The organism is Flavobacterium hibernum (genome assembly GCF_000832125.1).
Lineage (GTDB): Bacteria > Bacteroidota > Bacteroidia > Flavobacteriales > Flavobacteriaceae > Flavobacterium > Flavobacterium hibernum.
In genome coordinates, this window is sequence record NZ_JPRK01000004.1 from 115,343 (window position 1) to 173,013 (window position 57,671).

The following is a 57,671-nucleotide window of genomic DNA, read 5'->3' on the forward strand; positions in this document are numbered from 1 at the left end:
CAGAGTGGTTTAATGTATAAATTGATCACTATTAGATTATAGTGCGCTTTGTACGATTAATGGATTAGCATCAACTTCTGCTTGCGGTACTTGGAATGTAAATTCCTTAGCTCCTCCAGCGTAGTCTAATCTTCCGAAAGCTGGGTGGTTTGTTCCTGTGTAAGTTCTTACAAGAGCAACTCCTAAACGTTTCATGTCAAACCATGCGTAACCTTCTCCCCATAATTCAATTCTTTTTTGAAGAATGATTTCAGATATTAAAGCTGCACCAGTTTTTGTAGATAATACATAAGCTGGATCTCTTGTAATTGTTATGTCATACAAAAGTTGTTTTGCTGCACCTTCATTTCCTGATTTTGCTAAAGCTTCTGCTTCAATATAGTATAAAGAAGCTGATCTTAAGTAGATGTAATCTCCAGAATCAACTGTTGGATCTCTGAATTTTGTATTTGCGAATGCAGGTAATGCAGGGTAAAGTGGATTTCCAGTTGGAGCTACGAAAGCTTTCTTTCTGTAGTCAGTAGCAGGAATGCTATTGTACAGTCTTAAATCGATGTTTTTGTAGATTCCTAAACCTCCAGCGTATCCTGAATCATTTGTATTGTCGAAATGACTAAAGAAACTTGCAACGAATGTACTTTGAGCAGATGTAATTGTTGCTCCCCACATTGTTTCATTACCAGTAGTGATATCATAGAATCCAGTGTTCCAATCTGCTTGGTTAAGCAAAGTGTAGTTTTGTTTTGCTTTATGAGCAAAATCAGCTGCTTGTGGATATTTTCCCATTTCTAAGTAAACATCAGCTAAAAATGCTTGAGCTACAGATTGGTCTAATCCATCTTTGTTTGCACGTGTAAAACCGTTAAGTAATACAACCGCTTCATTTAAATCTTTTTCGATTTGAGTGTAAACTTCGCTTACTGTAGCTCTAGCTTTACCTTGTAATGAAACTTCAGTGTAAAGAGGAACACATAATTTTGCTTCATTTCCTACATAAGTAGGTCCGTACATACGAGCTAACATAAAGTAGAAATAACCTCTTAAAGCTAAAGCTTGTCCTCTTAATGATTTTAAACTTGCATCGTCAGTATCAGCTGGAATAGCGCCAATAACAGTGTTAGCAACTTTAATTTGAGGATAGTACATACTCCATGCTAATTTTGATCTTGAGTTGGTTTGTGTTCTTGCTAGGTAGTTATAGAAAGAACCATACCAGCTAGATTTTGTCATTAACTCATCATTAGACATCAAATCTGTTGCAGAAAGAATAGATTTGTGACCGTAATCTTCGTGGTTACCAGCGATAGATAGACCGTAAGATCTTAAAGCTGAATAAATCCCTGCGATAATTGCTTTGTTTGCCGCAGCAGACGTTCCAAGTTGTTCGTCATTGATTGTTGATTCCGGTTGTGTGTCAAGAAAATCTTTTGAGCAACCTGTAAGGATCAACAAGGACATTGTTAATATTAATAATTTTTTCATGTTCTTAAAAATTTACTGTTAAACCAAATGAGATAGTTTTCATAACTCCATATACATTCAAAGATTGACCATTGTTTGATCTAGAACCTAAGTTACTCAATCTAGGATCCATTCCTTTTCTTTCTGACCATAATGCTAAATTACTTCCCATTAAGCTGAATTTAGTAGATGAAATACCAAGATCTTGAAGTTTACTGTTTTTAAAATCGTAAGATAAAGAAACATCTTGTATACTTATGTAGTCTGATTTAATTAAGAAATAATCAGAAGCTGCCATTTGTAAAGTAGAAACGTGATCAATTCTAGGGACATCAGAGTTTGGATTGTCTACAGTCCAAGCTTTTTCAACATCTTTGTGGTAGTTTTGTCCAATATTGTCTGAACCAGAGTACATTGCGCTTTGGTAAACGTTATCGTACATATATCCTCCAAATTGGTAAGCAAGACTAGCTTGTAATGTTAAGTTTTTGTAACGAACTACAGTTCCAAAACCTCCATATACATCTGGATTTGCATTCTTTTTGTTTATGTATTGAGTTGCACTTCCGTAAACGCTAGTAGTTGTTCTACCAGTTACAGCTCCTGATGCATCTTTTTGATCCATGTACCATAAAGAATTTCCGTTAGTTTTATCAACACCTGCAAACTCTCTTAAGTAGTAAGCATATGCAGGAGCTCCAACTTGGAAACGGAAGATACCCCCTGATACAAATGAATTTGGTAAAGCAGTGATCTCATTTTTGTAATGAGTTCCGTTTGCCCAGATATTAAAGTCAACATCTTCAGTTTTGATTACATCAATACCAAGGTTGATCTCAATTCCTTTGTTAGCCATATCTCCAATGTTTTCACTAACAAAGTTTGTTCCTGTAGAAGGAGAAAGAGGTCTGTTGTAAATTAAATCACTTACTTTTCTTTCGAAATATTCAGCTTCAATGTTAACTCTGTTGAATAATTCGATTTCGAATCCAAGGTTCATGTTTTTTGAAACCTCCCATTTGATGTCTTTGTTTCCAGTGTAAACTTGTAGAACTGTTGCGTTTCCGTCAGCATCTGGTACAATTTCGTATTGATTTTGGTAAGCATAGTAATTTCTTGCTGAACCAAAATAACTACGGTGGCTAATTTGTGTACCTGAAGGATAGAAAATGTTATCATTTCCTTGCTCTCCGTAACTTCCTTTAATTCTTAAGTCAGTTACAACTTTAGATTTAGGGAAGAAAGATTCTTTTGCAACTGACCATGCAGCTCCAAAACCGTAGAAATTACCCCATCTGTTATCTGGAGAGAATACTGAAGATCCATCTCTTCTGAAACTTCCATTAACAAAATATTTGTCTTTGTAGCTATAGTTTACTCTTGAGAAGTATCCTTCAACGTTGTATAAATCATTATAACCATCTACATAGTTATATTTAGTTGCGTTGCTTAATACTGGTAAACCAGGAATAACAACTCCACTTTTTTGTCCTGCTAACATTTTTGATGTAAAATCAGATGATTCGTGACCAACAAGGATATCCAAAGTGTGGTTTCCGAATGATTTTTTCCAAGACAATAATTGTTGGTTAGTGATCGTGTAATCATTAGAAGTAGCAGTACCAATTCTACCACCTACTCCCATATCGTCACCACCTTCTCCAGTAGTTCCGTTTAAGTAATATCCAGATAATAAATCATATCCAAGGTTGTATCTGAAGTTGAAGTTTTTTAAGAAATCAATAGAAACATAACCTCTTGCACCAAATTTATTTTCTTGGTTTAAGTTTGTGTTTAATAAAGTAGTCGCATATGGATTTAAATTTCCTCCATAAGGACGAACTCCGCTTTTGTTAAACTCATAAATTCTGCTTCCGTCAGTATTAGTTACAAAATTTCCTGCAGCATCTCTTTGCCAGATAGTATAAATAGGAGCAATGTTTCTAGACCAGCCAAATAAGTTACTATATGTTGAAGAGCTTACTTGAGAAATTGGAGCATTTTGATCTGTGTTAGCATAGTTTAAGTTAGCTCCAACTTTAATTTTGCTGTTTACGTTGTAATCTACGTTTGCTCTAACCGTTGCACGTTTAAAGTCTGAGTTGATTGTGTAACCGTTATCTTTTAAGTATCCAACAGATAAGTAAGAACTTAGGTTGTCAGTACTGCTAGATAAGCTTAAGAAATGTTCAGTTCTTGTTGCATCTCTAAATAATTCTTTAGCCCAATCATCATGATATAATAAACTAGCATTTGAATTAATTTTTCCAGTAGCTGTGTTTATTACTTGGTTGTTAGCTACATTATAGTTGTTGTATCCTAATGAATAAGAATCTCCTTTAATTAATGTGTTAGCTGCAATTGTAGATGCATTAGCTGCAGTTTGTCCTCCGAAGATTAAACCACTTTTAATTCTGCTATAAACAGTTTCGTAGTATTCTCCTGGATCTTTAATCATGTCGTACTCAGGTACAGCTCTTGAGTTAACCCCGATTTTAGTTTCGTAAGTTACTCTTAATTGTCCTTTTTTACCTTTTTTAGTTGTAACAATGATTACACCATTTGCTCCTCTACTTCCGTATAAAGCATTTGAAGATGCATCTTTCAAGAAACTGATAGATTCAATATCTTGAGTTGCAATTGCGTTAATGTCGCCATTGTAAGGAATACCATCAACAACGTATAAAGGTGCGTTAGAAGATGATAATGATCCAATACCTCTAAATCTTACTTGAGGAGGATCTCCTGGTTGCCCTGAGTTTGCTTGAATTTGTACACCGGCAACTTTACCAGTTAAAGATTGAATTGCATTTGAAGCTTGAGTGTTCTCCAAAGCTTTTGCATCAATTTTTGTAACTGCTCCAGTGATCTCAGATTTTTTTTGAGTTCCGAAGGCAACAACTACAACTCCTTCAAGTTCTAGTGCGTCTCCTGCTAGTTTAGCATTAACAGTTGTAGATGTAGCAGGTTCTTCTTTTGCTTTCATCCCAATGTAAGTAAAGACCAAAATTTGACTTGGAGAAGCTTTAATAGAATACTTTCCGTCAAAATCTGTTTGTGTTCCTGTCTTTGTTCCTTTTACTAATACACTAACACCTGGGATAGGCATTCCTGTATTATCAGAAACAATTCCTGAAACAACTCTTTCTTGCGCAAATGTGATCTGCGCCATTAGCACTAATAATAGTACTATAAAACCATTGAATTTTAGTTTCATTTTTAAATGTTTTGAATTAGTATCGCAAAAATCCTAATTATTTGTTAATGTTCCTAGTTAAAGTTCTTCTTTTTTACATCCAAGTAACGATATTTTAACATTTGGACTGGTTTTGCTGTGAAAAATAACACTTTGCGAGCCAAAAAGTTTTGTTTTTTTTATGTTTTTACGGCTTTTTGTGAAGTTTAAGCAAAAAAAAACCATCGGTCGAGCCGATGGTTTTAAAATTTTATGCTTTTCGAATTAAAATTTATCCCAAAAAATGTGTATTGTTAATTTGTCTCCGCCAATTGCTGTAGAAGCAGCTTGCCAGTTTGTACCATTAACAGTTTGTTCCTCGCTTGGATAAGTCCATCTAACAGGTACTTTTCCTTCTGAAGCAGCTACAGATCTTGGATGAGATATCAAGATTGGAAAATCTAGCCTTCTGTATGCGGTCCAGGATTGGAAACTTCTATTATATAAAGCAATCCATTCTTGGTAGCCAATTTTTTCTTGCCATGTTCCTGTACCAGTTCCTGGGAAACCTGCTATTGGTGTTGTGGCTGCTGTAGTATAAGCTACCTGAGGATTAGTTAAATAAGTATTTGTGTCCTCTGGAGTTACTCCCCAGAATTCACAAGATAAAGTAATGGCTTTCTTGTAATAATATTCTGGAGTGTTTCCTACAGCATATCCTCTTGCGGCGGCTTCAGCTAAGTAGAAATTAACTTCAAATGCTTCTAGTAAAACACCTGGTGCTGCTGGTTTTTTGATTGCATCACCAACGTGAGAATATGTGGATTCATATGGAAGAGCGTTTTGGGCTCCAGGTATTCCTCCTTTGTATGAACCATCAGCCATTGGTGTGAAGAAAATTGGTCTTCTTGGATCTGATGTTGAGTTCATTCTGTCAATTATTGTTGTTGCAGGAACGAAATCATTTCTTTGACTAGCGATCAAGTTGTCGAAAATAGGATTGTAGTTCGGGGCAAACGAAGCGTATACAAATAATGCATTTTCAAGGTTTTTTAATAAAACTCCTGCATTATAAGCTTCTTCGATAGTGGTTTTAGCTAAAGCTGGGCTAATGTCTGCAAGGTTGGTTCCTAGTTTTAGTTTTAATGAATTGGCAAATATTTTCCAACTTGCAACATCTCCTTTGTAAACTAAATCACCTGTATTAAAACTTTTTCCGCTTGTATCTAATTTAGCGATAGCAGCGTTCAAACGAGTAATTAATTTTGGATAGATTTCAGTATCATTGTCATACTTAGGTAAAATGATTTTTGGGTTTTGTAATGATTCTGTGTAAGGAACATCTCCAAAGGTATCAACCAAAATTTGATAAGTATATACTCTTAAAACTTCTAGTATTGCAACTTTGTTTTGCTGTTGCTTTGCCCAATCGCTGTCTGATACTGTAGCAGGTTTTGTTTCTTTGCTTAAAACTTCTTCAGAAGTTTGAAGATTTCCTAGAACATCTTGATATAATTTAGTCCAGTGGGTATCTGGAATTGTTCTATTTATTAAGTTGTATCTTGACTCTGCTGTGTACAATGTAGCAGCCCAATATTGTACATAATAACGAAGTGGGTTATTGTTTACACTTGGAGTTGTTAATTGATCTGTTAATTCTTTTTGAGCATTTGTTAGTAATGATTCTGCCGAAGCGTCATAAGCTTTTTTTGAGTCATCATTAAAATTCTCATTGTCACTAACACAACTCGATAGAGTTAGGACGGTTAGTGTTACTATTGATAGAAATATCTTTTTCATTTTGACTAGAAGTTAAGTTTTACATTAAATGAGTATACTTTTGTTGCTGGCATAACTCCTGATTGAAATCCTTGTATGTTTCCTGCTGATGAACCTGCTTCAGGGTCAGCGTATGGAAGGTTTTTTTGAATGATCCAAAGGTTGTTTCCAATTACACTAAAAGATAACCCTTTAAGTTTTAGTTTATCTAATATTTGTGATGGAACTGTGTAGGTAAGTGCTACTTCTCTCAATTTAACAAATGAGCCATCATATATATAAGCTTTTGTTGGGTTTGAGTCTGAACTGAAAGCAGTACCTGTTCCTGATGTTGAAGCATCTATTCTAGTTGTATTTGGTGTTCCGTCTTCTTTTACTCCAGGTAAAATAACACCACCGCTATCGTTTCCTCCAGTTAAAGGATTTCTTACTGAGTTTCCTAAGTCATTTAATCCTAGATCGTAGATTCCTGTTTCTTGTCCGTAAGCTTGATCCAGAGAGAAAATATCTCCACCTTTTTTAACATCAATCAAGAAGCTGAATGCGATGTTTTTGTAAGCAAATCTATTAGATACACCGCCAATCCATTTTGCTTGAGTATTACCAATAACTTTGTTTGATTCTAATACGTAAAACCCGTCTTCATCAACCACTCTATTTCCTTTAGTGTCATAAGTATAGTCAGTTCCTCTTAAAGCTCCGTATGATTGTCCGACAGTTGCATTAAGTGATGCTCCTCCTTGAAAATCTGCTAATAATAAGTTGTCTCTTCCTTGGTTTAAAGATTTTACGGTGTTTTTGTTAGTTGACCAGTTGATACCAAGATCCCATGAGAAATTATCTGTTTTAACTACTTTTCCTGATAAGGCTAATTCAATACCTTTGTTTTCTATGTCTCCAGCGTTAACAGTTGAGTAGTTTACACCTGTAGAAGTTGATTGTGGTACGTTGAAGATTTGGTCTTCTGTATTTGTTTTGTATAAAGACAAATCGAAGCTTAATCTGTTTTTGAACATTGTCATCTCTAAACCTGCTTCCCAAGCTTTTTGAGTCTCCGGTTTTAAATTAGCAAAATCTAAATAAGTAGGGCTGTTTCCGAAAAGAGGATTTCCATCGATTCCATAATTATTTACTTTAGCTCCTAATCTACCAGCTGCTGGGTCATTACCAACTTGAGCATAGTTAATTCTTACTTTTCCTAATGATAACCAATCTTGGTGTAATAATTCAGAAAAAATTAAACTTGATCCAATAGAGTAGTAGTTGTAATTGCTGTTTTCTGTTGGAAGGGCTGTACTTTTGTCATTTCTAAAAGACCCTTCTAAGAATAATGTTTTCTTGTAGTCTAAAGATAATTGTGCATACAAACCAGATTTTTCATAAGTAATTTGAGATTCTCTTGCAGGTAAGAATACATTTGAGTTTTCTAAAGTGTATAAGCCTGGAGATGCTAAACCTCCTGTTGTTGAAGATTGAATCGAGTAGGCATCTGATCTTAAGAATGTGTATCCTCCTAATGCTTTTGCTCCAATATCATCATTTAGGTGAAAATTGTACGTAGCAATGAAGTCGTAAGTTTGTTGCATGAAATCTCTTTTGTATATAGAGTAGCCTGAGCTGTCATTGGCTCCACTAATTCCAAATGTTTCAGCGTGGCTACCTACAGCTTTTCTTAATTCTTGCTGATCGTTAGAGTAGTCGATAGTTGCGCGACCTAAAACGGTAAAGTCTTTAGCTATGTCGTAAGATAAGCTTGTTCCGGCTAAAAATCTTGTTCTGGAATCTTGCTCGTAGTTTTGGTATCTATCAAAGTAAGGATTGTTCCAGAAATTGGCGGCTAAATTACCGTTTGTTGGATCAGTCATGTTCCAAGTAATATTTTGACCACTTCTGTTGTATTCTCTTTCTAATTCTTTCATGTCAACGTTCGTTGCCCACCATTGTCTGAAACCTCCAATAAAGTTGTCTCCATAACCAGTATTATTTCTACCAGTTGTATTTTGGTCGGTAAGAGTAAAAAACGCAGTTGATGTTAGTCTGTCGGATAAGTTTCTTGAGAAGCTACCGTTAAGAGAGTTTTTGTTTAATAAACTGTTTGGTAATACACCGGTATTATTAATGTTTGTGAATCCAAGATTGTATGATCCTTTGTCATCACCACCACTTAAATTTACGTTATTTGTGTAAGTGGTCGATTTTTGGAAAAATGAAGTAGGGTTGTTTTTTGCTGCTACCCAAGGAGTTGCTTTTCCGTAGTTTGGGTTTCCTAGTACAAATGCGTTCCATTGGTATACCATGATGCTAGGGTCGAACTTGTTTCCATAAGAAGCATCGTCCCCTGTTGAAGACACTAATGCATTTGGATCCCCAAAAAGGCCAGGTGATGAATAACTACTGTCTTCCCCAGCATATCCTTCACCGTATTGAGTTTGGTATCTTGGCATAGTGCTTTTGTCAATAGCTCCAACAGATACCGTTGAGCTAACGGATACTCCTAAAGCGGTATTCTTTTTTCCTTTTTTAGTAGTAATCATAATTGCCCCGTTTGATGCTTGGCTACCATAAAGAGCTGTTGCAGCTGCGCCTTTAAGAACGTTAATTGTTTCGATGTTGTTTGGGTCAATATCAGATGCGGCGTTACCAAAGTCAAAACCTTGTTTCCCGTTTTGTGAATCTGTATCATTTAAATTTGCGTTACTAACTGCAACACCGTCAATAACAATTAAGGCCTGGTTGTTACCAGTGATACTTTTTACACCTCTTAGTACAATGTTTGTTGATCCTCCAAAGTTAGAATTTGTCTTAACTTCCAAACCGGCAACTTTTCCTGATAAGTTGTTTAGGAAGTTGTTTGTTGGAGAGCTGTTTACTTGTTCAGCTGTAACTAATTGAGATGAATATCCTAAAGATTTTTTCTCTCTTTTAACTCCAAGGGCCGTTGTAACGACAACGCCTTCGAGTTCCTGTGCTGCATCACCAAGTTTTACATTGATTAGTGATGAGTTTGCGGCTACCTCTTGGGTTTTCATTCCAATGTAGCTAAAAACCAAAATTTGGTTTGTTGATGCTTTGATAGAAAATTTCCCATCAAAATCTGTTTGAGTGCCAGATTTTGTTCCCTTAACTAATACACTTACGCCTGGCAAGGGCATTCCTGCATTGTCGGAAACTGTACCTGTAACGGCTCTTTCTTGCGCAAAAGTTAGTTGCGCCATTAGCACTAGTAGTAGTGCTAAGAATCCATTGAACTTTAGTTTCATTTTTAAATATTTTGAATTAGTTCAACAAAACTCTTAATAATTTGTTAACTTTCCTAATGATAATTTAAAGTTTTTCCGTCATGAGTTAAAATTTAACATTATAACATATATTAACGATAGTGTTAAATAATTGCAATTCTTGAATGTTTGAGCCGCCATTGCTGAGATTAATTCTTAGTAATCCGTTTGGTGTTTGGATTGTTGTTCCTATTCCTATTCCTGTTAAATTGTTAATTTTTTTAGGATTTGATATGTTTGTCTGATCCTGATAAATTGCGTAATCTAAAATGGAATTTATATATAGGTTGTTTGAAATGGCATATCTGTATTCTGTAAGAATCATTGAGGCGAAATTACCCTGAAGGCTATTTTCGGCGAAGCCTCTAATTGAGTTAAGTCCTCCAAATCTAAATAATTCATTAGTGATATAGTTTTTGCTTTTTAGGTAAAGATTCTGGGAATTTAAAAAGATGAAATTTTTCTTGTTTAACTCAAAATTGTAAGAAAGGTTTGTGTTTAAATAAAGCTGCTGACTTGGTATTGCTGTTTCTGGTTCGTCGTTTGTGTTTCTTTTGCCGTATCCGATTGTTAGATTTAGATTGGCTTTTTTGGGAGACAAGTTGTTTAAGTGGTCGATTTTTTTGTATTCAAAAGTTGAAGTTATGTATGAATTTTTATAATCGCTTATTGAGGAATTGTTTGTGTTTTGAATATCGCTTGATTCAGTTGATTGGTATCCTAAATATATTTTTGAGTTATAGTTAAGGTAATATCCAAGGTCTATTGATGTTTTGGTATTTTGAAAAGTACTATCCTGTTTAAAGATGTTTAATTGTGCTTTTAGTCCAAGTGGGGATTTAAAAATATAAGGTATTTCTATTTTTGTGTTAAAGGTTTTTTGTTGATTCCCATCGCTTTTCCAGTATAAAGAAAATTGCTCGCCAGCATGGAGTGTATTGATTAGGGAGATGTCTAGGTACCCGTTGAGGGTGGTTTTTTTATTTTCATCGTTTGAAAATCCTATGTAGCCATCAAAAGTGTTTGTTTTTCTTTTTTCTATGTAAGTGTAAATTTTAGTAGAGTCATTTGTAAAAAGTATTTGAGGGTATTTTGTTTGAGATATAAATTCAAAAGTGTTTATGTCATCATATAGCTCTTTAATGACTTCTTGGTTAAAAGTTTTGTCTAGATATTTTTTGTTTAATTGTTTTAGGTGTCCTTTAGGGAAGTAGTCTTTTTCGTTAGGATTTGCTTGGCTTAAAATAATTGAATTTACAACGCGTTTTTTTTCTGATTTAAACTTGAGATCTGCAAAAATTATTGAATTCTTACTCTTTATATTGTCTAGCTTAATTTTGCTTAATGCGTACCCTGTTTTTTCTGCATTAATTATTTGTTGATTTAGAAAATTTTCAATTTCAGTGTAAGGAATGATGATGGTGTCTTGGTTTTTGTTTTCTGTGTAAAAAGTATAATTATTTATACCTATATATATATGTACTTCTTTGATTAATTCGTTTAGTAGTATTGTTGAGTTGTATGTGCTGTCGTTCAGTTGTTCAGTTTTAAGTATTTTGTTGTTTATAAAGCCAATTTTGTTGAGTCTTGCAGAAATGTTGTTTGTTTCGTCGTAAATCGATTTTATGTTTTTGTGAGTCGTTTTGTAATTTAAAGAATCTAATATTTTGTTTTCGCGTTCGGTTGTGCTACTTATATTAAGATGGAAATTTTGAGCATAGCCAGAGATGCTGAGTAGAAAAAAGAATATGTATAGATATCGTTTCAAAAGCAGGTGTTTCATTAATTAAAAGTATTGCAAATATCTATTGTTTGTTTGTAAAATCATAAGTATAAATAATGTTGTTGAAAATTAATGAATTAACGTTTGTATAGTGAAAAATATTTTATACATTTGCAACCCCGTAAAAAGCGGGAATTAAATATACATAATAAATTTTTAGTATTAATTATGCCAACAATTCAACAATTAGTAAGAACAGGAAGAACTCAGATAACTAAGAAGAGTAAATCGGTTGCTTTAGATTCTTGTCCTCAAAGAAGAGGGGTTTGTACGCGTGTTTACACTACTACACCAAAAAAACCAAACTCTGCAATGCGTAAAGTTGCGCGTGTACGTTTGACAAATGGTAATGAAGTGAATGCTTACATCCCTGGAGAAGGACACAATTTACAAGAGCACTCGATAGTATTAGTTAGAGGCGGAAGGGTAAAAGATTTACCAGGTGTTAGATATCATATCGTTCGTGGAGCGCTTGACACGTCAGGAGTTGCAGGAAGAACGCAAAGAAGATCTAAGTACGGTGCTAAACGCCCAAAAGAAGCAAAAAAGTAATTTAAACTTTTAAGAAAAAGACATGAGAAAAAGAGCGGCAAAGAAAAGACCACTTTTACCAGATCCAAGGTTTAACGATCAATTGGTAACGCGTTTTGTGAACAACTTAATGTGGGACGGTAAAAAATCTACAGCTTTCAAAGTATTTTATGATGCAATTGACATCATTGAGTCTAAAAAACAAGATTCGGAAAAATCATCATTAGAGATCTGGAAAGATGCTTTAACTAATGTTATGCCTCACGTAGAAGTACGTAGTCGTAGAGTTGGTGGAGCTACATTTCAAATTCCAATGCAAATTAGACCAGACAGAAAAATTTCTATGGCAATGAAGTGGTTAATACTTTATTCTAGAAGAAGAAATGAAAAATCTATGGCTCAAAGGTTAGCTTCAGAATGTTTAGCTGCGGCTAAAGAAGAAGGTGCTGCTGTTAAAAAGAGAATGGATACTCATAAAATGGCTGAAGCAAATAAAGCATTCTCACACTTTAGATTTTAATTCATAAGAAATGGCTAGAGATTTAAAATATACAAGAAATATTGGAATTGCTGCTCATATTGATGCTGGTAAAACAACAACAACAGAGCGTATCCTTTTTTATACTGGTAAAACACATAAAATTGGAGAGGTACACAATGGTGCTTCTACGATGGACTGGATGGAGCAGGAAGCTGAAAGAGGTATTACAATTACTTCTGCAGCAACTACTTGTGAGTGGAATTTTCCTACTGAACAAGGGAAAGTTTTGCCAGAAACATTACCTTATCACTTTAATATTATTGATACTCCTGGACACGTTGATTTTACTGTAGAGGTAAATCGTTCTTTACGTGTGCTTGATGGGTTGGTTTTCTTGTTTAGTGCTGTTGATGGTGTTGAACCTCAGTCAGAAACTAACTGGAGATTAGCTGATCAATATAGAGTGCCTCGTATGGGATTCGTTAATAAAATGGATAGACAAGGTTCTAACTTTTTGAATGTATGTCAACAAGTTAGAGATATGTTGAAATCTAATGCAGTTGCGATCACTTTGCCAATTGGTGAAGAGAATGATTTCAAAGGTGTGGTTGACTTAGTGAAGAATCAGGCTATTATTTGGCATGATGAAACTCAAGGAGCTACTTTTGATATCGTGGCTATTCCTGAGGATATGATTGCAGAGGTAAAAGAGTATAGATCTATTCTTATTGAAGCAGTTGCTGATTATGATGAAAATCTATTAGAGAAATTCATGGAAGATGAAAACTCTATTACAGAAGAAGAAATTAATAATGCATTAAGAGCTGCTACTATTGATATGGCAATCATTCCTATGCTTGCTGGTTCTTCTTTTAAAAATAAAGGAGTTCAATTTATGTTAGATGCTGTTTGTAAGTATTTACCATCTCCAATGGATAAGGAAGGTATCGAAGGTATTCATCCTGATGATGCTGAGTTGTTAGAAGAAGATCAAACGAAAATTCTTCGTCGTCCAGATGTAAAAGAGCCATTCGCTGCTTTAGCATTTAAGATTGCTACAGATCCTTATGTTGGTCGTTTAGCTTTCTTCCGTGCTTATTCAGGTCGTTTGGATGCTGGTTCATATATTTTGAACACTCGTTCTGGAAACAAAGAAAGAATTTCTCGTATCTACCAAATGCATGCTAATAAACAAAACCCAATCGAGTATATCGAGGCAGGAGATATTGGAGCGGCAGTTGGATTTAAAGATATCAAGACTGGGGATACAATGTGTGATGAAAAACACCCAATTATTCTTGAGTCAATGAAATTCCCTGCACCAGTAATTGGTATTGCTATTGAGCCTAAAACTAAGGCTGACGTAGATAAAATGGGTATGGCTTTAGCTAAATTAGCTGAAGAGGATCCAACGTTTACTGTTAGAACAGATGAGGCTTCTGGGCAAACTATTATTTCAGGTATGGGTGAGCTTCACTTGGATATCTTGATTGATCGTATGAAGCGTGAGTTTAAAGTTGAAGTGAACCAAGGTGAGCCTCAAGTTGAATATAAAGAAGCGTTTACAAGAAGTGCTACGCACAGAGAGACATACAAAAAACAATCAGGAGGTCGTGGTAAATTCGGTGATATCGTATTTACACTTGAGCCAGCTGATGAAGTTGATGGTAAAGTTCCTGTAGGATTGCAATTTATTAATGCTGTAAAAGGTGGTAACGTTCCTAAGGAATATATTCCATCTGTAGAGAAAGGTTTCCGTGAAGCTATGAAAACTGGTCCTTTAGCAGGATACCAAGTTGATAGTTTGAAAGTAACTTTAACGGACGGATCTTTCCACCCTGTCGATTCAGATGCTCTTTCTTTTGAGTTAGCTGCTAGAATGGGTTATAGAGAAGTTGCTAAAGCTGCTGGAGCGGTTATTCTTGAGCCTATCATGAAAATGGAGGTTATTACTCCTGAAGAAAACATGGGAGATATCGTAGGTGATATCAACCGTCGTAGAGGTCAGGTTAATGACATGGGTGACAGAAATGGTGCTAAAACTATTAAAGCTGATGTGCCATTATCAGAAATGTTTGGATATGTAACAACATTAAGAACATTATCTTCTGGTAGAGCTACTTCAACAATGGAGTTTTCTCACTATGCAGAAACGCCTTCTAATATTTCAGAAGCGGTAATTAAAAAAGCAAAAGGTAACGCTTAATTCTTAAGAAAATGAGTCAAAAAATCAGAATAAAACTAAAATCTTACGATCACATGTTGGTAGATAAGTCTGCTGAAAAGATTGTAAAAACAGTAAAAACTACTGGAGCAGTTGTAACAGGTCCAATTCCGTTGCCAACTCACAAAAAACTTTTCACTGTATTACGTTCTCCGCACGTTAACAAAAAAGCGAGAGAGCAATTTGAAGTAATGTCATACAAGAGATTGATTGATATTTATTCATCTTCATCTAAAACTATTGATGCATTAATGAAACTTGAATTGCCAAGTGGAGTTGAAGTAGAGATAAAAGTATAATTTTTTATTATATTTTATAAAAAAAAAGCGAGACAGAAATGTTTCGCTTTTTTTATGCGAAAAAGTTTTTTCTTGTTGTTTTTTTTCTGAAATATCGACTGTCCTTAATTATTTGTGTTTTGATTGAAATGTCTTTGTTTTAGGCTGTTGCAGGATTTTTTCTTTATCAAATTATGTAAATATCAAGAGAATGTTTCTTTTAAGTTATGAAGATGAAAAATTATTTTTTTGAAGAAAAAGAATGTTGATACATGTGGAATTGGTTCTTTGATTTTGATAATGAGCTATTTAATTTTTCTAACTGTTTGGTATATTCAATTTTAATGTATACTTTTGCACTCCCTGTTTGGAAATTTCTGTTATTTTCAAATTGAAGGGAATTTTAGTAATTAATAATTAATATTTATGTCTGGGTTAATTGGTAAAAAAATCGGCATGACTAGTATTTTCGACGAAAACGGGAAAAACATTCCTTGTACAGTAATCGAGGCTGGGCCGTGTGTTGTTACCCAAGTCAGAACCAAAGGTGTTGACGGGTACGAAGCGTTGCAACTTGGTTTCGATGACAAGAACGAGAAACATTCCACTAAAGCGGCTTTAGGTCACTTTAAAAAAGCTGGAACTGTTGCTAAGAAAAAAGTCGTTGAATTTCAAGATTTTGCAACTGAACAAAAATTAGGAGATCTTATTGATGTTTCTATTTTTGCTGAAGGAGAATTTGTAGATGTACAAGGTGTGTCTAAAGGTAAAGGTTTTCAAGGGGTTGTTAAACGTCACGGATTTGGTGGTGTTGGACAAGCAACTCACGGTCAACACAACCGTTTAAGAGCGCCAGGTTCTGTGGGAGCTTCTTCTTATCCATCTAGAGTATTCAAAGGAATGCGTATGGCTGGAAGAATGGGAGGAGACAATGTAAAAGTTCAAAACCTTAGAGTTTTAAAAGTAGTTGCTGAAAAGAACCTACTTGTTATTAAAGGATGTGTTCCTGGACATAAAAACTCTTATGTAATCATTCAGAAGTAATGGAAGTAAAAGTATTAGATTTCAACGGAAAAGATACTGGTAGAAAAGTTCAACTTTCTGATTCAGTATTCGCAATTGAGCCAAACAATCACGCTGTATACCTTGATGTTAAGCAATATCTTGCTAATCAAAGACAAGGAACTCACAAGGCTAAAGAAAGAGCTGAAGTGACAGGAAGTACACGTAAGATTAAGAAACAAAAAGGAACAGGTACTGCTCGTGCGGGAAGTATTAAGAATCCATTGTTTAAAGGTGGTGGAACAATTTTCGGACCAAGACCAAGAAGTTATTCATTTAAATTGAATAAAAGCTTGAAAAGATTGGCAAGAAAATCAGCTTTCTCAATCAAAGCAAAAGAGTCAAATATTATCGTTCTTGAAGATTTTAATTTTGAAACTCCAAACACTAAAAATTTCATTAACGTTTTGAAAGCTTTAGGGTTAGATAATAAAAAATCTCTATTTGTGTTGGGTGAGTCGAATAAAAATGTATATTTGTCGTCACGCAATTTAAAGGCTTCAAATGTCGTAACTAGCTCAGAATTAAGCACTTACGCTATTTTAAACACTAACAATTTAGTGCTTTTAGAAGGTTCTTTGGAGTTAATTGAAGAAAATTTAAGTAAATAATAGGAATATGAGCATCATAATTAGACCTATAGTAACAGAAAAAGTAACCAAAGAAAGTGAAGTTTTAAACCGCTTTGGATTCGTTGTTGACAAAAAAGCAAACAAAGTGCAAATTAAGAAAGCTGTTGAAGCTGCTTATGGAGTAACTATCGTTTCAGTTAACACTATGAACGTAAGACCGGATAGAACTACAAAATACACTAAAAGTGGTTTGATCAGTGGAAAGACAAATGCAATTAAGAAAGCGATTGTTCAAGTACAAGAAGGAGAAACAATTGATTTTTACAACAATATCTAAGATAGAAAAATGTCAGTAAGAAAATTAAAACCTATTACCCCAGGTCAGCGATTTAGAGTTGTGAATGGTTATGACGCCATTACAACTGATAAGCCGGAACGCTCTTTGATAGCGCCGATAAAAAACTCTGGAGGTAGAAATAGTCAAGGAAAGATGACCATGCGTTATACGGGTGGTGGTCACAAGCAGAGATATCGTATTATTGATTTCAAAAGAACTAAAGACGGAATTCCGGCTACTGTGAAATCAATCGAATACGATCCAAATCGTACTGCATTTATCGCTTTATTAGCTTATGCTGATGGAGAGAAAACTTATGTAATTGCTCAAAACGGATTGAAAGTTGGTCAGAAATTAGTTTCTGGTCCAGAATCTCAACCTGAAATTGGTAATACATTGCCTTTAAGCAGAATTCCTTTAGGAACTGTTATCTCTTGTATTGAGTTACGTCCAGGTCAAGGTGCGGTAATCGCTCGTTCAGCTGGTACATTTGCTCAATTAATGGCAAGAGATGGAAAATATGCTACAATTAAAATGCCATCTGGTGAAACAAGATTAATCTTGTTAACTTGTTCGGCTACAATTGGAGCTGTTTCTAATTCAGATCACCAATTAGTTGTATCAGGAAAAGCTGGTAGAACAAGATGGTTAGGAAGAAGACCTAGAACAAGACCTGTTGCAATGAACCCTGTTGATCACCCAATGGGTGGTGGAGAAGGACGTTCTTCTGGTGGACATCCACGTTCAAGAAATGGAATACCAGCAAAAGGTTATAGAACTCGTTCTAAGAAAAACCCGAGTAACAAGTATATCGTAGAACGTAGAAAGAAATAATAAGATATGGCACGTTCATTAAAAAAAGGACCTTTCGTTCATTATAAGTTAGACAAGAAAGTTCAGGAAAACGTAGAAAGTGGTAAAAATAGTGTAGTAAAGACTTGGTCTAGAGCTTCTATGATTACTCCAGATTTCGTTGGACAAACTATCGCAGTTCATAACGGTCGTCAATTTGTACCAGTTTACGTAACAGAAAACATGGTAGGTCACAAATTAGGAGAATTTTCACCAACTAGATCTTTTAGAGGTCATGCTGGAGCAAAAAATAAAGGTAAAAAATAAGAAGCAATGGGAGTTCGTAAAAGAGAAACAGCAGATGCGAGAAAAGAGGCTAATAAGTCTATTGCTTTCGCAAAATTGAATAACTGCCCTACTTCACCTAGAAAAATGCGCTTAGTAGCGGACTTGGTAAGAGGTCAGAAGGTAGAAAGAGCACTTAACATCTTAAGATTTAGTTCTAAAGAGGCTTCAAGAAAATTAGAAAAACTATTATTATCTGCAATCAACAACTGGGAGCAAAAAAATAGTGAAGGTAATTTAGAAGAAGCTGGATTATTTGTTAAGGAGATCAGAGTAGATGGTGGAATGATGTTGAAAAGACTTCGTCCAGCTCCACAAGGTCGTGCACACAGAATAAGAAAACGTTCTAATCACGTTACAATCGTGCTTGGAGCTATCAATAACACACAAAGCAATTCTTAAGCAGCATGGGACAAAAGACAAATCCAATTGGAAATAGACTTGGTATCATCAGAGGGTGGGACTCAAACTGGTATGGTGGAAATGATTACGGTGATAAACTTGCCGAAGATCACAAAATCAGAAAGTATATCCACGCTCGTTTATCAAAAGCTAGTGTATCAAAAGTAATCATCGAGAGAACTTTGAAACTTGTAACCGTTACTATCACTACTGCTAGACCTGGTATTATTATCGGAAAAGGTGGACAAGAGGTAGACAAGTTAAAAGAAGAACTTAAGAAAGTTACTGACAAAGAGGTTCAAATCAATATCTTTGAAATTAAAAGACCTGAGTTAGATGCTTATCTTGTGGCGACAAGCATCGCTCGTCAAATCGAAAGCCGTATCTCTTACAGACGTGCAATTAAGATGGCTATTGCAGCTTCTATGCGTATGAATGCAGAAGGTATTAAAGTTTTGATTTCTGGTCGTTTGAATGGTGCTGAAATGGCACGTTCAGAAGGTTTCAAAGAAGGTAGAATTCCTCTATCAACTTTCAGAGCTGATATTGATTATGCTTTGGCTGAAGCTCACACTACTTACGGTAGAATGGGTATCAAAGTATGGATCATGAAAGGTGAAGTTTATGGAAAGAGAGATCTTTCTCCACTTGCAGGAATGGATAAAAAACAATCTGGAACTGGTGGTGGTAAAGGTGGAGATTCTCCGAGAGGAGACAGAAAACCTTTTAATAAAGGTGGTAAACCAGACGCTCGTAAAAGAAAGTAAATTTTTAAACTAAAGAAAAATGTTACAGCCTAAAAGAACAAAATACCGTAAGGTACAAAAAGGTAAAATGAAAGGTAACTCTCAAAGAGGGCATGAACTTTCTAATGGAATGTTTGGTATTAAATCTGTACATGAAGATGGAATGTTCTTAACTTCTCGTCAAATCGAAGCTGCGCGTATTGCTGCAACTCGTTTCATGAAGAGAGAGGGACAATTATGGATCAAAATATTTCCAGACAAACCAATTACTAAGAAGCCTCTTGAGGTACGTATGGGTAAAGGTAAAGGTGCCGTTGAATATTGGGCTGCCGTTGTTAAACCCGGAAGAATTATGTTTGAAGTTGGAGGAGTTCCTTTATCAGTTGCAAAAGAGGCTTTACGTCTTGCAGCTCAAAAGCTTCCAGTAAAAACTAAATTCGTCGTTGCTAGAGATTTCGAAGCATAATTAAATTTATATTATGAAACAATCAGAAATAAAAGATCTTTCTGCAGCGGAGTTGCAAGAAAAACTTAGTCAAACTAAGAAAATATATGCTGACCTAAAAATGGCTCACGCTATTTCTCCAATTGAGAACCCACTTCAAATTAGAAGTGTAAGAAGAACAGTTGCAAGATTGGCTACAGAGTTAACTAAAAGAGAGTTACAATAATTGTATTCTGCTGAAAGATGGAAGAAAAAAGAAATTTAAGAAAAGAAAGAATAGGTGTTGTTACTTCAAATAAAATGGATAAGTCTATTGTTATTGCTGAAGTAAGAAAAGTAAAACACCCATTATACGGTAAGTTCGTGTTGAAAACAAAGAAATACGTTGCACACGACGAAACAAACGACTGTAACATTGGAGATACTGTAAGAATTAGCGAAACGCGTCCTTTAAGTAAAACAAAATGTTGGAGATTAGTTGAAATCTTAGAAAGAGCTAAATAATTATGGTACAACAGGAATCAAGACTAAAAGTAGCAGATAACACGGGAGCAAAAGAAGTTTTAACTATCCGTGTTTTAGGAGGTACCAAAAGAAGGTATGCCTCTGTTGGTGACAAGATTGTAGTATCTATTAAAGATGCAACTCCTAACGGTAACGTTAAAAAAGGAGCTGTTTCAACTGCAGTTGTTGTACGTACCAAAAAAGAAGTGAGAAGAGCTGATGGTTCTTATATCCGTTTCGATGATAATGCATGTGTTCTTTTGAACGCTGCAGGGGAAATGAGAGGAACTCGTGTTTTTGGTCCGGTAGCAAGAGAACTTCGTGAAAAACAATTCATGAAAATTGTATCATTAGCACCAGAAGTGCTTTAATTCGTTTTAAGATGATAAAGCTAAAAATAAAATCAGGAGATATCGTAAGAGTTATTGCTGGAGACCATAAAGGTGCTGAAGGTAAAGTTTTACGTGTTTACCGTGAGAAAAATAAAGCGATAGTTGAAGGTGTAAACATGGTTTCGAAACATACAAAACCAAGTGCTAAAAACCCTCAAGGTGGTATCGTTAAGAAAGAAGCTTCTATACAAATATCTAACATTTCACTAATTGATCCTAAAACTAAGGAAACAACTAGAGTTGGTATTAGAGTAGAAGGAGATAAGAAAGTAAGATTTTCAAAAAAATCTAATCAAGTACTATAGTAATGGCATATACACCTAGACTAAAAGAAGAATATAAGAGTAGAGTAATCTCTGCTCTTAAAGAAGAATTCGGATATACAAACGTGATGCAAGTTCCTAAACTTGAAAAAATCGTTTTGAGCCGTGGAGTTGGTGCAGCTGTATCTGATAAAAAACTTATTGACTATGCTGTTGATGAGTTAACAAAGATCACTGGACAAAAAGCAGTATCTACAATTTCAAAGAAAGACGTTGCGTCTTTTAAATTGAGAAAAGGGATGCCTATTGGAGCAAAAGTTACTTTACGTGGCGAAAGAATGTATGAGTTTTTAGATAGGCTTGTTACTTCTGCTTTGCCACGCGTTAGAGATTTTAGTGGTATCAAAGCTACTGGTTTCGACGGAAGAGGTAATTACAATCTTGGAGTTTTAGAGCAAATCATTTTCCCAGAAATTGATATTGACAAAGTAAACAAAATTTCAGGAATGGATATTACATTTGTTACTACTGCAAAAACAGACAAGGAAGCAAAGTCATTATTGGCTGAATTAGGATTACCTTTTAAAAAGAATTAAGACATGGCTAAAGAATCAATGAAAGCCCGTGAGGTGAAAAGAGAGAAAACGGTAGCTAAGTATGCTGAGAAAAGAAAAGCTTTAAAAGAAGCTGGAGATTTCGAAGGTTTACAAAAATTACCTAAAAATGCTTCACCAGTTCGTTTACACAATCGTTGTAAATTAACAGGTAGACCAAGAGGTTATATCCGTCAATTCGGTATTTCACGTGTAACTTTCCGTGAGATGGCTAATAATGGATTAATTCCTGGAGTTAAAAAGGCGTCTTGGTAATCTCGTAATAAGTTATTACTTTTGCAAACCAAAAAATAATTTTTAATTGATTAAAGGTTCGGGAGACGAGTGTCTCCCGAAAACCATAATCGCAATCAAATACATATGTATACAGATCCTATTGCAGATTATTTGACTAGAGTTCGTAACGCTGTGGCTGCAAACCACAAAGTTGTTGAAATTCCAGCTTCTAATCTAAAAAAAGAAATAACTAAGATCTTATTTGATCAAGGTTATATCTTAAGTTACAAATTTGAGGATAACTCTGTTCAGGGTTCAATCAAAATTGCTTTGAAGTATGATAAAGATACTAAAGAGCCTGTAATTAAAGATATCCAAAGAATTAGTAAACCTGGTTTGCGTAAATATGCAGGTGCTGCCAAATTACCAAGAATCCTTAACGGATTAGGAATTGCTATTGTTTCAACTTCAAAAGGTCTTATGACTGGAAAACAAGCGAAACAATTAAATGTAGGTGGTGAAGTAATTTGTTACGTATACTAATTTTAAAGACTAAATAAGATGTCAAGAATAGGTAAAAGCCCAATTGTAGTCCCTGCTGGCGTAACTGTAGAAGTTAAAGACGGTATTATTACAGTAAAAGGAAAAAAAGGTCAACTTACTCAGGAGTTTTCGGACGTAACTGTAAAAGTTGAAGGCGATCAAGTACAAGTAGAGAGATCGTCTGATCATAAAGACCAAAGAGCAAAACACGGATTATACAGATCATTAATCAATAATATGATTGTTGGTGTAAATGAAGGTTTTACAAAAGAACTAGAATTAGTTGGAGTTGGTTATAGAGCTTCAAACCAAGGTCAAAAGTTAGATTTAGCACTTGGATATTCTCACAATATTGTTTTAGAAATTGCTCCAGAAGTAGCTTTAGAAACAATATCTGAAAAAGGTAAAAACCCTATCGTAAAATTAACATCATTTGACAAACAACTTTTAGGACAGGTTGCTGCGAAAATCAGAGGTTTCCGTAAGCCTGAGCCATATAAAGGAAAAGGTGTTAAATTTGTGGGTGAAGTATTAAGAAGAAAAGCAGGTAAATCAGCTTAAAAAATAAGATTATGTCATTAACAAAATCTGATAGAAGACAGAGAATTAGATTCAGAATTAGAAAATCGATTAGTGGTACTGCTACTAACCCAAGACTATCTGTATTTAGAAGTAACAAAGAAATTTACGCTCAAATTATTGATGATGTAAATGGAGTTACTTTATTAGCTGCATCTTCAAGAGAAAAAGAAATAGGAAAAGGTACTAACGTTGAAATCGCTGCTGCTGTTGGAAAATTAGTTGCAGAGAAAGCGTTAAAAGCTGGGATCGAAACCATCACTTTTGATAGAGGTGGATATTTGTATCACGGTCGTATTAAATCATTAGCAGAAGGCGCAAGAGCGGCTGGACTTAAATTCTAATATATTATGTCTAAATACAAAAATGTAGAATTGGTAAAACCAAGTGGTCTTGAACTTAAAGATCGTCTGGTAAGTGTTAATCGTGTTACTAAAGTTACAAAAGGTGGTAGAGCTTTCGGTTTTTCTGCTATTGTAGTTGTAGGTGATGAAAACGGAGTAGTTGGTCATGGATTAGGAAAATCTAAAGACGTTTCTGAAGCAATTGCGAAAGCAGTAGAAGATGCTAAGAAAAATTTAGTAAAAATTCCTTTGAATGGTCAATCAGTTCCTCACGAACAAAAAGGTAAATTTGGTGGTGCGCGTGTTTTCTTAATTCCTGCTTCTCATGGTACAGGAGTTATTGCTGGTGGAGCTGTTCGTTCAGTTCTTGAATCAGTTGGTATTCACGATGTATTGTCAAAATCTCAAGGATCATCAAATCCTCATAACGTAGTGAAAGCAACTTTTGATGCTTTATTACAAATGAGAAGCGCTCATACTGTTGCAAAACAAAGAGGTGTTTCTTTAGAAAAAGTTTTTAAAGGTTAATTCAAGGAAATTATGGCTAAATTATTAGTAAAACAAGTAAGAAGCAAAATCAACTGTCCTCTTTCTCAAAAGAGAGGTTTGGAAGCTTTAGGTCTACGTAAAATGGGACAAGTTGTAGAGCATGATTCAAATCCTGCTATCCTTGGTATGATAAACAAAGTTAAACACTTAGTTTCTGTCGAAGAAGCTAAATAACAAATACTGTTATGAATTTAAGTAACTTACAACCAGCTGAAGGGTCAACACACAATCAAAATAAAAGATTAGGTAGAGGAGAAGGTTCTGGAAAAGGTGGTACTTCTGCAAGAGGTCACAAAGGAGCAAAATCTCGTTCTGGTTATTCTAAAAAGATTGGTTTTGAGGGAGGGCAAATGCCACTTCAAAGACGTGTGCCTAAGTTTGGTTTCACAAACATCAATCGTAAAGAATACGAAGGTGTTAATTTAGATACGCTTCAATTATTAGTAGATAATGGTGTGATTACTGATTCTGTTTCTATGACAGATTTCGTAGCAAATCGTCTAGCTACCAAAAATGAAATCGTTAAGATTTTAGGTAGAGGAGAATTGAAAGCAAAATTAAAAGTAACTGCCCACAAATTTACTGCTACTGCAAAAGCTGCTATTGAGGCTGCTGGTGGAGAAGCTGTAACTATATAACTTATCTACTAAGATGAAGAAATTTATTGAATCAATAAGTAATGTTTGGAAAATCGAAGAACTGAAAAATAGAATCTTAATTACATTAGGATTGCTTTTAGTATATCGTTTTGGTGCACATGTAACGCTACCTGGAATTGACGCAACTCAATTAACAGGTTTGGCGGGACAAACTAAACAAGGTTTAGGGTCTATCCTGGACATGTTTACAGGAGGTGCTTTCTCTAAAGCTTCAGTTTTTGCTTTAGGTATTATGCCTTATATTTCTGCATCTATTGTTGTTCAGTTAATGGGAATTGCGATTCCTTATTTGCAAAAGCTTCAAAACGATGGAGAGAGTGGTAGAAAAAAGATTAATCAAATCACTCGTTGGTTGACTATAGCTATTACACTGGTTCAAGGTCCAACTTATATCTATAATTTATACAGAACATTACCTGGTAGTGCATTCTTACTAGGTTTTAATTCTCCTGAATTTTTATTCTCTTCTGTTATTATTTTGGTTACAGGTACAATTTTTGCTATGTGGCTTGGAGAGAAAATTACGGATAAAGGTATTGGAAATGGAATTTCATTATTGATTATGGTTGGTATTTTGGCAAGATTACCTCAAGCATTTATGCAAGAGTTCTCTTCTAGAGTTACCAATAACAATGGTGGTCCAATGTTATTAGTTATTGAAATTATTGTGTGGTTATTAGTTATCATTTCTTGTGTATTGCTTACAATGGCAGTACGTAGAATTCCTGTTCAATACGCTCGTCGTACGACAACAGGTGATTACGAGCAAGATTTGGCAGGTGGTAATAGACAGTGGATTCCTTTAAAGCTTAATGCTTCTGGAGTTATGCCAATCATTTTTGCGCAAGCAATTATGTTTATCCCTGCAGCTGTAGCTGGATTGTCTAAATCAGATACATCACAATCTATTGTTGGTGCTTTTAGTAATATGTTTGGTTTTTGGTATAATTTTGTATTCGCAACTTTAATTATTGTGTTTACATTTTTCTATACTGCGATCACTGTACCTACTAACAAAATGGCCGATGATTTAAAAAGAAGTGGTGGTTTTATTCCTGGTATTCGTCCGGGAGCTGAAACTTCTGACTTCTTAGATAAAGTGATGTCTTTAATAACTTTCCCAGGATCTTTATTCCTTGCTTTGATTGCTGTGTTCCCAGCCATTGTTGTAAGTATTATGGATGTACAACAATCTTGGGCAATGTTTTTTGGAGGTACCTCATTAATAATTATGGTTGGTGTTGCAATAGATACTATTCAACAAATCAATTCATACTTGTTAAACAAACATTATGATGGTTTAATGAAGACTGGTAAAAATAGAAAAGCGGTAGCTTAATATATTTATGGCAAAACAATCAGCAATAGAACAAGACGGATCAATCATTGAAGCATTATCAAATGCGATGTTCCGTGTAGAGTTAGAAAATGGACATATCGTAATTGCTCATATTTCTGGTAAAATGCGTATGCATTACATCAAATTATTACCTGGTGATAAAGTGAAACTAGAAATGAGTCCTTATGATTTGTCAAAAGCAAGAATTACTTATCGATATTAAAGGATATTCACTATGAAAGTTAGAGCATCAGTAAAAAAGAGAAGTCCCGAGTGCATCATTGTGCGTAGAAAAGGGAGATTGTACGTAATAAACAAAAAGAATCCTAGATTTAAACAAAGACAAGGATAATTATGGCAAGAATAGCAGGGGTAGATATCCCAAAAAATAAAAGAGGTGTTATAGCACTTACCTATATCTTTGGATTAGGAAGAAGTAGAGCTATTGAGATTTTAGAAAAAGCTCAAGTTAGCCAAGATAAAAAAGTTCAAGATTGGAATGATGATGAGATCGGAGCAATTCGTGATGCAGTTTCGTTTTACAAAATTGAAGGAGAATTACGTTCTGAAGTTTCTTTAAACATCAAACGTTTGATGGATATTGGTTGTTACAGAGGTATTCGTCATAGATCTGGTCTTCCGTTAAGAGGACAAAGAACTAAAAACAACTCTAGAACAAGAAAAGGTAAAAGAAAAACTGTTGCTAACAAGAAAAAAGCAACTAAATAATAAGTAATATGGCTAAAGCAACTGCAAAAAAACGTAAAGTTATCGTTGAATCAACGGGAGAAGCTCATATTTCTGCTACCTTCAATAACATCATCATTTCTTTGACTAACAAAAAAGGTGAAGTTATTTCTTGGTCTTCAGCTGGTAAAATGGGTTTTAGAGGTTCTAAAAAGAATACTCCATACGCAGCCCAAATGGCAGCAGAAGATTGTAGTAAAGTAGCTCTTGAGGCTGGACTTAAAAAAGTGAAAGTTTATGTAAAAGGACCAGGAAACGGACGTGAGTCTGCTATCCGTTCTATTCATAACGGTGGAATTGAAGTTACTGAGATTATCGATGTTACTCCAATGCCTCACAACGGATGTCGTCCTCCAAAAAGACGTAGAGTTTAATTTTATTTATTTATAGTATAAACAAGGTAGAATATAGATTATCGAAGGATTTGACCTGAATTCATAATCTCTACCTTAAATTTAATTTTTTAGAAATGGCAAGATATACTGGTCCAAAAACTAGAATTGCTCGTAAATTTGGCGAAGCAATCTTCGGAGATGATAAATCTTTCGAAAAAAGAAATTACCCACCTGGACAACACGGGATGGCTAAAAAAAGAGGTAAAAAATCTGAGTATGCTGTTCAGTTAATGGAAAAGCAAAAAGCTAAATATTCTTACGGAATTTTAGAAAAACAATTCAGAAATTTATTCAAAAAAGCATCAGCTACTAAAGGTGTTACTGGTGAAGTTCTTTTACAATTATGTGAAGCAAGATTAGATAACGTTGTTTTTAGAATGGGTATTGCTCCTTCTAGAAGAGGTGCTAGACAATTAGTTTCTCACAGACACGTTACTGTAAATGGTGAAGTTGTAAATATCGCTTCTTACCACCTTAAGCCTGGTGATAAAGTTGCAGTTCGTGAAAAATCTAAATCTTTAGAAGCTATCGAACGTTCTTTATCAAATTCAAGTCATGTTTATGAATGGATTACTTGGAATAATGATCTTAAAGAAGGAACTTTCGTTTCTGTACCTGCAAGACTTCAAATTCCAGAAAACATTAAAGAACAATTAATCGTAGAGTTGTACAACAAATAATAATTGACTTAGTCGAAATTTATGGCAATATTTAATTTTCAAAAGCCCGATAAAGTTATCATGATCGATTCAACCGATTTTGAAGGTAAATTCGAATTTAGACCTTTAGAACCTGGTTATGGATTGACAGTTGGTAATGCACTTAGAAGAGTTTTGCTTTCAGCATTAGAAGGTTATGCAATTACATCTGTTCGTATCGAAGGTGTAGATCATGAGTTTTCTACTATTTCAGGTGTTGTTGAAGATGTTACCGAAATTATCCTTAATCTAAAACAAGTACGTTTTAAACGTCAAATTGAAGATATCGATAATGAAGCAGTTACAATTTCTGTTTCTGGTAAAGATCAACTAACAGCAGGTGATTTTCAAAAATTTATTTCAGGTTTCCAAGTTCTGAACCCAGACCTTGTTATCTGTAATTTAGATTCTAAAATCAAATTGAACTTCGATTTAACAATCGAAAAAGGTAGAGGATATGTTCCTGCTGAGGAGAACAAAAAACAGAATGCTGCAATTGGTACCATTTTTACAGACTCTATTTTTACTCCGGTAAAAAATGTAAAATATGCAATTGAAAACTTCCGTGTTGAGCAAAAAACAGATTATGAAAAATTAGTTTTTGAAATTAAAACTGATGGATCTATTAATCCAAAAGATGCTCTTACTGAAGCTGCTAAAGTTTTAATTCACCACTTCATGTTATTTTCTGACGAAAGAATTACACTCGAGGCTGACGAAATTGCACAAACAGAATCGTATGATGAAGAGTCATTGCATATGAGACAATTGCTTAAAACTAAGCTTGTTGATATGGATTTATCTGTGAGAGCATTAAATTGCTTGAAAGCGGCTGAAGTTGATACACTTGGTGATTTAGTATCGTTCAATAAAAATGACCTAATGAAATTCCGTAATTTCGGTAAAAAATCTTTAACTGAACTTGATGAACTTGTTGCAGTGAAGAATTTAACTTTCGGAATGGATTTAGCTAAATACAAATTAGATAAAGAATAATTTACTTCATATTTTGCTCTCCATGGTGGATTGTAGCAAGATGAAGATAAAAAAAACACGTCATGAGACACGGAAAAAAATTCAACCACTTAAGCAGACAGACTGGACATAGAAAAGCTATGTTAGCTAATATGGCTTGTTCTCTTATCGAGCACAAACGTATTAACACTACTGTTGCTAAAGCTAAAGCGCTTAAACAATTCGTTGAGCCTTTAATTACAAAATCAAAAGAAGATACGACTCACAACCGTCGTATTGTTTTTGCTTACTTACGTAGTAAATATGCTGTAACTGATTTGTTCAGAGACGTAGCTGCTAAAGTTGGTGACCGTCCAGGTGGATACACTCGTATCATTAAAGTTGGAAATCGTTTGGGAGATAATGCTGATATGGCAATGATCGAACTTGTAGATTTCAATGAACTTTACAATGGAGGTAAAAAAGAAGTTAAAAAAGCTAAAAGCCGTCGTGGTGGTAAAGCAAAAAAAGCTGAGGAGACTACTCCAGAAGCTCCTGCTGCTGAATCAGAATCGACTACTGAAGCTTCTGAGTAATTATGAAAGTAATGATTCTATAGAAATCAAGGATAAACTAGTTTTTAGTTTATCCTTTTTTTTTGATTTTTTTTAAAGTTTGAAATATAACTTATTTCGAGAGTGAGGTTTTAATTTTATTAATGAAATTTTTAAAAAATCTTGGAAGCACTCTTTTAAAGAAGTAAATTTGCAAAAATATCTAATTACAAATGAAAGTTGTACTACGACTTTCATGACACAATTAAAAAACAACAATACAAATTAAAGAATGAAATATACTACACGACAAAGCGCCATTTTATTACTTAGTGATGGAACTATTTTTCACGGAAAATCTATCGGAATTAGCGGTAAAACTTTCGGAGAAGTTTGTTTTAATACTGGTATGACAGGATATCAGGAGATTTTTACAGATCCTTCTTATTTTGGTCAAATCATGGTGGCTACTAATACGCACATTGGAAATTATGGTGTAAATGATTTAGAAATTGAATCTGATAGTATTAAAATTGCTGGTTTAGTTTGTAAAAACTTCAGTTTTAATTATTCTAGAGAAGATGCTTCTGGAAGTTTGGAAGATTATTTTGTAAAACAAAATTTGATCTGTATTTCTGATGTTGATACACGTGCGCTTGTTAGCTATATTCGAGATAATGGTGCGATGAATGCTGTTATTTGTACTGATGGAACTTCTATAGAAGATCTGAAAAAAGAATTGGCAGATGTTCCGAATATGGAAGGTTTGGAATTAGCATCAAAAGTATCAACTACTGAACCTTATTTTTTTGGTGATGAGAATGCCACTTATAAAATCTCTGCTTTAGATCTTGGGATTAAAAAGAATATTCTAAGAAATCTTGCTAAAAGAGATTGCTATATTAAAGTGTATCCATATAACTCAACTTATAAGGATTTAGCGGAGTTTAATCCAGATGGATATTTCTTGTCTAATGGGCCTGGAGATCCTGACCCGCTTTTTGGGGCTATTGAAGTAGCAAAAGAAATTTTGGCAAATGATAAGCCTTTATTTGGAATTTGTTTAGGGCATCAAGTAATTGCTTTGGCAAATGGTGTTCAGACTTATAAAATGTTTAACGGACATAGAGGTATAAATCATCCTGTGAAAAATCTTATTACTGGAAAAGGTGAAATTACTTCTCAAAATCATGGTTTTGCTGTAAATAAAGAGCAATTAGATAACCATGCAGATTTAGAAATTACACATTTGCATTTAAATGACGGAACAGTTGCGGGTATGCGAATGAAAAATAAGAATTGTTTTTCAGTGCAATACCATCCAGAAGCAAGTCCTGGTCCTCACGATTCATCTTATTTGTTTGACCAGTTTGTTGAGAATATAAAATTAGCTGCGGCTAAAACGATATAGTTAATAAATAAAGGTCTTTAATGGTTAAAATGCATTTTTTCTATTAAAAATTTTTATAATTTCGAAAAAAAATATAATTTATTAATAAAAAACAAAAATAATGAGTATTATAATTAAAGTTCACGCAAGACAAATTCTTGATTCTAGAGGTAATCCTACTATTGAAGTTGATGTAGTAACTGAAAATGGAGTTTTAGGTAGAGCTGCTGTTCCATCTGGAGCATCAACTGGAGAGCATGAAGCTGTTGAATTACGTGATGGAGGTAAAGCTTATCTTGGAAAAGGAGTTTTGAATGCAGTGAATAATGTAAATACTGTTATTGCTGAAGAATTAGTTGGAACTTCTGTTTTTGAACAAAATACTATTGATCAATTAATGATCGATTTAGACGGAACTCCAAATAAATCAAAATTAGGAGCTAATGCTATTTTAGGAGTTTCATTAGCTGCTGCAAAAGCTGCTGCTAACGAACTTGGATTACCTTTATACAGATACGTTGGTGGTGTTTCTGCTAACACATTGCCTGTTCCTATGATGAATATCATCAACGGAGGTTCTCACTCAGATGCACCTATTGCATTTCAAGAGTTTATGATTTTCCCTGTAAAAGCGACTTCATTTACACATGCTATGCAAATGGGAACTGAAATTTTCCACAGCTTGAAGAAAGTTTTGCATGATAGAGGTTTAAGTACTGCTGTTGGAGACGAAGGAGGTTTTGCTCCAAACTTAGCAGGTGGTACTGAAGATGCTTTAGATACTATCAAATTAGCGGTTGAAAAAGCTGGATATACTTTCGGTGATGAAATTATGATTGCTCTTGACTGTGCTGCTTCTGAATTTTATGTAAACGGAAAATACGATTACACTAAATTTGAAGGTGAAACTGGAAAAATCAGAACTTCTGAAGAGCAAGCTGATTATTTAGCTGAACTTGCTGCTAAATACCCAATTATCTCTATTGAAGATGGAATGTATGAAGATGACTGGAATGGGTGGAAATACTTAACAGATAAAATTGGAGATAAAGTTCAATTAGTAGGTGATGATTTATTTGTTACTAATGTTGAGCGTTTATCAACTGGAATTGAAAAAGGAATTGCAAATTCAATTTTGGTAAAAGTAAATCAAATTGGAACTTTAACAGAAACAATTGCAGCTGTAAATATGGCTAAAAATGCTGGTTATACTTCAGTAATGTCTCACCGTTCAGGAGAGACTGAAGATACTACTATCGCCGATTTAGCAGTAGCTTTAAACTGTGGTCAAATTAAAACAGGATCTGCTTCTCGTTCTGATCGTATGGCAAAATACAATCAATTATTAAGAATTGAAGAAGAGTTAGGAAGTACAGCTTATTTTCCTGGATTAAACGCTTTCAAGATTAAATAATTGTAAGAGATATGTCTTAAAATTAAACCATTCGCCTTTGCGGATGGTTTTTTTTTGGAGTTTTAACAAATTCATAGCAGTATTCTTTTTTTAATTAGTCTTAAATTCCTTAGATTTGATAAATTATTATTTTAAAGATTTATTTCCGATATATTATGTCAAAAATAGCTACATTAGAAGTAGATGGTAAAAAAATTGAACTACCTGTAATTACAGGAAGCGAAAATGAATCTGCTGTCGATATTAACAAATTACGTGATTTAACTGGTTTTATTACTCTTGATCCAGGATATAAAAATTCTGGTTCTTGTAAAAGTGAGATCACTTTCTTAGATGGAGAATTAGGGATTTTGCGTTACAGAGGATATTCAATCGAAGATTTAGCTGAAAAGGCTAATTTTTTAGAAGTATCTTATCTTTTGATTTTTGGTGAATTGCCAACTGCAAAAGAACTGGAGCAATTTGAAAATGGTATTAAAAAACATACTTTGGTTAACGAAGAGATGAAAAATATCATTGATGGTTTTCCAAAAACAGCGCACCCAATGGGTGTATTATCAGCTCTAACAAGTGCTTTAACAGCATTTAATCCAAAAGCTGTAAATGTTGAAAATGAAAAAGAAATGTACGAGGCCATTTGCAAAACAATGGGTAAATTTCTTGTAATTGCTACATGGACTTATAGAAAATCTATGGGTTATCCATTAAACTATTATGATAATACACAAGGATACGTAGAGAACTTTATGCAATTAATGTTTAAATTGCCTACAGGGCCTTATTCTGCAAATCCAATTATTGTGGATGCATTAGATAAATTATTTATTCTACATGCAGATCACGAGCAAAACTGTTCTACATCTACAGTAAGAATGGTTGGTTCGTCTCATGCAGGTTTATTCGCTTCAATTTCTGCTGGAGTTTCTGCTCTTTGGGGGCCGCTTCACGGAGGTGCAAATCAAGCGGTACTTGAAATGTTGGAAGAAATAAATAAAGATGGTGGTGATACTGATAAATTTTTAGCAAAAGCTAAAGATAAAAATGATCCATTCCGTTTAATGGGATTTGGTCATAGGGTTTATAAAAACTTCGATCCAAGAGCTAGAATTATAAAAAAGGCAGCTAAAGAAGTTTTAGAAACTTTAGGTGTAGATGATCCAATTTTAGAAATTGCAAAAAAACTAGAATCGGCAGCTCTTGAAGATGAATACTTCAAATCAAGAAACTTATATCCAAACGTAGATTTTTATTCTGGAATTATTTACAGAGCATTAGGAATTCCTACAGATATGTTTACAGTAATGTTTGCTATTGGAAGATTGCCAGGTTGGATTGCGCAATGGAAAGAAATGCGTGAAAATAAAGAACCAATTGGTAGACCAAGACAAATTTATACTGGACACCCGCTGAGAGACTTTAAGTCGAACAAATAAAAACATTTTAAAGCTTCACTTAACTGTGAAGCTTTTTTTATCTTTGCTCAAAATATAATAGAGTTATGTTGCAATTAAATATAAAGAACGAAACGTCAAGACTTCGGGCTGTGGTTTTGGGTTCAGCTGTTCATAATGGGCCGACTCCATCGCTAGATGAAGCCTACGATCCAAAATCATTGGAGCATATTAAAGCAGGAACTTATCCTGTAGAAAAAGATATGGTTGCTGAAATGGAAGCTTTTAATGCCGTTTTTCAAAAATATAATGTAACTGTTTATCGTCCGGAAATGATTGAGAATTACAATCAAATTTTTGCGAGAGATATTGGTTTTGTAATTGATGATACTTTTATTAAATCAAATATTTTACCTGATAGAGAGCGTGAGTTAGATGCTATTCAGTATATAATTGATCAGATAGATCCATTGAAAGTTGTTCGTCCGCCAGAGGAAGTTCATATTGAGGGAGGAGATGTTATGCTTTGGAATGACCATGTTTTTGTAGGGACTTATAAAGGAAGTGATTATAAAGATTACATTACAGCAAGAACTAACATGCATGGTGTGAATTTTATTAAAGAACTGTTCCCAAATAAAATTGTAAAAGAATTTGATTTGGTAAAATCTAAATTAGAAGCCCGCGACAATGCTCTACATCTAGATTGTTGTTTTCAGCCTGTTGGAAAAGATAAAGGAATAATTTATAAGAGAGGTTTTAGAGAAGAAGCTGATTATACTTATTTAGTAAATCTTTTTGGAAAAGAAAATTTATTCCACATCGAAAGAAATGAAATGTATAATATGTTTTCTAATGTTTTTTCGATAGATGAAAATGTTGTGGTATCGGAGAAAAATTTTACCCGATTAAACAACTGGCTTCGTGCAAACGGTTTTATTGTTGAAGAAATTCCTTATGCCGAAATTGCAAAGCAAGAAGGATTGTTAAGATGTTCGACGCTTCCGTTAATTAGAGACTAAAAATAGTTTTAAGTGTAAAGTTTAACTTTTTTAAACTTGAATTTAAAAGAATAAAATATAAAATGAGACAAACAACAAATGCAATCTTAATGATTAGGCCAGTTGCTTTCAGGATGAATGAGCAAACTGCCGTGAATAATTATTACCAAAAAGTATTAGACGGACTTTTGCCAAGTACAGTTAACGCAAAAGCGCAACAAGAATTTGATGTTTTTGTGGAGAAATTGAGAGCTGTTGGGGTTGATGTTACCGTTGTAGATGATACTTTGGAGACCGATACTCCAGATAGTATTTTTCCAAACAATTGGGTTTCGTTTCACGAAAACGGAGATGTGGCTTTGTATCCAATGTTTGCAGAGAATCGTCGTCAGGAGCGTCGTGAAGATATTTTGGATATCCTGGAAGAAAAAGGTTTTCAGATTTCTAATATAATGGATTATACATCTGCAGAAGATGATGGATTCTTTTTAGAAGGAACAGGAAGCTTGCTTTTAGATAGAGCAAATGCTAAAGCATATTGCGCTTTATCGCCGAGAGCAGATGAAGAATTATTCATCGAATTTTGTGAAGATTTCGATTATGCTCCAGTAATCTTTGAAGCTTTTCAGACTGTTGATGGAGAACGTAAATTAATATATCATACAAATGTCATGATGTGTCTAGGAGAAACTTTTGCGGTTATCTGTGCAGATTCTATTGATGATAAGAAAGAGCGTAAAATGGTTCTTGAAAATCTAAAAGCAGATAAGAAAGAAGTAATTTTGATTACCGAAGCACAAGTTAATAATTTTGCCGGTAATATGTTAGAGATTCGTGGCGCTAACGATAAAAAGTTTATTGTCATGAGTGCGTCGGCACATCAGAGTTTGACTCCAAAACAAATCGCTCAATTAGAGAATCATGCCGAAATTTTAAGTTCTAGTTTAGATACTATTGAAGCTTGTGGTGGAGGAAGTGCAAGGTGTATGATGGCTGAAGTGTTTTTGCCAAGAAACTAAAATTATAATTTGTAAAAAACGCAAAATTCCAAATTCCAAATTCTGAATAGTACAGTTTGGAATTTGGAATTTTGCGTTTTTTACAAATTATTTTAAGTTTTATTTATAAACCTCAGGATTGTATAATTCCATGTATAATTCTGGATTTGGTAATTTTGTAAAATTGTATTTTTCGTAGAGCCATTCGGCAGTAGAAGTTAATAAAATCCAACGACGTAAACCTTGCAGGTTAGGATGATGCATTACTTGCTCCATTAAAGTTTTTGAAAGGCCTTTGCCTCTAAATTCGTCTAAAACATAAATGTCTCCCAAATAAGCAATTGTAGCAAAGTCAGATATTACTCTTGCAAAACCAATTTGTCTGTCTTTATAAAATAATCCAAAATTCAGAGAATTTTCGATAGAAGTTTTCAAGGTTTCAAAAGGAATATTGTTGCTCCAGCCAGATTCCTTTGATAAGAAATCATGAATTGCATACAGATCTAACTTGTTTTTATAGGTTGTAATTACATAATCTCCAAAAGAGAAATTAATTTCTTTCATAATTTTTCACTTTACAGATTACATTTAATAATCAATTTACATCAAATTTCCTTTTATGATATTAATAATTGAACTTACAATGTATTGAATTCCAATTGAAATTACAATAAAGCCAACAATTCTTGAAATCGCTACAATTCCAGATGCACCAAGTATTCTCGCTAAATAATGTGCGCTTTTTAAGATGGCAAATATTGTAACAGCAATAGCTAAAATGGCTAAACAAGAAAAGATCATTTCTTGTAATTCGTGATGTTCTTGATGAAATGCAATTAATAAAGAGATAGATCCTGGACCTGCAAGCATAGGAATTGCAAGTGGTGTAAGTGCAATATCATTTCTCTGTTGTGCGTCGGTTTCAATTTTTTTATTAATACCTCGTTTTTTATTAATTTTTCCGGAAAGTAATGAAAAGCCAGAGTTTACAATTACAATCCCACCTGCAATTCGTAAAGCATCAATGCTAATTCCGAAAAAACTTAGAACGTATTGTCCAATAAAAAAAGAAACTAATAAAATAATAAAAACATTTATTGCTGTCCAAAGTGAAATTCGAGAACGTTCTTCCTGAGAATCATGTTGCGTTAGGCCAACAAAAATAGGAACAGTTCCAATTGGGTTTAATACTGAAAAAAGAGCAGCGAATAAATAAATGAATATATCCATAAAGTTTTGGTTAATGGAGTAAAAGTACTCATTTTTTGATATTTCATTGCAAATTCACGTTATGATATTATTTTTTATTCCTACTAATTCTAAATCAATAAGCTAAACGATGCTCGTTCTTTTTGATTACTTTTGTAACATATTTTAAAATAATGAAAAATAAGAAAACCCTAGTTCTTGGCGCTACAACAAAACCAGAACGTTATGCTTTTAGAGCTATAAATATGTTAGTTGAAAAAGGACATTCAGTTTTAGCAATTGGACAGAAGGCCGGAGAAGTTGCTGGTGTAAAAATTCATACCAAAGCAATTCCTGTAAAAAACATTGATACAGTTACTTTGTATTTAAATCCAACGCGTCAACGCGATTACTATAATTACATTATCGAAGCACAACCAAAAAGAGTTGTTTTTAATCCTGGAACAGAAAATCCGGAATTTTATCAATTGTTAGAATTGAATAATATCAAGGCCGAAGTTGCATGTACACTAGTTTTGTTGGCTACAAATCAATACTAATTTTTTAAAAGCTAATCCCGTACTCGAGCCTGAAAGTGTGAGTTGTCGGAGCAATTCGTTGCGATTTTTTTTAGTTTTGTAAAGAAAAAAACTAGAAGAATTCCTCCCGAAGTTTCGTGATTAAAAAAGAAACATTAAAATAGTACTTTTGTCGTAATGGAATTTTCATCAAAATTAATAGAAAAAGCAGTCAATGAAATGTCGCAATTACCCGGAATTGGTAAACGTACGGCATTGCGATTGGTTCTACATTTATTAAAACAGCCAAAAGAGCAAACTGGTTTTTTATCACAAGCATTGTTAAATATGCGTGAGGATATTAAATTTTGTGAAAATTGTCATAATATATCAGATACAAAAGTTTGCGAAATCTGCGCTAATCTGGCAAGAAATCATCAGACTATTTGTGTTGTCGAAGATATTCGCGATGTTATGGCTATCGAAAATACTGGTCAGTACAAAGGAATTTATCATGTTTTAGGTGGTAAAATCTCTCCAATAGAAGGAGTTGGGCCAAGCCAATTGAATATTTCAAGTTTAGTTGAAAAAGTAAAATCAGGAAAAGTAGTTGAGATCATTTTTGCATTGAGCTCTACAATGGAAGGAGATACTACAAATTTCTATATTTATAAACAAATTGCCGAATCGGAAATTATAATTTCTACAATTGCTAGAGGAATATCGGTAGGTGATGAGTTAGAATATGCAGACGAAATTACACTTGGAAGAAGTATCTTGCATCGAGTTCCATTCGAAAAAACTTTCAAAAACAATTAAATTGGCGCAATTAGTGTCTAGATTTTCTGAAAATTAAAGGAAAACCTATATTTGCCATAAAATTTGAATAATGACAAAAAACTGCTTTTATATATTGCTATTAATTAGCATACTATTTACATCTTGCATTCCTGTAAAAGACCTAGTTTATTTACAAGATAAAAGCAGTTCAGGAGAACAAAGCAACATTGCTGCAGTTCAGTCTAAACCTTATAGATTACAGGTAAATGATGTTTTGAGTATTGATATAAAGGCCATTGATCCAAAATTGGTAGCCATTTTTAACACAAGCACAACTGAAACTAGTAATTCAGGAGTTGTAAAATCAGAATCGGGTTTATATTTTAATGGATTTACGGTCGATGATCACGGAAATATTAGAATGCCTATTTTGGGTGAAATAAATGTTATTGGATATACACTTGAAGAAGTCAGAATTAAAATCGAAAAAAAACTTCTTGAAGAGTACTTTAAAAGTGAGGCTAATATTTTTGTAACAGTAAAACTAGCTGGTTTTAGATATACGATTAATGGTGAAGTTGGAAGCACTGGAACAAAAACATTGTATCAAGAGCATGTAAATATAATGGAAGCTATTGCAAACGCGGGAGACATTACCACAGTTGGAAATAGAAAATCTGTAACAGTAATTCGTCAAACTCCAACTGGAGTTCAAATGAACGATCTCGATTTAACAGATGTAAATGTGATGAAATCGCCATATTATTATTTACAGCCTAATGATTATATTTATGTGAAGCCGCTAAGACAAAAAACTTGGGGAACTGGACAAACAGGTATACAATCAATAGGAACTATAATTACCTTATTGTCATTGGCAACAACAGTTTATTTGATTCTGAAAAACTAAATTCGAAGGATGTTAGATATAAAAGATTTTTCCATTTTTGAGAATCATTCAAATTTTGATTTTAAGGGTTTTCTAATAAAAATCGCTAGTTATTGGAAGTGGTTTTTGGTTAGTTTAATAATATCTTTTGCAATTGCTTATCAGGTAAATATTCGTAAAGAAAAAATTTACGCAATGCAAACCTTGATTTCAATTAAAGAAGAACGAAATCCTTTTTTTACATCAAACACCAGTTTAGTTTTCAATTGGGGAGGAGCTTCAGATCAAGTAAATAATATTTCAACTATAATTCAATCTCGATCGCATAATGAGTTAGTTGTAAGTAAATTGCAGTTTTATATAGATTACTTTGTTCAGGGAAAATACAATTTAATTGATTCATACGGTGAGGTGCCTTTTTATGTAAATATTGACAAAGCAAAAGGGCAACTTGCAAATACCTTAATTAGAATTAAGTTTGTTAGTCCTTCAGAATATGAAATTCGAATTTCTTTCGAGAATAATTCAGTTTCTCTAGTCACATATACAAATAATACTTATAATAATACGGCTGTTCAACCTATAGAATTTGTTAAAAGATATAAAGTTGGCGAACAGGTTTCCTTGCCTTTCTTAAATTGGAAATTGCAAATAAATGATAATCCAGGGTTTTATACGGGAAATGAATATTTTGTAAAATTCAATGATTTTGACGGTACAGTATCTCGTTATAGAGGAGTTAGTATTACCTCTGATGATAAAAGCGGTTCAATATTGACCTTAGGATTACAAGGTACAAACAAAGCCAGAATGGTAGAATATTTGAATTCGACAGTAAAAATGTTGATCAAGATTCAGCTAGATGGAAAAAATCAGTTTGCTACCAATACTATTAGATTTATAGATAGCACACTTGTTTCTATGGAGTCGCAACTGAAGCAAACGGGGAATGAACTAAAAACTTTCAGAAAAGATAAAAATATTTATGAGATAGAAGGTGGAGGAGCTAAGGTGTCTGATAAAATAATGGATTTTGATGTAGAGAAAGATCAGGTTACAAGAAAAATTACATACTATAATTCTTTGAAATCATATTTGAATAATAGCGTAGATTATTCAAGATTACCAGCTCCTTCAGTTGCCGGAATTGAGGATCCGAATATTGTTGTCAATGTGTCAAAACTTATAGCGCTTTCAACTCAAAGATCTGAAATGGCTTATGCTGTAAAAAGTGATAAAATATTTAAAGATTTTGATAATCAAATGCGAGCTGTTAAAAATGTTTTGCTTGAAAACATTGCCTCGGCAAAAGAATCTTTATTGACAGATTTAGCAATGGTAAATGCAAAAATTGGTCAGGCTGAAAGTACAGTGAAAAGACTTCCAGAAGAACAACAAGAATTGGTAAAGATTCAAAGAAAATATGATTTAAGTGATAATATTTACACTGAATTTCTTAAAAAAAGAAATGAAGCCGAGATTGTAAAAGCATCTAATTTATCAGATGTGCATTTTATTGATTCGGCAAAAGATATTGGAGGTGGATTAGTTGGGCCTAAAACATCTGTGAATTATATTTTGGCTCTGTTTTTAGGGATATTAGTTCCTTTGTTATTTATTTTTGGAATTTTCTTTGTAAATAACTCAATTCAAAATGCTGATGATGTTAGTAAATTGACTCAAATACCATTAATTGGAGTAATTGGAGTAAATAAAGATGCTGTGAATTTAGCAGTGTTTGATAAACCAAAATCGGCACTATCAGAAGCTTTTAGAGCAATTCGTTCGTCGTTGCAATTTTTATATAAAAAACAAGAAGTAAGTGGTTCTAAAACGTTAATGATTACTTCATCTATAAGTGGCGAGGGGAAAACATTTTGTTCTATAAATATAGCTACAGTTTTTGCTTTGAGCGAAAAGAAAACAGTTATTGTTGGTTTGGATTTACGAAAGCCAAGATTGTCTGAGGAATTTGATATTAAAAATGAAGCGGGTGTTGTTAATTATTTGATCAAGCAAAATAGTTTAGATGAAATTATTAATGCAACGCAAATTGCAAATCTTGATGTAATTCTTTCAGGGCCAATTCCGCCAAATCCGTCCGAGCTTATCTTAAGTGACGCAATGAGAGAATTAATTTTAGAATTAAAACAAAAATATGATTATATTATTCTGGATACCCCTCCAGTTGGTTTAGTTTCTGATGCTTTAGAGTTATCTCAATATGCCGATGTTACTCTGTACATAGTACGACAGAATTATACAAAGAAGGATATGATAACTTTGTTAAATACAAGGGTAAAAAGAGGCGAGTTAACTAATGCAAGCATAGTTTTGAATGGTTATGAAAATAAGGCAAAATATGGCTCGGCTTATGGATACGGATATGGTTATGGAGCTTACGGAAATGGATATCATGATGAAGTAGAAAAAATAAGTTTTTGGAAGACTATTTTGAATAAACTTAATAAGAAATAAATTAAATGGAATGAATACATCAAGTCAATATACTATTCTGATTACAGGTGGAGCAGGATTTATTGGATCAAATTTGTCTGAATATTTTTTAGGACAAGGTCACAAAGTAGTCTGTTTAGATAATTTTTCGACCGGTCATCATCATAATTTAAAGGATTTTTTAAAAAATCCTAATTTTAAATTAATTGAAGGAGATATTCGAAATATTGCAGATTGTATTTTGGCAGTTAACGGAGTTGATTATGTTTTACATCAGGCAGCTTTAGGTTCAGTACCGAGATCCATTAATGACCCAATAACAACTAATGATGTAAATGTTTCAGGTTTTTTAAATATGTTGGTCGCTTCGCGTGACGAAAAAGTTAGAAGATTTATATATGCGGCCAGTTCTTCAACCTATGGAGATTCTCAAGGATTGCCAAAAGTAGAAGATGTAATTGGTAAACCCTTGTCGCCATATGCAATCACTAAATATGTTAATGAATTATATGCTGAAATTTTTAGTCGAACTTACAAATTAGAAACCATAGGATTGCGTTATTTTAATGTTTTTGGAAGAAAACAAGATCCTAATGGTGCATACGCAGCTGTGATTCCTAAATTTGTAATGCAATTGATGAAGCACGAAAGTCCTGTGATTAATGGAGATGGTAATTATTCTCGTGATTTTACTTATATAGACAATGTAATTCAGATGAATGAATTAGCAATGAAAAGTCAGAATCCAGAAGCAATAAATACGGTTTATAATACTGCATTTGGAGATAGAAATACATTAAATGATTTGGTAAGATATTTGAAAGAATATTTGTCCGAGTTCGATTCCGAAATTGCCGATGTGAAAATTGTTAATGGTGAAAATAGAGCAGGCGATATACCGCATTCATTGGCAAGTATAGAAAAAGCAAAAGAAATATTAGGATATAATCCAAAATATTCTTTGCAAGACGGATTGAAAGAAGCTGTGAGCTGGTATTGGAATAATTTGAAATAAATAAGGATCAAGTTAATAGAAAATTAAATGAAAATTACAAAAATTTGTTGCATTGGTGCTGGTTATGTTGGAGGTCCAACTATGGCAGTAATTGCACAAAAATGCCCTAATATTCAAGTGACAGTTGTTGACTTGAACGAACAAAGAATTAAAGATTGGAATGATCCTAATACGGAGAATATTCCAATTTATGAGCCAGGGCTTGCAGAAATAGTAGCTGAAGCGAGAGGGAGGAATCTATTCTTTTCTACGGAAGTAGAAAAAGCAATTGATGAAGCGCAGGTGATTTTTATATCAGTAAATACTCCAACCAAAACTTATGGTAAAGGTAAAGGTATGGCTGCAGATTTGAAATATATCGAATTATGCGCCAGACAAATTGCTAAAGTGGCCAAGCAAAATAAAATTGTTGTTGAAAAATCAACATTGCCAGTAAGAACGGCTGAAGCAATAAAAAGTATTTTAGATAATACTGGAAATGGAGTGCAATTTCAAATTTTGTCAAATCCTGAATTTTTAGCAGAAGGAACTGCAGTAACGGATTTATTAAATCCTGATAGAATTTTAATAGGAGGAGATACAACGCCCGAAGGTGAGGAGGCTATTAGTGCTTTGGTTGATGTATATGCAAATTGGGTAAGTAGAGATAAAATTTTAACCACAAATGTTTGGTCGTCAGAATTGTCCAAACTTACTGCTAATGCATTTTTGGCTCAACGTATTTCATCTATAAATGCAATGTCTGAATTGTGTGAAAAAACAGGTGCTGATGTTAACGAAGTTGCAAAAGCAATTGGAATGGACAGTAGAATTGGACCAAAATTTTTAAAAGCATCAGTTGGTTTTGGAGGTTCTTGTTTTCAAAAAGATATTCTAAATTTAGTTTACATAGCAAAATCTTATGGATTAAATGAGGTAGCAGATTACTGGGAGCAAGTTATTATAATGAACGATCATCAGAAAAGAAGATTTTCGAATAAAATAGTTCAAACTTTATATAATACGGTAGCCGATAAAAAAATTACATTTTTAGGTTGGGCTTTCAAAAAAGATACGAACGATACCAGAGAATCTGCAGCAATTTATGTTGCTGACGATTTGATTAATGAACAAGCAAAAATTTCTGTTTACGACCCAAAGGTTTCAAGGAATAAAATGCTGAGCGATTTAGATTATTTGGAAACAAGAACAGTTGAAGAAAATAGTAATGCATTGTCCATATTTGATAATGCTTATGAAGCTTGTAAAGGAGCTCATGCAATTGCAATTTTAACTGAGTGGGATGAATTTACAGGTTATGATTGGAAAAAAATATATGATTTAATGCATAAGCCAGCTTTTCTTTTTGATGGTAGAAATATATTAAACGCAAAAGAATTGGAATCTATTGGGTTTATTTATAATGGGATAGGTTCGTAGTTGAATATGTATCGTGAAATAAAATTAATGATGAAATGTATACAGGAAAGAGGAGTCTAGAAGTTTTATTTCAATATAAAGAGAGAATATGAATTGGTATGTAGTATATACAAAACCTAAATGGGAGAAAAAAGTAGCAGAGAAACTTAATCAGATTGGGATCGAATGTTACTGCCCGTTAATTACTCAAATAAAAGAATGGTCTGATAGGAAGAAAAAGGTTGAAGTTCCTCTTTTTAATTCTTATGTATTCGTTCAGTTGGCAGATAAAGAGCGAAATTCTGTTTTTCAAATTGCTGGAGTGGTACGATATTTATTTTGGCTAGGTAAGCCTGCTGTTGTTCGTGATGAAGAAATAAATATAATTAAAATGAGTCTTAAGGCTGAGAATATTAGTGATATTTCGGTGACTTCTATTCAGGTTGGAGATCGTATAAAATTAGAAACGGGAGCATTTAGCAATCAGAGTGCAATAGTTCAAGAAGTCTCAAATACACATTATATATTAGTTTTAGAATCTTTAGGATGTGTTCTTAAAATAAAATACAAATAAATCAGTTATAGTTTAACTGTTTTTTAGTTAAAACAGAAGATGAAATTTCTTTAATATGAGATTTTATTTTCTGTTTTTTTTATAATGTATTTTTTTACATACTGATTGATAGTAGATTAAACTATGTCATTTTTTTTAAATTGTTTGTTTTTTCAGTATTACGGGAAACCGTATTGAATAAATTGACTTAATATGTTATATTTGCCGAAAATGATTTTTAGAGTATCTGTGTCAAACCTTTGTGACTCAGAGAGGCGAAGCCGTGAATTGTAATGACTGAAGTGAATAAAAAAGAAGATAAGTTGAAAGAAAACATAAAAATAGCTGTTATTGGTTTAGGTTATGTTGGTTTGCCTTTGGCTCGATTATTTGCTACTAAATATGCTGTTGTTGGCTTTGATATCAACGAAACAAGAGTTGCGTCGCTAAAATCAGGTACAGATACAACATTAGAAGTAGATGATTTAACTTTGCAAAAAGTTCTAGTTACAGATTCAAGTTCTAAAGTTGGGCTATATTGCACGACTTCCTTAGATGATATTGCGGATTGTAATTATTTTGTAATAACAGTGCCAACTCCTGTAGATAAAAATAATCGTCCTGATTTAACTCCTTTGTACAAATCGAGTGAGTCAGTAGGTAAAGTATTAAAGAAAGGGGATATAGTAATTTACGAATCTACAGTTTACCCTGGAGTAACAGAAGAACAATGTGTTCCTGTTTTAGAGAAAATTTCAGGTTTGAAATTTAATGAAGATTTCTTTGCAGGTTATTCACCTGAAAGAATAAATCCGGGTGATAAAGAGCATACAGTTGAAAAAATTCTAAAAGTAACTTCAGGTTCAACACCTGAAATTGGATTAAGAGTTGATGCCTTGTACAGATCAGTTATTACAGCTGGAACTCATTTAGCACCAACTATAAAAGTTGCTGAAGCTGCTAAAGTTATTGAAAATTCGCAAAGAGATATTAATATAGCTTTTGTAAACGAGCTTGCTAAAATATTTAACTTAATGAATATTGATACCCAAGATGTTTTAGAAGCGGCATCAACAAAATGGAATTTTTTACCATTTAAACCGGGTTTAGTTGGAGGCCATTGTATTGGTGTCGATCCATATTATTTAGCGCAAAGAGCACAAGAATTTGGGTATCATCCCGAAATAATTTTGGCAGGACGACGTTTGAACGATAGCATGGGAGAATATGTAGCTTCGCAAGTAGTAAAGTTGATGATAAAAAAGGGAATTTCAGTAAATGGAGCAAATCTTTTAATGCTTGGAATTACTTTTAAAGAGAATTGTCCCGATGTGAGAAATACTAAAATAGTTGATGTAATAAGAGCATTAAAAGAATATGGGATTTCTGTTACAATTTATGACCCTTTAGCTAATAGTAAAGAGGTGAAAAAAGAATACAATTTAGAAACAATGAATTTTGTTCCAGTAGAAAAATTTGATGCTATTGTTTTAGGAGTTGCACATGCTGAATTTTTAAAAATGAATTTTTCTGAGTTACAAAAAAGAGACAGTTTAATATATGATGTAAAAGGAGTTTTAGGTAGTATAGCAGATAATAGGTTATAGTATTTAAAAGTTCTTTTTTTATTTAAAAAAATGGAAACAAACAATTCAATTATACATGTAATTTTAACAGGCGGAATCGGAAGCAGATTGTGGCCCCTCTCTAGAAAAAGTCAACCCAAGCAATATCTAGAGATATTTGAAAATAAATCTTTATTTGAAATAACTGTTGATCGTAATAGTTATTTGGCTAATAAAGTAATGGTAGTGGGGAATGTCGATAATCATCATTTAAGTAGTAAAGTGATGGATAAGACCAAAACTTCTTATGTGAACATAGTAGAAGCAACACCTAGGAACACTGCAGCTGCGATTGCTTTTGCTGCATTTGCATCGAATCCGGATGACATATTAATTGTAACTCCTTCAGATCATATTATTGATAAAATGGAGGATTATAATAAAGCAATTAATCAGGCTGTTTCAAAAGCAGAAGATGGATTTATTGTTACTTTTGGTATTATACCAACCAAACCTGAAACGGGATATGGTTATATAGAATCAAAAGGAGATACTGTGATTTCGTTCAGAGAAAAGCCTAACGAAACTACTGCAAAAGAATTTATCGCAAAGGGAAATTTCTTATGGAATAGTGGAATGTTTTGTTTTAAAGCAAGTGTTCTTTTAGAGGAACTTAAACAATTTCAACCAAATGTTTATGAGAAATCTAAAGCAGTATGGGAGGCAAATAAAAATGGATTTCTAGATTTAGATTTGTCTTTAGAAATTCCATCAATTAGTATTGATTATGCTGTTATGGAACGCAGTAAAAAAATTAAAGTGGTACCTGCAGCTTTTTCATGGTCAGATTTAGGTTCATTTGAATCTGTTTATGATTATTTAGTTTCAAATGGGCACCCTATTGACAAGAATGGAAATATGGTTATTGGTTCGGGAAAACATACAACTTTTCTAGGGCTAAAAAACACTATTTTTGTATATACTGATACAGCAAATTTAATTTTGCAAAAAGAAAGCTCGCAAGATGTTAAGGATATCTACAGTGAGTTAGAAAAAATAAATTCAGATTTATTAAATTAATTTAAATGAAAAAAATTCTTATAACCGGCGGAGCTGGTTTTATTGGTTCGCACGTAGTAAGACGTTTTGTAAATAAATATTCTGAATATCAAATCTTTAATTTAGATGCCTTGACTTACGCGGGTAATTTAGAGAATATTAAAGATATTGAAAATCAATCTAATTATACTTTTGTAAAAGGAGATATCGTTGATGAGGCTTTTATCAATGAGCTTTTTTCATTGCATAATTTTGACGGAGTTTTGCATTTGGCAGCAGAATCTCATGTAGATCGTTCTATTGAAGATCCATTGGCTTTTGTAAAAACAAACGTAATTGGTACTATGAATTTATTGAATGCGGCTAAAAATCAATGGAAGGAAAATTTTGAAGGTAAACGTTTTTATCATATTAGTACGGATGAAGTCTATGGTTCACTTGGAGTTGAAGGTCTTTTTACGGAAACCACTTCTTATGACCCTAATTCTCCTTATTCAGCTTCAAAAGCAAGTTCAGATCATTTTGTGAGAGCTTATGGAGAAACTTATGGTTTGCCGTATGTTTTGACAAATTGTTCCAATAATTATGGTTCCTATCATTTTCCCGAAAAATTAATTCCACTTTTTATAAATAATATTATCAATAATAGACCATTGCCTGTTTATGGAGATGGAAATTATACTCGTGATTGGCTTTTTGTTGAAGATCATGCGATTGCGATTGATCTAGTTTTTCACGAAGGTAAAAACCACGAGACATATAATATAGGAGGTTTTAATGAATGGAAGAATATTGATTTGGTTAAATTGTTATGCCACATTATGGATCAGAAATTAGGAAGATCAGAAGGGACTTCTCAGGAATTGATTACTTATGTTAAGGATAGACCAGGTCATGATTTGCGTTATGCTATTGATGCATCTAAAATTAATAAAGAATTAGGATGGAAACCTTCTGTTACTTTTGAGGAAGGATTAGAAAAAACTATCAATTGGTATCTTAATAATGAAGATTGGCTACAAAACGTGACATCAGGTTCTTATAAAGATTATTATCAAAAGCAATATTCATAAACAATAAGCAATTTTATTTAAACCAAACTTTAGGTTAAATTATAATTTCATATGAAGAAGATAACATACATTCTTACGCTGTTTTTTATTTTATTATTATCATTCAATGCAAATGCCCAAGACATACTTAAGTCTAAAGATTTAAGTACTGTAAAAGTGGATTACTTGTCTGATGATGATTTAGCTAAAATTAGTACTCAGTTAAAAAGTAATAATACAACAATTGATAATGTAGAGTCAATGGCTTTGTCAAAAGGGATGACTCAAACAGAATTCAATAAACTTAAAAGTAAACTTACTGAATTCGATAAGAAAAATGCTAAAGGAAATGCAAATGATAAAAATAGTAAGCCAAAAATAGAAGATAAGGATTCAGAATTTGGAAGAAAACAAGAGAAAATCAAAAACGATAAAGTAAAAGATTCTGTAAATGCTTTAATTTTTGGATCTGAATTATTTGATAATCCTACTTTAAATTTTGAACCAGATTTAAAATTGGCAACGCCTATGAATTATGTTCTTGGGCCCGGTGATGAATTACAAGTAAGTGTATACGGAGTTCAGGAATACAATGCCAGTATATCGGTTAGTGTAGAAGGAAAAATAACTATTGATTATGTAGGCCAAATCTCTGTTTCAGGTATGTCAATTGAAGCGGCAACTCAAAAAATAAAAGCAGCTATAGCAAGAGTTTACAGTACAGTTTCATCTGGCCAATCTCAGGTTAGTGTAAGTTTAAGTAGAATTCGTACCATTAAAATTACGATCGTTGGAGGCAAACAACCAGGTAATTATTCAATTTCATCCTTGGCAACAGTTTACAATGCTCTACATTTGGCAGGGGGGCCTGGAAAAAATGGAAGTTATAGAAATATAGAATTAATTAGAAATAATAAAGTTTACAAAAATGTAGATATCTATAAATTTTTGGTAAAAGGAGATCAATCTGATAATGTGAGTTTAAAAGATAATGATGTTATTCGAATTCCAGCATATAGTCTAAGAGTTACAGTTGAGGGTGAGGTAAAACGCCCTGGAATTTTCGAGATGAAAAAAGGAGAAAAGTTTTCTGATTTATTAAATTTTGCATCTGGCTTTAATGAATTTGCTTATACTGCATCAGTAAATGTAATGCAGAAAACAGGAAAAGAATTTAAAGTGCATGATATAAACGAAAGTGAATATAATACTTACGGGCCACAATCTGGAGATGTTTTTAGAGTTACTAAAATTTTAAATCGATTTGAAAATCGTATTAAAATCGAGGGTGCGGTATTTAGGCCAGACTATTATTCTTATAGTGAAGGAATGAGAATTTCGGATCTTATTACAAGAGCGGAAGGTTTAAAAGAAGATGCCTATACAAAAAGAGCAAGAATCATTCGTTTAAAAACAGACTTAACGACAGAAATTGTAAATGTTGATTTAAGTGCTGCATTATCTGGAGATTTAAATGCCGATGTCGAATTAAAAAGAGAAGATATAGTTACTGTTTATTCAATCTTAGATTTTAGAGAAGAATACAAAGTTACTATTGATGGAGAAGTCAAAAATCCGGGAGAATACGAATATTTTGAAAATCTTACTTTAAATGACTTAGTTGTACAAGTTGGTGGTTTGACTGGGTCGGCATCAAAAAGAGTTGAAATTGCACGAATGATCAAGTCTGATGTAATTGATGATGCTGATCCTAAAAGAATTGAGCTTATAGAACTTGAAATAACTACTGACAACAATGAGCAAATTAAAAACTTTGTGGTAAAGCCTTTTGATGTAATTAATATTCGAAAAATGGCCGTTTATGAGAAACCTCAAATGGTCGCTGTTAGTGGTGCTGTTAGTTATCCTGGAAAATATGTTTTGGCAAATAAAAAAGAAACTGTTTATAATGTTGTAATGAGAGCAGGTGGATTAACATCTATAGCAAATCTTGATGGAATGAAAATAAAGCGACCAATTAAACAAGCTCAAATTGATAAAATAGAGAGTATCGATTTGAATTTAGCTAAAAATGATACATTAAGAAGTAAATTAAGTAAAAAATTGAAGGAAGATCTGAAGTTTGCTACTATACCAGTTGATTGGGAGAAAATTGTCAAAGATAAAAATCATTATTCTAATGTAACCCTATTTCCTGGGGATGAGATTGAAGTTTCAGTTTATAACGAAGGTATTAAAGTAACAGGAAATGTATTGTTAACTTCTGAGATTCCATATAGAAACGGTAAAGGATTTAAGTATTATATTAATGCGGTAGGTGGGGTCGATAATAAAGGCTGGAAGAAAAAAGCATATATCATTTATCCAAACGGGAAAGCTTCTGTTACTAGTTCTTTTTTATTTTTTAGATCTTATCCTAAAGTAACACCAGATTCACAAATTGTTGTTCCTGAGAAACCAGAAAAAAAGAAAATGACTGCAGGCGAATGGGTTGGTATAGGTAGTGTAATTTCTAGTTTAGCGTTGTTAATTGTTACAGCATTTAAATAAAAAAAGAGAATGGAAAAAATACTCGTTAAAAATGAGGAGATATCATTCAAAGATCTATTTGAAAGTGTTAAGGAATGGTATAACTATTTGCTATCACAATGGAAAATTGTTCTTTTGGCAGGAATCTTGGGAGCTTGTATAGGTTTAGTTTACTCAATTTATAAAAAACCAATTTATACTGCTACATTGTCTTTCGCATTAGAGGACGAAAAAGGAAGCGGGGGATTAGGTGGTGCTTTAGGTTTAGCAAGTTCCTTTGGTTTAGATCTGGGCGGCGGCGGCGGCGGAATATTTACGGGTGCTAATCTCGCGGAATTATTCAAATCTAGATCGATGGTAGAAAAAACACTTTTATCTCCTGTCAATTTGAATGGTAAAGAAATTTCCCTAGCAGAAATGTATATTCAAAACAATAAGTGGAGAGAAAGTTGGAAAGGAACTCCATTTGCCAATGTTCAGTTTCTGCCAAATTTTAATAGAGAAAAATTTACTCGTTCACAAGATAGTATTATGGGAATACTATATCAAAATTTGTTTACAAGTGGTCTATCTATTGGTCAAAAAGATAAAAAAATTGGGATTGTAAGTATAGATGTGTCTTCAACTGATGAGCTTTTTGCAAAATATTTTTGTGAAGCGTTAGCAAAAGAAGTTGGTCAATTTTACATAGAAACTAAAAGCAAAAAGGCTAGAATCAATATGGGTATTCTAGAAAAGCAAGTTGACTCTATAAGAGGAGAGCTAAATAGTTCTATTACAGGGGTGGCAGTGGCTAATGATAATACTTTTAATTTGAATCCAGCAATGAATGTACGTCGTGCTCCTTCAGCAAGAAGACAAGTCGATGTACAGGCAAATACAGCTATTTTAACGGAGTTAGTTAAACAATCGGAATTGGCTAAAGTGACATTGCGGAAAGAAACACCTTTGATTCAAGTAATTGACAAACCTATTTTGCCATTACCAAAAGATCGTTTTGGAAAAGGAAAAGGTATTGTTATAGGTGGTTTTTTACTTGGTTTTTTAATGGTAGTCTTGTTGATATTTCGAAAAATGATAAAACAATTAGCTGTTTAAAGTCGTAATGCACTATTAAATAATTTAAAACAAGTTAGAAATACATCTGTGAATAATAAATCTACTATTAATGGTTTTATTTGGACTGCTTTTCAGCAATTTGGAGCGCAAATCATTGGTTTTATCGTTACTATATTAATGACGAGGCATTTTGAACCAAGTGAATTTGGTTTAATTGCAATGATGACTTTTTTTTACGGTATAGGATATACAATTCTTCAGGTAGGTATGTCTTCTTCTATCATACGAACTGCTGATCCAGACTCTTTAGACTACAGTACTGTATTTGTTTCAAACTTAATAATTAGTCTAATTATTTATTGTTTGTTCTTTTTTTGTGCTCCTTTAATGAGCAGTTTTTTTAATCAAACTACTTTAACAAGTATAATTCGAATATATAGTTTAACTCTTATAATAGATGCATTTTCAAGTATCTATATAACAAAACTAACCAAGGAAGCAAATTTTAAAAAACAAGCGGCAATACAATTGTTAACATCAATTTGTAGTAGCTTTTTTGGAGTCTTGCTTGTATTTAATGGGTTTGGTATTTGGAGTTATATATATATGGTTTTATGCCAATCTTTCCTTTTATCAGCTTCCTTTTGGATTATAATACCGTGGAAACCTAGTTTTAAGTTTGACTTAATCAAATTTAAAATTCATTTCAGATTCGGTTATAAACTAATTATTGTTGGATTGATGGATAATTTAATGAATAATTTGTACACTTTTATTTTTGCTAAATTTTTCCCAATAAAACAGTTAGGATTATATTCTAGAGCAGATTCTTTAAAACAAATACCTGTACTAAATATTACGCAAATTCTAACCAAGGTGACATTGCCTTTATTCGCAAGCTACCAGAACAACAAGGAAGAATTAGTTCGATATTACAAAAATATATTACTTATAGTTTTATTTTGTAACTCAGCCTTACTAATTTATGTCGCTGTAAGTGCGGAATCATTATTCTTACTTGTTTTTACAAAAAAATGGTTGCCTGCTGTACCTTATTTCCAATTGTTATGTGTTGCAGGAATTTTTCAACCAATTAACAATTATAACATGAACGTTCTAACAGCAATGGGAAATAGCCGTTTGTATTTAAAAATTGACGTTTGGAAGAAAATAGCTAGTATTGTAATTATAGGATGTTCATTATATTTTGGAATGTTTGGCTTAATAATTAGCCAGATAATTTTAAGTATTCTGTTCTTTTTTATAAATTCTTATTTTATAGGAAAAGTAATTAATTATAGTTTAAGGGGGCAGTTAAGTGATATTTTTCCAACTTTAAGTGTAAGTTTCTTTTTCTTTATTTTTTTATATAGTTTTAATACCTTCTTAAATACTTATAGTTTTAGTTCTTTTTTAATCATTTTTATAAATTTAATAGTTGGATTTTTATTTTACGGAATTTGTATTTTTTTATTTAAGATGAGAATTCTTGATTCTATGGTGCGTATGTATTCTATTGTTAAAAAAAAGTAATTTTATAAAACACTCAGTAGTGAAAAAAATATTAATCTCAATTTATTTATTTATAGAAAATCTCTCTAAAAAAGAGCATAATCCCTCGATAGATCAAATAATAAAACTTTGTAATAAAGATGTATATATAGGGCGTTATACCTATGGATTTGAATCTACTCAAATTTATACATGGGGAGAAGAAATTGATATTACAATTGGACGATTCTGTTCAATTGGTGCCGGACTTAGACTTTTTTGTGGAGGTAATCATAGTACTTGGTTTGCTAGCTCTTATCCATTTGGATCAGTCTATCCTAACTATTTAAAAACAAAAGTATTTAAGTCGATTGTTTTTAGTAATGGTAAGATTAGCATTGGAAATGATGTTTGGTTAGGAAGAGATGTTACTGTAATGAGTGGAATAACAATTGGAGATGGTAGTGTTGTAGCAGCCAATAGTCACGTTGTAAAAGATATTGAACCATATTCAATTTATGGAGGTAATCCAGCTAAATTCATAAGATATCGTTTTTCAAGTGAAATTATAGAAATGTTATTAGAACTGAAGTGGTGGAATTATGATGATTCTATTATTGAAAAAATTTATCCGTTACTATTAGAAGCTCCTGATGCAAACATTTACAATGAAATTTTACTAATTATAGAAAAAAAAAAGTTTAATTAGATGGCTGTACTAAAAAGATTATTCTTTTCTCTTTTTTTTTTATTTGCCTTATTAACTTTAAGTCTTTACGTTTTTAGGCTCATAGGTTATTCATTTTCTTTTGCTTTTTTCCTATTAGGCTTACTTATAATATTATCGTTAAAATATATACCTACAAATTCTTGGAGAATATATTTCTTATTGCTAATTCATCAATATATTGTTTTAGTATTATTTGTTTTTGAGCTTGATTTCATTGAGTTTTTAAAGTCTTTTTTATTAGTTAACATTGCTCTTTTGGCAATTTTAAGTTCAAAATTTCACATACCAAGAGCAATCCTTCAAATTAATTTTAAAGCGATATTTTCTTTCGCTGCTTGTATAATTGTTTTTTATGAGTTAATACAAGTTTTAGAATATAATTTGATGGGAACATCATTTAGTTGGTTTTTTCTCGATAAATACTCGATAAGTACTGCTGAAGATGTCGGTCGATTTCAGGCGGTTAATTTTTTAGATTATATGAGGCCGATCTCACTATATCATGAACCAAGTTATTTAGGTTTAGTGTTATTTTCTATGTTGATTTGGGGAGATTCAGTTAAAATTAAATTAGAGGTAAAGCTTTTAATTATTTTAGGGATTATACTTTCGTTTTCTACTACAATTTATTTGTTTATGGTCCTTTATTATATTCCTAAATTATATAATAATAAGTATGTGAAAGTTTTCTTTTGCTTGTTTGTTGTTTATTTTATAATTAAATATAACATAACAATTTTTGAATTTTTTAGATTTAATGAGATAGCTACAGAGGGAACAAGTGGATATGCTAGAATTGGAGCTCCTTTTTTTCAAGTTATTGATATAATATTTTATCAGCATAATTTTTTCGGAATTCCTTTCGGGCAATCACCAATTATGTTTGATAATTCTTTTTTTGTTATTTTTTCTTACTATGGAATATTAACTCCATTGTTTTATCTTTTAATTTTTGGTTCTGTCTTTAAGAATGTTAAGGAATATAATAAATTATTTGACTATTTTTTGATAGTAGGGGCCTGTCTATTTGTAAATGGAGCATTTTTTACTCCTGAAACAAGTTTTTTAATTGTGATAACTAACTACATTTTGTTAAATAATTTAACTTTTAATAAAGAAAAACTATAATTTTATGCTCGTATCAATTATAACAGTTACGCGAAATGATTTTGATGGTTTAAATAAAACTATTAATTCATTAACTCAAATAGATGACTGCTTTTTGAATTATTTTGAACATGTTATAATAGATGGTTTGTCTACGGATGAAAGTGTTCCATATTTAAAAAATTATGTTAAATCTCCCATTTTAGAAACAACTTTTATATCAGAGAAAGATAAAGGTATTTATGATGCAATGAATAAGGGAGTTGATAATTCTACTGGGGATTATTGTTTTTTCTTGAACAGTGGAGATGTTATTGATAATAATGTAGAATTTGAAAAGTTGCTAAATGTATTGAAAGATAATTTAGGAGAAAAATTATTGGCAGGAGTAGCGTTTAATGTAAAAATGAGTAATGAACATATTTCGCATGTAGTTAAATCGAGAGAAGTAAAGAAATGGCGTTTAAGAATGCCTACTGTACATCAAGGGATAATATATAAAACATCCTATTTATCTAATAATAAATATGATGATAAATTAAAAATTTGCTCAGATTTTAAAAGTGTTGTTGTTGCACTGGAGCAAAATTTGACTTTTAAAGCTGTAGATGCTCAATTTACAATATTAACTTTTGGAGGAGTCTCATCTCAGAAACCTTTATTGTTACTGAAAGAATCATTATCAATAATTTTGAGTAGTTCTCTGAACTTTTTTTATAAAATGATATCTTGCTTATTTGTGATTGTAAATGTCACTTTATTTCAGATTTATTTCCGTGTTGTTTTATTTATAAAAAAATAATTTTGAAAATTTTATTTTTAAATTTTAGGAATAATACAAGTTCTGCGGTTTTAAGAATTTCTGAATCTCTTAATAAGGTAGATGTTGATGTATCTATTCTTTCATATTTATCTCTTGTTAAAAAAGATAAAATTTATCAAGTTAAAAGTTTAGGAAATGTTTTAATGTCGTTACTTTTTTGGTACGATATTTTTATTACAAGATTTGTTTATAAGAAGACCGGCAGATTGTTTTCTAGAAATTCGAGTTTATTTTCTGGTTTTTTATCTAACATCTATGGTAGTTTTTTAGATAAATTTGATTTAATTCATCTGCACTGGGTTGGGCATGGTTATAATTCTTCTGAATTTTTGCTTAAAATTAAGGCAGATAAGATTGTATTAACATTGCATGATTATTATTTTATTACTGGAGGCTGTCACATACCGGGAGAATGTTTAAAATATAAGGATTCATGTACTAGTTGTCCTGCTAAAAGTATATTTTCGGATTTTCCATTGACTAATTTTAAGCAAAAGGAGAATTTATATTCTGTCAAGAAAATTTATGTTACAGCGCCATCGCAAACAATGAAAAATAAAATTAATCAATCGCATTTGGGGAGTTTATTTCAAGACGTCTTAGTCGTTCCAAATCCTATTGATGTTTCTCTTTATAGGCCTTTAAATATAAATTTAAAATCGGAACCTTTATTTGAGAAGTTACCTGAAAACAAAAAATATATATTATTTATTTCAAATAATTTAGTTGATCTCAACAAAGGTTTAGATCTTCTTTTAGAGAGTTTAAAGTGTATTAAAAATTTGGATTCTATTTGTTTGCTTACAGTAGGAAATAATTCATCCCAAATTAAAGAGGTATTAAATTTTTCTCACCATCATTTTGGAGAAATTAATTCTACGGAGGATATGATTAAAATTTATAATCTATCCTACGTGACTCTTGTATCTTCTCGATTTGAATCTTTTAGTCAGGTTACGCTTGAAGCTATGGCTTGTGGTTCTCCAGTTATAGCATTTGATTCCAGTGGACCTTCAGAAATTATTACTAATAATATTGATGGTTATCTAGTTGAAAGTTTTTCAATTAAGGATTATGCACAGAAAATAGATTTGATTATTTCTGACGAAAATTTGAGAGACTCTTTATCAGCAAATGCTAGATTCAAAGCTATTGAAAAATATAGTTATAAAGCAATTGGAGAAATAATGAAAGACTATTATAAAAAGATAATGCATGCATAAAAAGCTAATAAGTATTTCATATACCCTTTATGGTAAGAATTTTGAATATTACTTACCAATTGTGAAACAGTTTGAATTATTTACTGAGTACTTTAACAAAGTGTTGAATTCTGAATATGAATTTAATATGGTAGTTTACATTGATAATTCTGTAGATTTAAGTTATTTTAAAGATCTGCCTATCCAGTTCATTATAAATGCGGATCACGTTTTATTATCGGATGTTCCTCCAAAAATGTGGAGATTTTATAATATCTTTTTTACTAAAGCTGATGTATATTTATTTCGTGATTCAGATTCAGTCATTTCAAAAAGAGAATTATCATTATTAAAAATCTGGTTTGATTCAGAGTATGATTATAATGTAATTCGAGATACAAGATTACATCTATATCCTATTATGGCTGGAACATTTTCTGTTAAACAAAGCGGTATAGAATTAATGAAAAATGTTTTAAGCGAGAATCCTTGTTTAGTTAAAAACAGGAAACATTTTTATGACCAGATTTATCTTGCAGAAATTCTGTATCCAAAAATAATATCAAACCTTTTGGTGTTTTCGAATTTTTTGGTTTTTGAGAATGAACATTATATTAAAACAGATTATCGTACTAAAGATTTTATAGGCGGATATTATTTAAATAATGAATTAGAAACACATTGGCACGATTTTAAGTTTATTGAAAATTTTCCATTAAAAAGCCTTAAGATGTCAAATTACAGTACAAGATTGATTCTGGGGTACATAAGTTACATTTTGCTAAAAAAGAGAATTTCATTTTTTAAATAATTTACAAAATATCTTAATAATTTATAAAGCGGTCATTTAATGAATAATGCTAATATTTGTATACTCATCCTTTCTACAAAGGCAGAGAGTTATAGAGGTTTTATAACTTCAATTGAAAATAGCTGGTATAAAGAAGCAGTTAATAAAGGTTTTAAAGTTTTCTTTTATAGTGGAGGACATTCTGAAAACTGTGTTTACAGTCATAATGAAATTAGAGTTACAGAAGCTGATTCGATTGAAAATTGCTAC

At 32.7% G+C, this 57,671-nt stretch carries 63 protein-coding genes (1 of these 63 cut by a window edge); 56 read left to right on the forward strand and 7 right to left on the reverse strand.

The window, feature by feature from the left end:
* Positions 1–36: 36 nt before the first annotated feature.
* From IW18_RS03775 to IW18_RS03795, 5 genes are all read right to left on the reverse strand, one after another.
* Positions 37–1,482, reverse strand: coding sequence for a RagB/SusD family nutrient uptake outer membrane protein (locus tag IW18_RS03775; RefSeq protein WP_041516257.1), 1,446 nt, complete (start codon positions 1,480–1,482; stop codon positions 37–39).
* A gap of 4 nt (positions 1,483–1,486) precedes the next feature.
* Positions 1,487–4,678 carry a SusC/RagA family TonB-linked outer membrane protein gene (locus tag IW18_RS03780; RefSeq protein ID WP_041516258.1) on the reverse strand — a complete coding sequence of 1,064 codons (3,192 nt, stop codon included), beginning with the start codon at positions 4,676–4,678 and terminating at the stop codon, positions 1,487–1,489.
* A gap of 243 nt (positions 4,679–4,921) precedes the next feature.
* The gene (locus tag IW18_RS03785; RefSeq protein ID WP_041516259.1) at positions 4,922–6,436 is read right to left on the reverse strand and encodes a SusD/RagB family nutrient-binding outer membrane lipoprotein; all 1,515 of its coding nucleotides are present in this window, start codon (positions 6,434–6,436) and stop codon (positions 4,922–4,924) included.
* Between the two features lie 5 nt (positions 6,437–6,441).
* Entirely contained in the window at positions 6,442–9,675 is a 3,234-nt protein-coding gene (locus tag IW18_RS03790; RefSeq protein ID WP_041516260.1) for a SusC/RagA family TonB-linked outer membrane protein, read from the reverse strand.
* A gap of 85 nt (positions 9,676–9,760) precedes the next feature.
* Positions 9,761–11,461: a BamA/TamA family outer membrane protein gene (locus IW18_RS03795; protein ID WP_316931567.1), complete on the reverse strand. Its 1,701-nt coding sequence runs from the start codon at positions 11,459–11,461 to the stop codon at positions 9,761–9,763.
* Positions 11,462–11,644: 183 nt separating this feature from the next.
* On the opposite strand from IW18_RS03795, the gene rpsL reads away from it, so the two are divergent.
* The 37 genes from rpsL (at position 11,645) to ctlX (ending at position 35,256) form a co-directional block, all read left to right on the forward strand.
* Positions 11,645–12,028: a 30S ribosomal protein S12 gene (rpsL, locus tag IW18_RS03800; protein ID WP_007136570.1), complete on the forward strand. Its 384-nt coding sequence runs from the start codon at positions 11,645–11,647 to the stop codon at positions 12,026–12,028.
* A gap of 22 nt (positions 12,029–12,050) precedes the next feature.
* Positions 12,051–12,527, forward strand: a complete 477-nt coding sequence (rpsG, locus tag IW18_RS03805) for a 30S ribosomal protein S7 (protein ID WP_007803600.1) — start codon at positions 12,051–12,053, stop codon at positions 12,525–12,527.
* Between the two features lie 10 nt (positions 12,528–12,537).
* Positions 12,538–14,694 carry an elongation factor G gene (gene fusA / locus IW18_RS03810; protein WP_041516262.1) on the forward strand — a complete coding sequence of 719 codons (2,157 nt, stop codon included), beginning with the start codon at positions 12,538–12,540 and terminating at the stop codon, positions 14,692–14,694.
* An 11-nt stretch (positions 14,695–14,705) separates the two neighbouring features.
* Entirely contained in the window at positions 14,706–15,011 is a 306-nt protein-coding gene (gene rpsJ / locus IW18_RS03815) for a 30S ribosomal protein S10 (RefSeq protein ID WP_007803605.1), read from the forward strand.
* 405 nt (positions 15,012–15,416) lie between these two features.
* Entirely contained in the window at positions 15,417–16,034 is a 618-nt protein-coding gene (gene rplC / locus IW18_RS03820) for a 50S ribosomal protein L3 (protein ID WP_007803612.1), read from the forward strand.
* Positions 16,034–16,663, forward strand: a complete 630-nt coding sequence (gene rplD, locus IW18_RS03825; protein ID WP_041516263.1) for a 50S ribosomal protein L4 — start codon at positions 16,034–16,036, stop codon at positions 16,661–16,663. The genes rplC and rplD overlap by 1 nt, the downstream gene beginning before the upstream one ends.
* A 7-nt stretch (positions 16,664–16,670) precedes the next feature.
* Positions 16,671–16,961 (forward strand): 50S ribosomal protein L23, encoded by a 291-nt coding sequence (gene rplW / locus IW18_RS03830; protein ID WP_017495018.1) that lies wholly within the window; start codon positions 16,671–16,673, stop codon positions 16,959–16,961.
* Between the two features lie 9 nt (positions 16,962–16,970).
* Positions 16,971–17,795: a 50S ribosomal protein L2 gene (gene rplB / locus IW18_RS03835; protein WP_007803623.1), complete on the forward strand. Its 825-nt coding sequence runs from the start codon at positions 16,971–16,973 to the stop codon at positions 17,793–17,795.
* Positions 17,796–17,801: 6 nt separating this feature from the next.
* Positions 17,802–18,080 carry a 30S ribosomal protein S19 gene (rpsS, locus tag IW18_RS03840; protein ID WP_012022488.1) on the forward strand — a complete coding sequence of 93 codons (279 nt, stop codon included), beginning with the start codon at positions 17,802–17,804 and terminating at the stop codon, positions 18,078–18,080.
* Between the two features lie 6 nt (positions 18,081–18,086).
* The gene (gene rplV, locus IW18_RS03845) at positions 18,087–18,500 is read left to right on the forward strand and encodes a 50S ribosomal protein L22 (protein WP_007803631.1); all 414 of its coding nucleotides are present in this window, start codon (positions 18,087–18,089) and stop codon (positions 18,498–18,500) included.
* Positions 18,501–18,505: 5 nt separating this feature from the next.
* Positions 18,506–19,267 (forward strand): 30S ribosomal protein S3, encoded by a 762-nt coding sequence (rpsC, locus tag IW18_RS03850; RefSeq protein ID WP_007803635.1) that lies wholly within the window; start codon positions 18,506–18,508, stop codon positions 19,265–19,267.
* 19 nt (positions 19,268–19,286) lie between these two features.
* The gene (gene rplP, locus IW18_RS03855) at positions 19,287–19,712 is read left to right on the forward strand and encodes a 50S ribosomal protein L16 (RefSeq protein ID WP_007803637.1); all 426 of its coding nucleotides are present in this window, start codon (positions 19,287–19,289) and stop codon (positions 19,710–19,712) included.
* 13 nt (positions 19,713–19,725) lie between these two features.
* Positions 19,726–19,917 carry a 50S ribosomal protein L29 gene (gene rpmC, locus IW18_RS03860; RefSeq protein ID WP_007803639.1) on the forward strand — a complete coding sequence of 64 codons (192 nt, stop codon included), beginning with the start codon at positions 19,726–19,728 and terminating at the stop codon, positions 19,915–19,917.
* 17 nt (positions 19,918–19,934) lie between these two features.
* Positions 19,935–20,195 (forward strand): 30S ribosomal protein S17, encoded by a 261-nt coding sequence (gene rpsQ, locus IW18_RS03865; protein WP_007803646.1) that lies wholly within the window; start codon positions 19,935–19,937, stop codon positions 20,193–20,195.
* Between the two features lie 2 nt (positions 20,196–20,197).
* A complete protein-coding gene (gene rplN / locus IW18_RS03870) occupies positions 20,198–20,566 on the forward strand; it encodes a 50S ribosomal protein L14 (RefSeq protein WP_007803649.1) in 369 nt (122 codons plus the stop codon).
* An 11-nt stretch (positions 20,567–20,577) separates the two neighbouring features.
* Positions 20,578–20,892, forward strand: a complete 315-nt coding sequence (gene rplX / locus IW18_RS03875; protein WP_007803650.1) for a 50S ribosomal protein L24 — start codon at positions 20,578–20,580, stop codon at positions 20,890–20,892.
* A gap of 2 nt (positions 20,893–20,894) precedes the next feature.
* The gene (gene rplE, locus IW18_RS03880; protein ID WP_007803652.1) at positions 20,895–21,446 is read left to right on the forward strand and encodes a 50S ribosomal protein L5; all 552 of its coding nucleotides are present in this window, start codon (positions 20,895–20,897) and stop codon (positions 21,444–21,446) included.
* Between the two features lie 3 nt (positions 21,447–21,449).
* Entirely contained in the window at positions 21,450–21,719 is a 270-nt protein-coding gene (gene rpsN / locus IW18_RS03885) for a 30S ribosomal protein S14 (protein ID WP_007803655.1), read from the forward strand.
* 105 nt (positions 21,720–21,824) lie between these two features.
* Positions 21,825–22,223 (forward strand): 30S ribosomal protein S8, encoded by a 399-nt coding sequence (gene rpsH / locus IW18_RS03890; RefSeq protein WP_017495014.1) that lies wholly within the window; start codon positions 21,825–21,827, stop codon positions 22,221–22,223.
* Positions 22,224–22,241: 18 nt separating this feature from the next.
* A complete protein-coding gene (gene rplF / locus IW18_RS03895) occupies positions 22,242–22,784 on the forward strand; it encodes a 50S ribosomal protein L6 (protein WP_041516264.1) in 543 nt (180 codons plus the stop codon).
* A gap of 11 nt (positions 22,785–22,795) precedes the next feature.
* Complete coding sequence (gene rplR, locus IW18_RS03900) at positions 22,796–23,146, forward strand: 50S ribosomal protein L18 (protein WP_041516265.1); 351 nt, start codon at positions 22,796–22,798, stop codon at positions 23,144–23,146.
* 3 nt (positions 23,147–23,149) lie between these two features.
* Positions 23,150–23,674: a 30S ribosomal protein S5 gene (rpsE, locus tag IW18_RS03905; RefSeq protein ID WP_085950926.1), complete on the forward strand. Its 525-nt coding sequence runs from the start codon at positions 23,150–23,152 to the stop codon at positions 23,672–23,674.
* Between the two features lie 12 nt (positions 23,675–23,686).
* Positions 23,687–23,869: a 50S ribosomal protein L30 gene (gene rpmD / locus IW18_RS03910; RefSeq protein ID WP_017495010.1), complete on the forward strand. Its 183-nt coding sequence runs from the start codon at positions 23,687–23,689 to the stop codon at positions 23,867–23,869.
* 11 nt (positions 23,870–23,880) lie between these two features.
* The gene (rplO, locus tag IW18_RS03915; protein ID WP_017495009.1) at positions 23,881–24,333 is read left to right on the forward strand and encodes a 50S ribosomal protein L15; all 453 of its coding nucleotides are present in this window, start codon (positions 23,881–23,883) and stop codon (positions 24,331–24,333) included.
* A 13-nt stretch (positions 24,334–24,346) separates the two neighbouring features.
* Positions 24,347–25,693 carry a preprotein translocase subunit SecY gene (gene secY / locus IW18_RS03920; protein WP_041516266.1) on the forward strand — a complete coding sequence of 449 codons (1,347 nt, stop codon included), beginning with the start codon at positions 24,347–24,349 and terminating at the stop codon, positions 25,691–25,693.
* A gap of 7 nt (positions 25,694–25,700) precedes the next feature.
* The gene (gene infA / locus IW18_RS03925; protein ID WP_007136545.1) at positions 25,701–25,916 is read left to right on the forward strand and encodes a translation initiation factor IF-1; all 216 of its coding nucleotides are present in this window, start codon (positions 25,701–25,703) and stop codon (positions 25,914–25,916) included.
* 12 nt (positions 25,917–25,928) lie between these two features.
* Entirely contained in the window at positions 25,929–26,045 is a 117-nt protein-coding gene (gene ykgO / locus IW18_RS22905) for a type B 50S ribosomal protein L36 (RefSeq protein ID WP_072945378.1), read from the forward strand.
* Between the two features lie 2 nt (positions 26,046–26,047).
* Complete coding sequence (gene rpsM, locus IW18_RS03930; RefSeq protein ID WP_007803675.1) at positions 26,048–26,422, forward strand: 30S ribosomal protein S13; 375 nt, start codon at positions 26,048–26,050, stop codon at positions 26,420–26,422.
* An 8-nt stretch (positions 26,423–26,430) separates the two neighbouring features.
* Positions 26,431–26,814, forward strand: coding sequence for a 30S ribosomal protein S11 (gene rpsK / locus IW18_RS03935; protein ID WP_007803677.1), 384 nt, complete (start codon positions 26,431–26,433; stop codon positions 26,812–26,814).
* A 95-nt stretch (positions 26,815–26,909) separates the two neighbouring features.
* Complete coding sequence (gene rpsD / locus IW18_RS03940; RefSeq protein WP_026982953.1) at positions 26,910–27,515, forward strand: 30S ribosomal protein S4; 606 nt, start codon at positions 26,910–26,912, stop codon at positions 27,513–27,515.
* 21 nt (positions 27,516–27,536) lie between these two features.
* The gene (locus IW18_RS03945) at positions 27,537–28,529 is read left to right on the forward strand and encodes a DNA-directed RNA polymerase subunit alpha (RefSeq protein ID WP_026109818.1); all 993 of its coding nucleotides are present in this window, start codon (positions 27,537–27,539) and stop codon (positions 28,527–28,529) included.
* Between the two features lie 62 nt (positions 28,530–28,591).
* Positions 28,592–29,083, forward strand: coding sequence for a 50S ribosomal protein L17 (gene rplQ / locus IW18_RS03950; protein WP_029272056.1), 492 nt, complete (start codon positions 28,592–28,594; stop codon positions 29,081–29,083).
* A 250-nt stretch (positions 29,084–29,333) separates the two neighbouring features.
* Positions 29,334–30,452, forward strand: coding sequence for a glutamine-hydrolyzing carbamoyl-phosphate synthase small subunit (gene carA / locus IW18_RS03955; RefSeq protein WP_041516267.1), 1,119 nt, complete (start codon positions 29,334–29,336; stop codon positions 30,450–30,452).
* Positions 30,453–30,552: 100 nt separating this feature from the next.
* Positions 30,553–31,845, forward strand: a complete 1,293-nt coding sequence (eno, locus tag IW18_RS03960; RefSeq protein ID WP_041516268.1) for a phosphopyruvate hydratase — start codon at positions 30,553–30,555, stop codon at positions 31,843–31,845.
* A 155-nt stretch (positions 31,846–32,000) separates the two neighbouring features.
* Entirely contained in the window at positions 32,001–33,278 is a 1,278-nt protein-coding gene (locus IW18_RS03965) for a citrate synthase (protein WP_041516269.1), read from the forward strand.
* A 65-nt stretch (positions 33,279–33,343) separates the two neighbouring features.
* The gene (locus IW18_RS03970) at positions 33,344–34,258 is read left to right on the forward strand and encodes a dimethylarginine dimethylaminohydrolase family protein (protein WP_041516270.1); all 915 of its coding nucleotides are present in this window, start codon (positions 33,344–33,346) and stop codon (positions 34,256–34,258) included.
* Between the two features lie 62 nt (positions 34,259–34,320).
* On the forward strand, positions 34,321–35,256 hold the full coding sequence (ctlX, locus tag IW18_RS03975) for a citrulline utilization hydrolase CtlX (RefSeq protein WP_041516271.1): 936 nt from the start codon (positions 34,321–34,323) through the stop codon (positions 35,254–35,256).
* 99 nt (positions 35,257–35,355) lie between these two features.
* On the opposite strand, the gene IW18_RS03980 is transcribed toward ctlX, so the two are convergent.
* Both IW18_RS03980 and IW18_RS03985 read right to left on the reverse strand, forming a co-directional pair.
* Positions 35,356–35,799, reverse strand: a complete 444-nt coding sequence (locus IW18_RS03980; RefSeq protein WP_041516272.1) for a GNAT family N-acetyltransferase — start codon at positions 35,797–35,799, stop codon at positions 35,356–35,358.
* A gap of 36 nt (positions 35,800–35,835) precedes the next feature.
* Positions 35,836–36,465: a MarC family NAAT transporter gene (locus IW18_RS03985; RefSeq protein ID WP_041516273.1), complete on the reverse strand. Its 630-nt coding sequence runs from the start codon at positions 36,463–36,465 to the stop codon at positions 35,836–35,838.
* A 152-nt stretch (positions 36,466–36,617) separates the two neighbouring features.
* Here IW18_RS03985 and IW18_RS03990 point away from each other — a divergent pair, with 152 nt between their 5' ends.
* From IW18_RS03990 to IW18_RS04080, 19 genes are all read left to right on the forward strand, one after another.
* Positions 36,618–36,983 (forward strand): CoA-binding protein, encoded by a 366-nt coding sequence (locus IW18_RS03990; RefSeq protein ID WP_041516274.1) that lies wholly within the window; start codon positions 36,618–36,620, stop codon positions 36,981–36,983.
* 156 nt (positions 36,984–37,139) lie between these two features.
* Positions 37,140–37,760 (forward strand): recombination mediator RecR, encoded by a 621-nt coding sequence (gene recR / locus IW18_RS03995; RefSeq protein ID WP_041516275.1) that lies wholly within the window; start codon positions 37,140–37,142, stop codon positions 37,758–37,760.
* 70 nt (positions 37,761–37,830) lie between these two features.
* The gene (locus IW18_RS04000) at positions 37,831–38,631 is read left to right on the forward strand and encodes a polysaccharide biosynthesis/export family protein (RefSeq protein ID WP_041516276.1); all 801 of its coding nucleotides are present in this window, start codon (positions 37,831–37,833) and stop codon (positions 38,629–38,631) included.
* A 9-nt stretch (positions 38,632–38,640) separates the two neighbouring features.
* Complete coding sequence (locus IW18_RS04005) at positions 38,641–41,088, forward strand: exopolysaccharide transport family protein (protein WP_041516277.1); 2,448 nt, start codon at positions 38,641–38,643, stop codon at positions 41,086–41,088.
* Between the two features lie 10 nt (positions 41,089–41,098).
* Positions 41,099–42,082 carry an SDR family oxidoreductase gene (locus IW18_RS04010; protein ID WP_041516278.1) on the forward strand — a complete coding sequence of 328 codons (984 nt, stop codon included), beginning with the start codon at positions 41,099–41,101 and terminating at the stop codon, positions 42,080–42,082.
* Positions 42,083–42,109: 27 nt separating this feature from the next.
* Positions 42,110–43,501: a UDP-glucose 6-dehydrogenase gene (locus tag IW18_RS04015; protein ID WP_041516279.1), complete on the forward strand. Its 1,392-nt coding sequence runs from the start codon at positions 42,110–42,112 to the stop codon at positions 43,499–43,501.
* A gap of 88 nt (positions 43,502–43,589) precedes the next feature.
* Positions 43,590–44,054, forward strand: a complete 465-nt coding sequence (locus tag IW18_RS04020) for a UpxY family transcription antiterminator (RefSeq protein ID WP_041516280.1) — start codon at positions 43,590–43,592, stop codon at positions 44,052–44,054.
* 272 nt (positions 44,055–44,326) lie between these two features.
* The gene (locus IW18_RS04025; protein WP_052480075.1) at positions 44,327–45,640 is read left to right on the forward strand and encodes a nucleotide sugar dehydrogenase; all 1,314 of its coding nucleotides are present in this window, start codon (positions 44,327–44,329) and stop codon (positions 45,638–45,640) included.
* A gap of 30 nt (positions 45,641–45,670) precedes the next feature.
* Positions 45,671–46,678, forward strand: coding sequence for a mannose-1-phosphate guanylyltransferase (locus IW18_RS04030; protein ID WP_041516281.1), 1,008 nt, complete (start codon positions 45,671–45,673; stop codon positions 46,676–46,678).
* Between the two features lie 5 nt (positions 46,679–46,683).
* Positions 46,684–47,730 (forward strand): dTDP-glucose 4,6-dehydratase, encoded by a 1,047-nt coding sequence (rfbB, locus tag IW18_RS04035; RefSeq protein ID WP_041516282.1) that lies wholly within the window; start codon positions 46,684–46,686, stop codon positions 47,728–47,730.
* Positions 47,731–47,781: 51 nt separating this feature from the next.
* Positions 47,782–50,220, forward strand: a complete 2,439-nt coding sequence (locus IW18_RS04040) for an SLBB domain-containing protein (protein ID WP_041516283.1) — start codon at positions 47,782–47,784, stop codon at positions 50,218–50,220.
* Between the two features lie 9 nt (positions 50,221–50,229).
* On the forward strand, positions 50,230–51,297 hold the full coding sequence (locus IW18_RS04045) for a Wzz/FepE/Etk N-terminal domain-containing protein (RefSeq protein WP_041516284.1): 1,068 nt from the start codon (positions 50,230–50,232) through the stop codon (positions 51,295–51,297).
* A gap of 48 nt (positions 51,298–51,345) precedes the next feature.
* The gene (locus IW18_RS04050) at positions 51,346–52,791 is read left to right on the forward strand and encodes a lipopolysaccharide biosynthesis protein (RefSeq protein ID WP_041516285.1); all 1,446 of its coding nucleotides are present in this window, start codon (positions 51,346–51,348) and stop codon (positions 52,789–52,791) included.
* Between the two features lie 19 nt (positions 52,792–52,810).
* Positions 52,811–53,458 carry a CatB-related O-acetyltransferase gene (locus IW18_RS23340; RefSeq protein WP_160113210.1) on the forward strand — a complete coding sequence of 216 codons (648 nt, stop codon included), beginning with the start codon at positions 52,811–52,813 and terminating at the stop codon, positions 53,456–53,458.
* Positions 53,459–54,607, forward strand: coding sequence for a hypothetical protein (locus IW18_RS04060; RefSeq protein WP_041516286.1), 1,149 nt, complete (start codon positions 53,459–53,461; stop codon positions 54,605–54,607).
* Between the two features lie 4 nt (positions 54,608–54,611).
* Complete coding sequence (locus IW18_RS04065; protein WP_041516287.1) at positions 54,612–55,388, forward strand: glycosyltransferase; 777 nt, start codon at positions 54,612–54,614, stop codon at positions 55,386–55,388.
* Positions 55,389–55,390: 2 nt separating this feature from the next.
* The gene (locus IW18_RS04070) at positions 55,391–56,632 is read left to right on the forward strand and encodes a glycosyltransferase (RefSeq protein WP_089081913.1); all 1,242 of its coding nucleotides are present in this window, start codon (positions 55,391–55,393) and stop codon (positions 56,630–56,632) included.
* Entirely contained in the window at positions 56,625–57,422 is a 798-nt protein-coding gene (locus IW18_RS04075; protein ID WP_123902507.1) for a hypothetical protein, read from the forward strand. The genes IW18_RS04070 and IW18_RS04075 overlap by 8 nt, the downstream gene beginning before the upstream one ends.
* 39 nt (positions 57,423–57,461) lie before the next feature.
* Positions 57,462–57,671: the 5' portion of a Rossmann-fold NAD(P)-binding domain-containing protein gene (locus tag IW18_RS04080; RefSeq protein WP_041516290.1), read on the forward strand. The gene runs 564 nt beyond the window's last position; the window shows 210 of its 774 coding nt (coding positions 1–210); it begins with the start codon at positions 57,462–57,464; the stop codon falls past the right edge of the window.

Coding starts and splice junctions, on each gene's coding strand:
- IW18_RS03775 (WP_041516257.1), bottom strand. CDS start 1,482: ATGAAAAAATTATTAATATTAACAATGTCCTTGTTGATCCTTACAGGT.
- IW18_RS03780 (WP_041516258.1), bottom strand. CDS start 4,678: ATGAAACTAAAATTCAATGGTTTTATAGTACTATTATTAGTGCTAATG.
- IW18_RS03785 (WP_041516259.1), bottom strand. CDS start 6,436: ATGAAAAAGATATTTCTATCAATAGTAACACTAACCGTCCTAACTCTA.
- IW18_RS03790 (WP_041516260.1), bottom strand. CDS start 9,675: ATGAAACTAAAGTTCAATGGATTCTTAGCACTACTACTAGTGCTAATG.
- rpsL (WP_007136570.1), top strand. CDS start 11,645: ATGCCAACAATTCAACAATTAGTAAGAACAGGAAGAACTCAGATAACT.
- rpsG (WP_007803600.1), top strand. CDS start 12,051: ATGAGAAAAAGAGCGGCAAAGAAAAGACCACTTTTACCAGATCCAAGG.
- fusA (WP_041516262.1), top strand. CDS start 12,538: ATGGCTAGAGATTTAAAATATACAAGAAATATTGGAATTGCTGCTCAT.
- rpsJ (WP_007803605.1), top strand. CDS start 14,706: ATGAGTCAAAAAATCAGAATAAAACTAAAATCTTACGATCACATGTTG.
- rplC (WP_007803612.1), top strand. CDS start 15,417: ATGTCTGGGTTAATTGGTAAAAAAATCGGCATGACTAGTATTTTCGAC.
- rplD (WP_041516263.1), top strand. CDS start 16,034: ATGGAAGTAAAAGTATTAGATTTCAACGGAAAAGATACTGGTAGAAAA.
- rplW (WP_017495018.1), top strand. CDS start 16,671: ATGAGCATCATAATTAGACCTATAGTAACAGAAAAAGTAACCAAAGAA.
- rplB (WP_007803623.1), top strand. CDS start 16,971: ATGTCAGTAAGAAAATTAAAACCTATTACCCCAGGTCAGCGATTTAGA.
- rpsS (WP_012022488.1), top strand. CDS start 17,802: ATGGCACGTTCATTAAAAAAAGGACCTTTCGTTCATTATAAGTTAGAC.
- rplV (WP_007803631.1), top strand. CDS start 18,087: ATGGGAGTTCGTAAAAGAGAAACAGCAGATGCGAGAAAAGAGGCTAAT.
- rpsC (WP_007803635.1), top strand. CDS start 18,506: ATGGGACAAAAGACAAATCCAATTGGAAATAGACTTGGTATCATCAGA.
- rplP (WP_007803637.1), top strand. CDS start 19,287: ATGTTACAGCCTAAAAGAACAAAATACCGTAAGGTACAAAAAGGTAAA.
- rpmC (WP_007803639.1), top strand. CDS start 19,726: ATGAAACAATCAGAAATAAAAGATCTTTCTGCAGCGGAGTTGCAAGAA.
- rpsQ (WP_007803646.1), top strand. CDS start 19,935: ATGGAAGAAAAAAGAAATTTAAGAAAAGAAAGAATAGGTGTTGTTACT.
- rplN (WP_007803649.1), top strand. CDS start 20,198: ATGGTACAACAGGAATCAAGACTAAAAGTAGCAGATAACACGGGAGCA.
- rplX (WP_007803650.1), top strand. CDS start 20,578: ATGATAAAGCTAAAAATAAAATCAGGAGATATCGTAAGAGTTATTGCT.
- rplE (WP_007803652.1), top strand. CDS start 20,895: ATGGCATATACACCTAGACTAAAAGAAGAATATAAGAGTAGAGTAATC.
- rpsN (WP_007803655.1), top strand. CDS start 21,450: ATGGCTAAAGAATCAATGAAAGCCCGTGAGGTGAAAAGAGAGAAAACG.
- rpsH (WP_017495014.1), top strand. CDS start 21,825: ATGTATACAGATCCTATTGCAGATTATTTGACTAGAGTTCGTAACGCT.
- rplF (WP_041516264.1), top strand. CDS start 22,242: ATGTCAAGAATAGGTAAAAGCCCAATTGTAGTCCCTGCTGGCGTAACT.
- rplR (WP_041516265.1), top strand. CDS start 22,796: ATGTCATTAACAAAATCTGATAGAAGACAGAGAATTAGATTCAGAATT.
- rpmD (WP_017495010.1), top strand. CDS start 23,687: ATGGCTAAATTATTAGTAAAACAAGTAAGAAGCAAAATCAACTGTCCT.
- rplO (WP_017495009.1), top strand. CDS start 23,881: ATGAATTTAAGTAACTTACAACCAGCTGAAGGGTCAACACACAATCAA.
- secY (WP_041516266.1), top strand. CDS start 24,347: ATGAAGAAATTTATTGAATCAATAAGTAATGTTTGGAAAATCGAAGAA.
- infA (WP_007136545.1), top strand. CDS start 25,701: ATGGCAAAACAATCAGCAATAGAACAAGACGGATCAATCATTGAAGCA.
- ykgO (WP_072945378.1), top strand. CDS start 25,929: ATGAAAGTTAGAGCATCAGTAAAAAAGAGAAGTCCCGAGTGCATCATT.
- rpsM (WP_007803675.1), top strand. CDS start 26,048: ATGGCAAGAATAGCAGGGGTAGATATCCCAAAAAATAAAAGAGGTGTT.
- rpsK (WP_007803677.1), top strand. CDS start 26,431: ATGGCTAAAGCAACTGCAAAAAAACGTAAAGTTATCGTTGAATCAACG.
- rpsD (WP_026982953.1), top strand. CDS start 26,910: ATGGCAAGATATACTGGTCCAAAAACTAGAATTGCTCGTAAATTTGGC.
- IW18_RS03945 (WP_026109818.1), top strand. CDS start 27,537: ATGGCAATATTTAATTTTCAAAAGCCCGATAAAGTTATCATGATCGAT.
- rplQ (WP_029272056.1), top strand. CDS start 28,592: ATGAGACACGGAAAAAAATTCAACCACTTAAGCAGACAGACTGGACAT.
- carA (WP_041516267.1), top strand. CDS start 29,334: ATGAAATATACTACACGACAAAGCGCCATTTTATTACTTAGTGATGGA.
- eno (WP_041516268.1), top strand. CDS start 30,553: ATGAGTATTATAATTAAAGTTCACGCAAGACAAATTCTTGATTCTAGA.
- IW18_RS03965 (WP_041516269.1), top strand. CDS start 32,001: ATGTCAAAAATAGCTACATTAGAAGTAGATGGTAAAAAAATTGAACTA.
- IW18_RS03970 (WP_041516270.1), top strand. CDS start 33,344: ATGTTGCAATTAAATATAAAGAACGAAACGTCAAGACTTCGGGCTGTG.
- ctlX (WP_041516271.1), top strand. CDS start 34,321: ATGAGACAAACAACAAATGCAATCTTAATGATTAGGCCAGTTGCTTTC.
- IW18_RS03980 (WP_041516272.1), bottom strand. CDS start 35,799: ATGAAAGAAATTAATTTCTCTTTTGGAGATTATGTAATTACAACCTAT.
- IW18_RS03985 (WP_041516273.1), bottom strand. CDS start 36,465: ATGGATATATTCATTTATTTATTCGCTGCTCTTTTTTCAGTATTAAAC.
- IW18_RS03990 (WP_041516274.1), top strand. CDS start 36,618: ATGAAAAATAAGAAAACCCTAGTTCTTGGCGCTACAACAAAACCAGAA.
- recR (WP_041516275.1), top strand. CDS start 37,140: ATGGAATTTTCATCAAAATTAATAGAAAAAGCAGTCAATGAAATGTCG.
- IW18_RS04000 (WP_041516276.1), top strand. CDS start 37,831: ATGACAAAAAACTGCTTTTATATATTGCTATTAATTAGCATACTATTT.
- IW18_RS04005 (WP_041516277.1), top strand. CDS start 38,641: ATGTTAGATATAAAAGATTTTTCCATTTTTGAGAATCATTCAAATTTT.
- IW18_RS04010 (WP_041516278.1), top strand. CDS start 41,099: ATGAATACATCAAGTCAATATACTATTCTGATTACAGGTGGAGCAGGA.
- IW18_RS04015 (WP_041516279.1), top strand. CDS start 42,110: ATGAAAATTACAAAAATTTGTTGCATTGGTGCTGGTTATGTTGGAGGT.
- IW18_RS04020 (WP_041516280.1), top strand. CDS start 43,590: ATGAATTGGTATGTAGTATATACAAAACCTAAATGGGAGAAAAAAGTA.
- IW18_RS04025 (WP_052480075.1), top strand. CDS start 44,327: ATGACTGAAGTGAATAAAAAAGAAGATAAGTTGAAAGAAAACATAAAA.
- IW18_RS04030 (WP_041516281.1), top strand. CDS start 45,671: ATGGAAACAAACAATTCAATTATACATGTAATTTTAACAGGCGGAATC.
- rfbB (WP_041516282.1), top strand. CDS start 46,684: ATGAAAAAAATTCTTATAACCGGCGGAGCTGGTTTTATTGGTTCGCAC.
- IW18_RS04040 (WP_041516283.1), top strand. CDS start 47,782: ATGAAGAAGATAACATACATTCTTACGCTGTTTTTTATTTTATTATTA.
- IW18_RS04045 (WP_041516284.1), top strand. CDS start 50,230: ATGGAAAAAATACTCGTTAAAAATGAGGAGATATCATTCAAAGATCTA.
- IW18_RS04060 (WP_041516286.1), top strand. CDS start 53,459: ATGGCTGTACTAAAAAGATTATTCTTTTCTCTTTTTTTTTTATTTGCC.
- IW18_RS04065 (WP_041516287.1), top strand. CDS start 54,612: ATGCTCGTATCAATTATAACAGTTACGCGAAATGATTTTGATGGTTTA.
- IW18_RS04075 (WP_123902507.1), top strand. CDS start 56,625: ATGCATAAAAAGCTAATAAGTATTTCATATACCCTTTATGGTAAGAAT.